This window comes from Hippea sp. KM1 (genome assembly GCF_000526195.1).
GTDB lineage: Bacteria > Campylobacterota_A > Desulfurellia > Desulfurellales > Hippeaceae > Hippea.
The window spans coordinates 1673720-1731390 of record NZ_JAFP01000001.1 but is presented as its reverse complement, the minus strand read 5'-3'; the positions used below and the strand labels follow the sequence as shown (position 1 = coordinate 1731390).

Annotated in this window: 58 protein-coding genes and 1 tRNA gene (2 of these 59 running past the window's edge); 27 read left to right on the top strand and 32 right to left on the bottom strand. The window is 44.2% G+C overall.

What is annotated here, in order from left to right; genetic code table 11:
• The 13 genes from D891_RS0108925 to D891_RS0108860 all read left to right on the top strand — a co-directional run.
• On the top strand, positions 1–689 hold the 3' end of the coding sequence (locus D891_RS0108925; RefSeq protein WP_025270764.1) for a cobyric acid synthase. 715 nt of this gene lie to the left of the window's left edge; only the last 689 of its 1404 coding nucleotides appear in the window; the start codon falls outside the window, past its left edge; its stop codon occupies positions 687–689.
• On the top strand, positions 673–1662 hold the full coding sequence (locus D891_RS0108920) for a cobalamin biosynthesis protein (protein WP_025270763.1): 990 nt from the start codon (positions 673–675) through the stop codon (positions 1660–1662). Before D891_RS0108925 ends, D891_RS0108920 begins: the two co-directional genes overlap by 17 nt.
• A gap of 133 nt (positions 1663–1795) precedes the next feature.
• On the top strand, positions 1796–4189 hold the full coding sequence (gene ppsA, locus D891_RS0108910; RefSeq protein WP_025270762.1) for a phosphoenolpyruvate synthase: 2394 nt from the start codon (positions 1796–1798) through the stop codon (positions 4187–4189).
• Positions 4190–4231: 42 nt separating this feature from the next.
• A complete protein-coding gene (locus tag D891_RS0108905; RefSeq protein WP_025270761.1) occupies positions 4232–5587 on the top strand; it encodes a TldD/PmbA family protein in 1356 nt (451 codons plus the stop codon).
• The gene (gene truA / locus D891_RS09765) at positions 5584–6309 is read left to right on the top strand and encodes a tRNA pseudouridine(38-40) synthase TruA (RefSeq protein WP_029952207.1); all 726 of its coding nucleotides are present in this window, start codon (positions 5584–5586) and stop codon (positions 6307–6309) included. The genes D891_RS0108905 and truA overlap by 4 nt, the downstream gene beginning before the upstream one ends.
• 10 nt (positions 6310–6319) lie before the next feature.
• Positions 6320–6607, top strand: coding sequence for an Asp-tRNA(Asn)/Glu-tRNA(Gln) amidotransferase subunit GatC (gene gatC, locus D891_RS0108895; protein ID WP_051453582.1), 288 nt, complete (start codon positions 6320–6322; stop codon positions 6605–6607).
• 3 nt (positions 6608–6610) lie between these two features.
• Positions 6611–8029 (top strand): Asp-tRNA(Asn)/Glu-tRNA(Gln) amidotransferase subunit GatA, encoded by a 1419-nt coding sequence (gene gatA, locus D891_RS0108890; protein ID WP_025270758.1) that lies wholly within the window; start codon positions 6611–6613, stop codon positions 8027–8029.
• Between the two features lie 9 nt (positions 8030–8038).
• Positions 8039–8425, top strand: coding sequence for a hypothetical protein (locus D891_RS0108885; protein WP_025270757.1), 387 nt, complete (start codon positions 8039–8041; stop codon positions 8423–8425).
• 1 nt (position 8426) lies between these two features.
• Positions 8427–8735, top strand: a complete 309-nt coding sequence (locus tag D891_RS0108880) for a metal-sulfur cluster assembly factor (protein ID WP_025270756.1) — start codon at positions 8427–8429, stop codon at positions 8733–8735.
• Positions 8736–9464 carry a glycosyltransferase family 2 protein gene (locus D891_RS0108875; protein WP_025270755.1) on the top strand — a complete coding sequence of 243 codons (729 nt, stop codon included), beginning with the start codon at positions 8736–8738 and terminating at the stop codon, positions 9462–9464. It abuts the gene before it with no gap.
• 3 nt (positions 9465–9467) lie between these two features.
• Complete coding sequence (locus tag D891_RS0108870; protein ID WP_025270754.1) at positions 9468–10226, top strand: polysaccharide deacetylase family protein; 759 nt, start codon at positions 9468–9470, stop codon at positions 10224–10226.
• Between the two features lie 101 nt (positions 10227–10327).
• A complete protein-coding gene (locus D891_RS0108865; RefSeq protein WP_025270753.1) occupies positions 10328–10885 on the top strand; it encodes an acetate uptake transporter in 558 nt (185 codons plus the stop codon).
• A gap of 109 nt (positions 10886–10994) precedes the next feature.
• On the top strand, positions 10995–11531 hold the full coding sequence (locus tag D891_RS0108860; RefSeq protein WP_198014820.1) for a helix-turn-helix domain-containing protein: 537 nt from the start codon (positions 10995–10997) through the stop codon (positions 11529–11531).
• Here the strand turns inward: D891_RS0108860 and rsmG are convergent.
• The 7 genes from rsmG to rpmH are packed head-to-tail and all read right to left on the bottom strand — an operon-like array spanning position 11512 to position 17605.
• Entirely contained in the window at positions 11512–12099 is a 588-nt protein-coding gene (gene rsmG / locus D891_RS09645) for a 16S rRNA (guanine(527)-N(7))-methyltransferase RsmG (protein ID WP_025270751.1), read from the bottom strand. The two genes, D891_RS0108860 and rsmG, sit on opposite strands and share 20 nt — an antisense overlap.
• Complete coding sequence (gene mnmG, locus D891_RS0108850; protein ID WP_025270750.1) at positions 12074–13960, bottom strand: tRNA uridine-5-carboxymethylaminomethyl(34) synthesis enzyme MnmG; 1887 nt, start codon at positions 13958–13960, stop codon at positions 12074–12076. The genes rsmG and mnmG overlap by 26 nt, the downstream gene beginning before the upstream one ends.
• Before the next feature lie 31 nt (positions 13961–13991).
• A complete protein-coding gene (gene mnmE, locus D891_RS0108845; protein WP_029952203.1) occupies positions 13992–15353 on the bottom strand; it encodes a tRNA uridine-5-carboxymethylaminomethyl(34) synthesis GTPase MnmE in 1362 nt (453 codons plus the stop codon).
• A complete protein-coding gene (gene yidC, locus D891_RS0108840; protein ID WP_025270748.1) occupies positions 15340–16893 on the bottom strand; it encodes a membrane protein insertase YidC in 1554 nt (517 codons plus the stop codon). The genes mnmE and yidC overlap by 14 nt, the downstream gene beginning before the upstream one ends.
• The gene (gene yidD / locus D891_RS0108835) at positions 16880–17161 is read right to left on the bottom strand and encodes a membrane protein insertion efficiency factor YidD (protein ID WP_084042354.1); all 282 of its coding nucleotides are present in this window, start codon (positions 17159–17161) and stop codon (positions 16880–16882) included. Before yidD ends, yidC begins: the two co-directional genes overlap by 14 nt.
• The gene (gene rnpA / locus D891_RS0108830) at positions 17145–17483 is read right to left on the bottom strand and encodes a ribonuclease P protein component (RefSeq protein WP_232227897.1); all 339 of its coding nucleotides are present in this window, start codon (positions 17481–17483) and stop codon (positions 17145–17147) included. Before rnpA ends, yidD begins: the two co-directional genes overlap by 17 nt.
• Entirely contained in the window at positions 17471–17605 is a 135-nt protein-coding gene (rpmH, locus tag D891_RS0108825) for a 50S ribosomal protein L34 (protein ID WP_022671092.1), read from the bottom strand. The genes rnpA and rpmH overlap by 13 nt, the downstream gene beginning before the upstream one ends.
• Before the next feature lie 127 nt (positions 17606–17732).
• Between rpmH and D891_RS0108820 the strand changes: the two genes are divergently transcribed.
• A complete protein-coding gene (locus D891_RS0108820; RefSeq protein WP_025270745.1) occupies positions 17733–18884 on the top strand; it encodes a cation diffusion facilitator family transporter in 1152 nt (383 codons plus the stop codon).
• Here the strand turns inward: D891_RS0108820 and D891_RS0108815 are convergent.
• Genes D891_RS0108815 through D891_RS0108805 form a run of 3 tightly spaced genes read right to left on the bottom strand, consistent with a single transcriptional unit; the run spans position 18877 to position 21150 of the window.
• Entirely contained in the window at positions 18877–19893 is a 1017-nt protein-coding gene (locus D891_RS0108815; RefSeq protein ID WP_025270744.1) for a polysaccharide deacetylase family protein, read from the bottom strand. The genes D891_RS0108820 and D891_RS0108815 overlap by 8 nt on opposite strands.
• Positions 19890–20243, bottom strand: a complete 354-nt coding sequence (locus D891_RS0108810) for a molybdenum cofactor biosynthesis protein MoaE (protein WP_025270743.1) — start codon at positions 20241–20243, stop codon at positions 19890–19892. Before D891_RS0108810 ends, D891_RS0108815 begins: the two co-directional genes overlap by 4 nt.
• Positions 20236–21150, bottom strand: a complete 915-nt coding sequence (locus D891_RS0108805; protein ID WP_025270742.1) for a KamA family radical SAM protein — start codon at positions 21148–21150, stop codon at positions 20236–20238. Before D891_RS0108805 ends, D891_RS0108810 begins: the two co-directional genes overlap by 8 nt.
• Positions 21151–21176: 26 nt before the next feature.
• Between D891_RS0108805 and D891_RS0108800 the strand changes: the two genes are divergently transcribed.
• The 6 genes from D891_RS0108800 to D891_RS0108775 are packed head-to-tail and all read left to right on the top strand — an operon-like array spanning position 21177 to position 27817.
• On the top strand, positions 21177–21824 hold the full coding sequence (locus D891_RS0108800) for an ABC transporter ATP-binding protein (protein WP_025270741.1): 648 nt from the start codon (positions 21177–21179) through the stop codon (positions 21822–21824).
• The gene (locus D891_RS0108795) at positions 21809–22558 is read left to right on the top strand and encodes an ABC transporter permease (protein ID WP_025270740.1); all 750 of its coding nucleotides are present in this window, start codon (positions 21809–21811) and stop codon (positions 22556–22558) included. Before D891_RS0108800 ends, D891_RS0108795 begins: the two co-directional genes overlap by 16 nt.
• A 59-nt stretch (positions 22559–22617) precedes the next feature.
• The gene (locus D891_RS10060) at positions 22618–24918 is read left to right on the top strand and encodes an NADP-dependent malic enzyme (protein WP_025270739.1); all 2301 of its coding nucleotides are present in this window, start codon (positions 22618–22620) and stop codon (positions 24916–24918) included.
• A 22-nt stretch (positions 24919–24940) separates the two neighbouring features.
• Entirely contained in the window at positions 24941–25939 is a 999-nt protein-coding gene (locus tag D891_RS0108785) for a TRAP transporter substrate-binding protein (RefSeq protein WP_025270738.1), read from the top strand.
• 58 nt (positions 25940–25997) lie between these two features.
• Positions 25998–26546: a TRAP transporter small permease gene (locus tag D891_RS0108780; RefSeq protein ID WP_025270737.1), complete on the top strand. Its 549-nt coding sequence runs from the start codon at positions 25998–26000 to the stop codon at positions 26544–26546.
• Positions 26543–27817, top strand: coding sequence for a TRAP transporter large permease (locus D891_RS0108775; protein WP_025270736.1), 1275 nt, complete (start codon positions 26543–26545; stop codon positions 27815–27817). The genes D891_RS0108780 and D891_RS0108775 overlap by 4 nt, the downstream gene beginning before the upstream one ends.
• Here the strand turns inward: D891_RS0108775 and D891_RS0108770 are convergent.
• Genes D891_RS0108770 through D891_RS09640 form a run of 4 tightly spaced genes read right to left on the bottom strand, consistent with a single transcriptional unit; the run spans position 27814 to position 32252 of the window.
• Positions 27814–28362 carry a nucleoside deaminase gene (locus D891_RS0108770; protein WP_025270735.1) on the bottom strand — a complete coding sequence of 183 codons (549 nt, stop codon included), beginning with the start codon at positions 28360–28362 and terminating at the stop codon, positions 27814–27816. The two genes, D891_RS0108775 and D891_RS0108770, sit on opposite strands and share 4 nt — an antisense overlap.
• On the bottom strand, positions 28343–30919 hold the full coding sequence (locus D891_RS0108765; RefSeq protein ID WP_025270734.1) for a CBS domain-containing protein: 2577 nt from the start codon (positions 30917–30919) through the stop codon (positions 28343–28345). Before D891_RS0108765 ends, D891_RS0108770 begins: the two co-directional genes overlap by 20 nt.
• Complete coding sequence (gene queC, locus D891_RS0108760) at positions 30897–31616, bottom strand: 7-cyano-7-deazaguanine synthase QueC (RefSeq protein WP_025270733.1); 720 nt, start codon at positions 31614–31616, stop codon at positions 30897–30899. Before queC ends, D891_RS0108765 begins: the two co-directional genes overlap by 23 nt.
• Positions 31617–32252 (bottom strand): 7-carboxy-7-deazaguanine synthase QueE, encoded by a 636-nt coding sequence (locus tag D891_RS09640; RefSeq protein WP_025270732.1) that lies wholly within the window; start codon positions 32250–32252, stop codon positions 31617–31619.
• 111 nt (positions 32253–32363) lie between these two features.
• On the opposite strand from D891_RS09640, the gene D891_RS09635 reads away from it, so the two are divergent.
• A complete protein-coding gene (locus D891_RS09635) occupies positions 32364–34253 on the top strand; it encodes a diguanylate cyclase (protein WP_025270731.1) in 1890 nt (629 codons plus the stop codon).
• On the opposite strand, the gene dtd is transcribed toward D891_RS09635, so the two are convergent.
• Positions 34247–34702, bottom strand: a complete 456-nt coding sequence (dtd, locus tag D891_RS0108745) for a D-aminoacyl-tRNA deacylase (RefSeq protein WP_025270730.1) — start codon at positions 34700–34702, stop codon at positions 34247–34249. The genes D891_RS09635 and dtd overlap by 7 nt on opposite strands.
• A gap of 4 nt (positions 34703–34706) precedes the next feature.
• Positions 34707–35267, bottom strand: a complete 561-nt coding sequence (locus D891_RS0108740; protein WP_156919087.1) for a hypothetical protein — start codon at positions 35265–35267, stop codon at positions 34707–34709.
• Positions 35268–35320: 53 nt separating this feature from the next.
• Here D891_RS0108740 and rfaD point away from each other — a divergent pair, with 53 nt between their 5' ends.
• The 4 genes from rfaD (at position 35321) to D891_RS09760 (ending at position 38259) form a co-directional block, all read left to right on the top strand.
• Positions 35321–36262, top strand: a complete 942-nt coding sequence (rfaD, locus tag D891_RS0108735; RefSeq protein ID WP_025270728.1) for an ADP-glyceromanno-heptose 6-epimerase — start codon at positions 35321–35323, stop codon at positions 36260–36262.
• Positions 36263–36347: 85 nt separating this feature from the next.
• Positions 36348–37682, top strand: coding sequence for a FecR family protein (locus D891_RS0108730; protein ID WP_025270727.1), 1335 nt, complete (start codon positions 36348–36350; stop codon positions 37680–37682).
• A 78-nt stretch (positions 37683–37760) separates the two neighbouring features.
• A tRNA-Ala gene (locus D891_RS0108725) sits at positions 37761–37836 on the top strand.
• 24 nt (positions 37837–37860) lie between these two features.
• A complete protein-coding gene (locus D891_RS09760; protein WP_025270726.1) occupies positions 37861–38259 on the top strand; it encodes a YkvA family protein in 399 nt (132 codons plus the stop codon).
• Positions 38260–38263: 4 nt separating this feature from the next.
• Here the strand turns inward: D891_RS09760 and D891_RS0108715 are convergent, their stop codons facing one another.
• Genes D891_RS0108715 through D891_RS0108700 form a run of 4 tightly spaced genes read right to left on the bottom strand, consistent with a single transcriptional unit; the run spans position 38264 to position 41617 of the window.
• Complete coding sequence (locus D891_RS0108715; RefSeq protein ID WP_025270725.1) at positions 38264–38815, bottom strand: DUF1318 domain-containing protein; 552 nt, start codon at positions 38813–38815, stop codon at positions 38264–38266.
• Positions 38812–40065, bottom strand: coding sequence for a hypothetical protein (locus D891_RS0108710; protein WP_025270724.1), 1254 nt, complete (start codon positions 40063–40065; stop codon positions 38812–38814). The genes D891_RS0108715 and D891_RS0108710 overlap by 4 nt, the downstream gene beginning before the upstream one ends.
• Positions 40035–40985, bottom strand: a complete 951-nt coding sequence (locus D891_RS0108705) for a hypothetical protein (protein WP_025270723.1) — start codon at positions 40983–40985, stop codon at positions 40035–40037. The genes D891_RS0108710 and D891_RS0108705 overlap by 31 nt, the downstream gene beginning before the upstream one ends.
• Positions 40982–41617: a Crp/Fnr family transcriptional regulator gene (locus D891_RS0108700; protein WP_025270722.1), complete on the bottom strand. Its 636-nt coding sequence runs from the start codon at positions 41615–41617 to the stop codon at positions 40982–40984. The genes D891_RS0108705 and D891_RS0108700 overlap by 4 nt, the downstream gene beginning before the upstream one ends.
• Positions 41618–41695: 78 nt before the next feature.
• Here D891_RS0108700 and hcp point away from each other — a divergent pair, with 78 nt between their 5' ends.
• Positions 41696–43318 (top strand): hydroxylamine reductase, encoded by a 1623-nt coding sequence (gene hcp, locus D891_RS0108695; RefSeq protein WP_025270721.1) that lies wholly within the window; start codon positions 41696–41698, stop codon positions 43316–43318.
• 32 nt (positions 43319–43350) lie between these two features.
• On the opposite strand, the gene trmB is transcribed toward hcp, so the two are convergent.
• From trmB to D891_RS0108635, 12 genes are read right to left on the bottom strand one after another with little or no spacing between them, the layout of a single operon-like run.
• Positions 43351–44502, bottom strand: a complete 1152-nt coding sequence (trmB, locus tag D891_RS0108690; RefSeq protein WP_025270720.1) for a tRNA (guanosine(46)-N7)-methyltransferase TrmB — start codon at positions 44500–44502, stop codon at positions 43351–43353.
• Between the two features lie 36 nt (positions 44503–44538).
• The gene (locus tag D891_RS0108685; protein ID WP_025270719.1) at positions 44539–45741 is read right to left on the bottom strand and encodes an argininosuccinate synthase; all 1203 of its coding nucleotides are present in this window, start codon (positions 45739–45741) and stop codon (positions 44539–44541) included.
• 1 nt (position 45742) lies between these two features.
• Positions 45743–46672, bottom strand: coding sequence for an ornithine carbamoyltransferase (argF, locus tag D891_RS0108680; protein ID WP_084042351.1), 930 nt, complete (start codon positions 46670–46672; stop codon positions 45743–45745).
• Positions 46673–46684: 12 nt separating this feature from the next.
• Positions 46685–47413 (bottom strand): DUF364 domain-containing protein, encoded by a 729-nt coding sequence (locus D891_RS0108675; RefSeq protein WP_025270717.1) that lies wholly within the window; start codon positions 47411–47413, stop codon positions 46685–46687.
• Positions 47414–47725: a thioredoxin family protein gene (locus D891_RS0108670; RefSeq protein WP_156919086.1), complete on the bottom strand. Its 312-nt coding sequence runs from the start codon at positions 47723–47725 to the stop codon at positions 47414–47416.
• A 34-nt stretch (positions 47726–47759) separates the two neighbouring features.
• A complete protein-coding gene (locus D891_RS0108665; protein WP_025270715.1) occupies positions 47760–48749 on the bottom strand; it encodes a 4Fe-4S dicluster domain-containing protein in 990 nt (329 codons plus the stop codon).
• Complete coding sequence (locus tag D891_RS0108660; protein ID WP_025270714.1) at positions 48749–49297, bottom strand: helix-turn-helix domain-containing protein; 549 nt, start codon at positions 49295–49297, stop codon at positions 48749–48751. The genes D891_RS0108665 and D891_RS0108660 overlap by 1 nt, the downstream gene beginning before the upstream one ends.
• Positions 49298–49338: 41 nt before the next feature.
• Complete coding sequence (locus tag D891_RS0108655; RefSeq protein WP_025270713.1) at positions 49339–50040, bottom strand: ABC transporter ATP-binding protein; 702 nt, start codon at positions 50038–50040, stop codon at positions 49339–49341.
• On the bottom strand, positions 50033–50806 hold the full coding sequence (locus D891_RS0108650) for an ABC transporter ATP-binding protein (RefSeq protein WP_025270712.1): 774 nt from the start codon (positions 50804–50806) through the stop codon (positions 50033–50035). Before D891_RS0108650 ends, D891_RS0108655 begins: the two co-directional genes overlap by 8 nt.
• A 2-nt stretch (positions 50807–50808) precedes the next feature.
• Positions 50809–51852, bottom strand: a complete 1044-nt coding sequence (locus tag D891_RS0108645) for a branched-chain amino acid ABC transporter permease (protein ID WP_025270711.1) — start codon at positions 51850–51852, stop codon at positions 50809–50811.
• Between the two features lie 2 nt (positions 51853–51854).
• Complete coding sequence (locus D891_RS0108640; RefSeq protein WP_025270710.1) at positions 51855–52751, bottom strand: branched-chain amino acid ABC transporter permease; 897 nt, start codon at positions 52749–52751, stop codon at positions 51855–51857.
• 55 nt (positions 52752–52806) lie between these two features.
• The gene (locus D891_RS0108635) at positions 52807–53940 is read right to left on the bottom strand and encodes an ABC transporter substrate-binding protein (protein WP_025270709.1); all 1134 of its coding nucleotides are present in this window, start codon (positions 53938–53940) and stop codon (positions 52807–52809) included.
• A gap of 313 nt (positions 53941–54253) precedes the next feature.
• Between D891_RS0108635 and D891_RS0108630 the strand changes: the two genes are divergently transcribed.
• Positions 54254–57671 carry the 5' portion of a pyruvate carboxylase gene (locus D891_RS0108630; RefSeq protein WP_025270708.1) on the top strand. 14 nt of this gene lie beyond the right edge of the window, so the window shows 3418 of its 3432 coding nt (coding positions 1–3418); its start codon is at positions 54254–54256; its stop codon lies off the right edge, out of view.

Here is a 57671-nt window from a genome sequence, read left to right as displayed (position 1 = left end):
CAGACAAAAGAGACGGCAAGGTTAAGATTGGTGTGATTAGGCTGCCGCATATGTCGAATTTCAACGAGTTTGATGTATTTAGGTTTTTGGATGTGGGCTTTGGATTTGTTAAAAGGCCTTTAGAATTGGACGATTGCGATTTAGTGATCCTGCCGGGCAGCAAAAACCCCTTATTTGACCTTGAGTTTATGATTGAGTCGGGCTTTGATGTATATCTAAAAAGCATTTTGGGCAAAAAGCCTATTATTGGTATATGCGGCGGCTATCAGATTCTTGGTAAAAGCATAGATGGCAAGAGGGCTTTGGGCCTTTTGGATGTCGAAACGGAACTTTTGAATGACAAAGTTGTTGTGTATAGGGAGTATGAAGGGATTTTAGATTTTGAAGGGAAGCGCCTGATTGGATATGAGATCCATCACGGCAGGACAAGATCGAACGGAAAACTAAAGCAATTGCTGAAAGGCGAGGATTTGCTTGTTTTTGATAGTGAAAATCTCGTTATAGGGACATACCTACACGGCATATTCAACAATAATGTCTTTTTGGAGTGGCTGTTTGGGTTTTTGGATGTTGATATGAAACTTGATATTGATATTTTTAAAAAGAAGGACGAGCAGCTTGATGAACTTTCAAGAATCTTAGGGGATTCGCTCGATTTGGGGATTATGCTGGATGGACTTGATCTGTGAGTTTGTATTTTTTAACGGTATAGCCTTCTTTGTGGGCGTTGTCTTGGACTTTGTGTTTGCAGAACCACCAAGCGCTTTGCATCCCGTTGTCTGGATAGGAAAGCTCATAAGTTCTTTTGAGGATTATTTTTACCGCATGGAGAACGGGCTTTTGGGCGGGACTTTGTTTGTTTTGAGTGTTTTAGGCCTTGTTGTTATTCTTGCCCTCGGAATCATGTATGTCTTTGTCGCAGGCAGCTTCTTTGGAAGGTTGATTTACGGTGTTGTTGCAAGCTATCTTGTTTTCTCATCCATTAGCATAAGATCTTTGGCTCAACACGCACAAAGGGTGCTTGAAGCATTAGAAGAGGGTGATCTGGATAGAGCAAGGAAGTTTTTATCGTTCATGGTTAGCAGGGATACGGATGACATGGAAAAGGAGAAGATCATAACCTCAACGGTTGAGTCTGTTTCTGAGAACTTTGTCGACGGTGTATTATCGCCGATGGTTTACTATTCAGCCTTTGGCATTGTGGGCGTTGCTGTCTTTAAGACCGTAAGCACATTTGATTCGATGATTGGCTATAGGAACGAAAGGTATGAGCTTTTTGGTAGGTTTGCCGCAAGGTTTGACGATGTGTTGAATTTTATACCGGCTCGATTGAGCATTGTGTTTATCGGTCTGTCTTGCCTGATTCTGGGTTTTAACTTCTTTGAGACGATGCGTGTTTTTGGCAAATACAGAAGGGCGCATCCAAGCCCAAACTCGGCTCACCCGATGAGCGCCTTTGCCGGTGCTTTAGGCCTTAAACTGGGTGGAAAAACAAGATACAACGGTATTTTGATAAACAAGCCCTGCATGGGGGACTCCTCAAGGAAGCCAGAGACCGTCGACATAGAAAGGTCGATCCATCTGCTTGAGACCTCATCCTATCTGGCGTTTATATTCTTTAGCCTCGTCTTTGTGAAGGTAATTGTTGAATGTTTTGGCTAATTTGCAGGTTTTTTAAAATTTATTCCCTTTTGGCGTTGAAAATGGAGGGGGCATTTGCTAAAATGCCTGCGAGTTCACCAGAGGGGGGATTCTTCATTTCTATTTCTATATGTTTTAAAATGGGGGTGTGTTGATGAAGTATGTGAAGTGGCTGGATGAGATTAGCGCCGATGATGTGCACATAGTTGGCGGTAAAAACGCATCGTTGGGCGAGATGATCAGTGAGCTTAAGGATGAGGGTGTTAATGTTCCTTACGGTTTTGCTCTGACGGCCCAATCTTACTGGTATCTGATCGATTCCAACAATCTGAGGGATGAGATCTATGAGGTTTTGAAGGATTTAGATACCCACGACATAAACGATTTAAGAGAGAGGACAAAGAAGGCCAGGGATTTGATCTTCAAAGCAAAGATGCCCGATGATTTGTATCAGGAGATAAAGGAGGCCTATGAGAAGCTCAGCGCATATTACAACGAAGAAGAGAGCGATGTGGCCGTGAGGAGTTCTGCAACGGCAGAGGACTTACCCGATGCGTCATTTGCAGGCCAGCAGGATACATACCTGAATGTTAAAGGTCTTGATAATGTTGTTCACTATGTAAAGAGCTGCTACGCCTCGATCTTTACCGAGAGGGCGACATCATACAGGCACGATAAGAACTTCGACCACTTCAAGGTCGGACTGTCTGTCTGCGTTCAAAAGATGGCAAGGAGCGATCTGGCAGCAAGCGGTGTCATGTTCTCTATAGACACAGAGAGCGGTTTCGATAAGGTTGTTGTAATAAATGCAAGCTACGGCTTGGGCGAGAATATCGTTGCCGGCAAGGTCAATCCGGATGAGTTTATTGTGTTTAAGCCGACGCTGGAGAAGGGCTATAAATCCATTATAAAGAAGCAGCTCGGTTCTAAGCTCACAAAGGCCGTATACGACGAAAACGGCGGCATAAAGGATGTGGATACGACAGAGGAGGAGAGATACAGATTCTCCATAACAGACGACGATGTCTTAACGCTGGCCAGATGGGCCGTTAAGATAGAGAATCACTATTCCAAAAGAAACAACAGATACACACCGATGGATATAGAGTGGGCAAAGGACGGCAAAACCGGCCAGTTGTTTGTTGTTCAGGCACGCCCTGAAACCGTCCAATCACAGAAGAACTTAAGCGTTCTTGAGACATACAAGCTCAAAGAAAAGAGCAATGTAATTGTTGAGGGTATAGCCGTAGGCAGCAAGATAGCCACGGGCGTTGTCAATGTTATCGATACGCCTGAGGAGATGGATAAGTTCAAAGAGGGCGAGATACTGGTAACCGACATGACCGACCCCGATTGGGAGCCTATAATGAAGAAGGCTGCCGCTATCATAACAAACAGGGGTGGCAGAACCTGCCATGCCGCTATTATCTCAAGGGAGCTCGGCGTTCCGGCCATTGTTGGATGCGGCGATGCAACAGAGAAACTCTCAAGCGGCCAGGAGGTTACGGTATCTTGCGCAGAAGGCGAAGTGGGCTATGTCTATGAAGGCAAGCTCGATTACGAGGTTGAGGTGCTGGATCTATCCAAGATAGAAAAGCCGAAAACACAGATAAAGATGAATTTGGGTAATCCGGCTATAGCCTTCCAGACGGCCGGCATTCCAAATGACGGCATAGGCCTTGCCAGGATGGAGTTTATCATAAACTCGTTTATTCAGGTGCATCCGCTTGCCTTGATCCACTTTGACGAGCTTGAGGATAAAAAGGCAAAGGAGGTAATAGCCGAGCTTACCAGGGGTTATGAGGATAAGCCGCAGTATTTTGTGGATAAGCTTGCAGAAGGCGTTGCCATGCTTGCGGCAAGCGTCTATCCGAATCAGATATTGGTTAGGATGAGCGATTTTAAGACCAACGAGTATGCCAACCTGATCGGCGGAAGGGAGTTTGAACCGGAAGAGGAAAACCCGATGATCGGATTCAGGGGCGCTTCCCGCTATTACTCTGATGAGTACAGGGAGGGTTTTGCCCTTGAGTGTAGGGCAATGAAGAAGGTCAGGGATGAATTTGGCCTGACCAATGTTGCCCTTATGATACCCTTCTGCAGGACGCCTGAAGAGGGCAAAAAGGTTATAGAGGAGATGAGGAAAAACGGCCTGGTTCAGGGAGAGAACGGGCTTGAGATATATGTGATGGCCGAGATCCCAAGCAATGTAATATGCGCCGATGAGTTTGCCGAGATCTTTGATGGTTTCTCCATCGGTTCAAACGACTTAACCCAGCTCACCCTGGGAATCGATAGGGATTCAGGCCTTGTAGCACACCTATTTGATGAGCGCCACATAGCCGTTAAGCGCATGATCCAGATGCTTATAGAGAAGGCCCACAAGCACGGCAAGCCCGTGGGTATATGCGGCCAGGGCCCGAGTGATTTTCCCGATTTTGCCGAGTTTTTGGTTGAGCTTGGCATAGATTCGATGAGTCTGAATCCAGACAGTGTTATGTCAACCATTGTGAATATAAAGAAGCTTGAGGAAAAGCTTAAAAGATAAGCGAGGGGCATAAGCCCCTCTTTTTTTGTTTGGGGTGGAACTATGTATGAGTCTGCGGTTGGTCTTTTGAGGGATAGCAAGGGCGATTTCTTTGATATATACAAAGAGGCCTCTTATGTGAGGGTGTTGCAGGCCAAAAATGGCCAGATAGAGGATGTAAAGGTCGGTTTTGAGGAGGGTGTAGGCGTTAGGCTTGTTAGGGGCTTGAGCGTTTTGTATTCCTCATCAACCGATACGGATGAGGAGAGCGTCTATAGGATGGCAAGATTTATAACGGATATTGCAAACCCCAAAGAGGGCAGGTTCGATGTGTCTGCATCAGGGATAAAGAGTATTGAGATGTGGGGTGGATATAAGCCTGAATTTGAGCGTATAACGGAGATTTACGATGATTTCTGCAGTGTTGCTTACAAGAAGGATCAGATAAAGCAGGTAAGCCTGACATTCTCAGACAGGAAGAAAGAGATAGAGATAATAAACGAAAAGGGCGAGTTGCTCAAAGAGGAGAGGATTTATACGGTTCTGTTTTTTGAGATTACCGCCAGGGAGGGTCAGATAACACAGAGTATAAGAAGACCCTTTGGTGTTTTGGGTGGTTTTGATTATTTTGACGGATGGGATTTTAAAAGGATAGCAGAAGAGGAGACAGAGAAGCTCTTAAATCTCCTGAAGGCGCCTCCGCTTAAGGCACAAAAGATGACGGTGGTGCTTTCAAGTCAAGCCGGCGGAACCATGATCCATGAGGCTGTGGGGCATGGCCTTGAGGCAGACCTGGTGTATGAAAACCTAAGCGTTTATAAGGATAAATTGGGCCAGAAGGTGGCAAATGATAAGATAACCGTGGTGGACGATGCCACAAGGCCAAAGATGAGGGGCTCTTTCTATTACGACGATGAGGGTGAGCGGGCCCAGAATACGGTTTTGATAGAAAACGGCGTGTTGAAGAATTACATGTTCGACAAGATGTATGCTAAGCTGGCCGATAGAGAATCGACGGGCAACTCAAGGAGGGAATCATACCGCTTTGCACCTATCGTGCGCATGTCCAACACATATATCCTGCCAGGTAAGGATGACCCTGAGGATATAATAGCCTCTGTGGATTACGGGCTTTTGGTCAAAAGGATGGGTGGTGGTCAGGTGAACCCCACGACCGGTGATTTTGTCTTTGAGGTTGCCGAGGGTTATCTGATAGAGCAGGGCAAGGTTGGGCATATGGTAAGGGGTGCCACGCTCATAGGCAATGGGCCTAAGGTGTTGAATGAGATAGATATGGTGGGTAATGACTTTGGCGTTGAGGTCGGCACATGCGGTAAGTCTAATCAGGGTGTCCCTGTAAGCGACGGTGAGCCCACATTGAGGATTCCATCTATAATGGTGGGAGGTAGTAGCCTATAAGGTACTGCGCCTGTTTAGCCTATGATGGCACAGATTACAGCGGCTTTCAGATTCAACCCAACGCAAGGACTATTCAGGGTGAGATAGAGAAGGCCTTAGAGCGCATCTTTAAGTCCAGAACGAGGATTAATTTTGCCGGCAGGACCGATGCCGGCGTTCACGCCTTTGGACAGGTTATAGACTTTCCTGTTCTTGTTGAGATAGAACCCTGCAATCTAAAAAGGGCGCTGAATTCGATTCTACCTGACGATATACGCATAAAGTGGATTAAAATGGTTGATAATAGCTTCCATTCGAGGTATAGTGCAAGATTCAGGGAGTATGTCTATTTCGCCTTTGATGGTGAATATATGGCTCCCTTTTTGTCCAGATATGTTTGGCATGTCGGGTTTAGATTGGATGTTGGCCTTATGAGGCAGATGGCGGACTTGTTTGTGGGCAAGAGGGATTTCTCTTTTGTGGCAAATGAGCCTGAGGGTAAGAGTTGCCAGAGGGAGGTCTATTTTTTGAGGATAAGAAGACAGAGGGATTTTGTTGTTTTTCATATAAGGGCCAACGGTTTTTTGCGGGGCATGGTTAGAAACATCGTGGGACTTTTGGTTGGATATTCCTTAAATGCCTTGCAAATGGATAGAAGCGGTAATATAATTTTTAATAAGGGGAATGTAAAGTCCTTCAAGGCTCCGGCAAGGGGTCTGTTTTTAAGACGGGTAGGTTATTGAGGGGTAGATTATGATTACAAAGGAAGAGGTAAGGCGAATAGCAAAGCTCTCCATGTTGGAGTTGGAGGAGGCCGATGTTGAAAAGTTCTGCACACAATTCAATGAGATTCTCGATTACATGAAGGAGATCGACGGCCTGGATCTTGATAATCAAGAGGCGGTATTCCATATAGGCGAGCTTAAGAATGTTTTTAGGGAGGATGAGGTTGGAGAATCCATGGCCAATGAAACGGCCTTGCAAAACGCCCCGGATGCAGCCGATAGTGCCTTCAGGGTGCCAAAGGTGATAGAGAGGTAAGCCATGCTGTATAAAAAAACACTTCATGAACTGTTGGAGCTTATAGATAAAGGCGATATAAAAGCCGAAGAGGTGTATGAGTCTGTATTGAAAAGGATAAGGGAGAAGGATGAAACGATAAACGCCTATGTCAGCGTGTTTGAGGCGTTTGAGGAGAATCCCAGGGATGGAATCCTTAAGAATTTGCCCATTGCTATAAAGGACAATATGCACATCGAGGGCAAGAAGACGACCTGCTCCTCTAAGATTCTATCCAACTTTGTCGCCTTCTTTGATGCCACTGCGGTTAAGAAGCTAAAGGAGAACGGGGCTGTCTTTATAGGAAAGACCAATTTAGATGAGTTTGCTATGGGCTCATCCACAGAGACCTCATACTTTGGCACGACCAAGAACCCGTGGGATATTACGAGGATCCCCGGTGGCTCAAGTGGCGGTTCTGCTGCTGCTGTTGCCTGTGGTGAGGCTATAGCCGCTTTGGGGTCTGATACAGGGGGTTCTATAAGGCAGCCTGCATCGCTGTGTGGCGTTGTGGGGCTAAAGCCCACTTACGGCAGGGTTTCAAGGTATGGCCTTGTTGCGTTTGCATCGAGTCTGGATCAGATTGGTCCTATAACGAGGGATGTCGAGGATGCTGCTATCTTGATGAATATAATTTGCGGTCATGATGAGCACGATTCCACCTCGGCCTTTGTCGATGTGCCGGATTTTACCCAGTATTTGAATCAAGACATAAAGGGCATGAAGATAGGCTTTTACGATAAAACACTGCAGGATTGCGATAGCGATGTTCAGGCGGCGATGGATGAGAGTATAAAGATATTGAAGAATTTGGGTTGCCAGATAGAGAGCGTCGATTTGCCCAACGCCAGGTATGCCGTTTCGGATTATTACATCATAGCGCCAGCTGAGGCCTCAAGCAACCTGGCCAGATACGACGGCGTAAAGTATGGCTTCAGGGCTTCTGATTATAGCGATTTGAAGGAAATGTACCTAAAGAGCCGCTCTGAGGGCTTTGGTGATGAGGTTAAAAGGAGGATAATGCTTGGCACCTATGTGCTCTCAAGCGGTTATTACGATGCCTATTATCTGAAGGCGCAGAAGCTCAGGGGATTGATAAAGCAGGATTTTGACAGGGCGTTTGAGAGGTTTGACTGCATAATCTCGCCCACAACCCCGACAGAAGCGTTCAGGGTTGGCGAGAAGGCCGATAAGCCCCTGCAGATGTATCTGTCGGATATTTTTACGATACCTGCTAACCTGACGGCAATTCCCGCCATAAGCATACCCAATGGATTATCTAACAACGGTTTGCCTTTGGGGCTGCAGATAATGGCCAACGCCTTTAGAGAGGATGTGATATTCAAGGTTGCATCGGCGTTTGAGAAAGAGTTTAATTTAAGGGATAGGCTCCCTTTGGATTGAGGTAATGTGATGAGTAGGATTTGGGTTAGGGTTGATATGGTAGGTGGTGAGTGCTATATAGGCTCAATCGACTATTACTTTGATGAGAACGAGGACGATGATTTAATGATAATGCTTGAGGAGCAGGCGTATTTTGGCCTGAAGATCGACCATGTGCATAAATGTAAAGAGGAGAACGGAAGGTTGATCTTGGAGCCTCTGGACAAAGGCGACTCCATATACAAATCAAGCATGATTATAATGAATACAGATAACATATTGACCATAAAGTTCTTAAAGGATGACTCCGATGTGGTTGTGTCTTTGGAGGATAAGATCAAGGTGAAGGAGATTAAAAAAACAAAGACATCAAAGAACATACTGCCCTTTAAACCTATAAAGAAGGAGAAGGTGTGATATGGCGGATAGATTGACCAAGAAGGATGTGATTGATGCCCTATACAATGTTATCGATATGGAGATAGGGCTTGATATTGTGAATTTGGGCTTTGTTTACGGTATAGACATCGATGAGGACAACAATGTAAAGGTGGTTATGACACTTACAACGCCCGGTTGCCCCTTGATTGCCCCTTTGCAGGAGGATGTGGTCAACAGGCTTAAGGAGATTGGAGCCAACGATGTTCAGGTTGAGCTTGTCTGGGATCCACCCTGGAATCCATCGATGATGAGCGAGGAGGCAAGAAGGAGACTGCTCGGCGAATAGATGTCTTTGGGTTGCGCCATCATAACCTATAACGAAGAAAGCAGCCTAAAGAAGACACTTGAGAGTGTTGCTTTTTGCGATGAGATTGTGGTGGTCGACTCAGGCAGCAGCGACAACACCCTAAAAATAGCCAGACAGTATACCGATAAGGTTTATCATCAACAGTGGTTGGGATACGGCAAACAGAAGAACTTTGCTATATCGAAGCTTTCAACAGATTGGGTATTGTCGATAGATGCCGATGAGGTTGTAAGCGGGGATTTAAAAAAAGAGATATTGAGGGTGTTAAAGAATCCATCTGCTGATGCCTATGCCTTAAATATTCAACTTGTCTTTATGGGTAAACCCTTGAGGTTTGGCGGGACATATCCAGATTACCATGTCAGGCTTTTTAAAAAGGGTAGGTGTCGATTTGATGAGGCGATGGTGCATGAGGGCGTTAGGTGTAGTGCAGAAAAACTAAAGGGTGTTGTGTACCATTACAGCTATGAGGATTTAGAGGATTACTTTAATAAGTTCAATAGGTACACCAGCCTGTTATCCAATGTTATAAGGCAAAAAAAGCCCCGTATAGGCGGATTTTATCCGTTTGGCAGGTTTGCTTTTGAGCTGTTTAGGAGATTTGTGTTAAAAGGGGCTTTTCTTGATGGTTATGAGGGGTGTGTGTATGCCCTTCTTTCTTCTTTCTATGTTTTTGTCAAATACGCAAAGGCAAAAGAGCCAAAGTGATGTATGGTTGTCTTTATCTTTATTCTTCTTGTTGTTATTTTCCTTGTCCGCTATAACTTTTTTAGGATACCCAAAAAAGGCATACTGGTTTTGCTCTATCACAGGATAGATGAAAGCCCCACCAACACCTCGCTGGATAAGTTTTCCATCTCACCTGAAGAATTCGAAAAACAGATAGCGTATCTAAGGAAGAGGGGTTTTATCTCTATAACACCCTCCCAGATAGACAGAATAAAGGATGAAAAATTATACTTAAAGAATAATTATGTTTTAATAACCTTTGATGATGGCTATAAGGATAACCTGAATGCGGCCAAAATACTGAATAGATACGGCATGAAGGGGTTGTTTTTTATCTCGACGGCCTTGATTGGCGGGTATCATGAGAATGCCAAGATGATGGATGAAAGCGACCTAAGGGAGCTTGTGCGTCTTGGTATGGTGCTTGGGTCTCACTCCCACAGGCACATAAAGCTTTCTTTAATTTCTAAGGATGAGGTAGAGAGTGAGATTAGAAGATCCCTTAGTATTTTGTCTTCTTATCAGCCTATTGAGGATTTTGCCTATCCGTTCGGCGATGTCAGTGACGATGTAATTGAGGTGTTGCGTAAGTTAAAAATTAAGAGGGGTTATATCATAGGCCAAAAGATATACCAGCCGGATATTCAACCTATATTTAAAATTCCCCGAGCCATAGTAAGAAAAGATACTGATAAAATAGATTTTTACTTAATAATTACACGAGGCCGGAGCAAATTTTAACTTTAATTTAATTTTCCTCTTGACATAAATCAAAAAAAGTGTATAAATATATCTAAACTTAACGGGAGTTAAAGTTTACTTTATTTTAGTGGAGGTGGTTTATGGCTGAGGGGAAACTTGCTAATCCTGGACCATTGGGACTCGGTGGATTTGCTCTGACAACCTTTGTTCTCAATGTTCACAACGCTGGATTGGTTCCGGCAGCATTGGACGCAGCGTTGCCGTTGGGTCTGTTTTACGGTGGTTTGGCCCAGCTGATTGCCGGTGTTTTGGAGATGAGAACCGGCAACACATTCGGCATGACGGCGTTTGGTTCTTACGGCGCATTCTGGATCGCTTTAGCAAGCTTAGTTTATTTTACTAAGCTTGGGTTAGTTCCAGCTGCTGCATTGGGTCCGGCTTTGGGTATTACCCTAATTGCTTGGACGATCTTTACAACCATTATGACCTTGTTGGTATTTAAGAGCGGGCATACCACTGTCATTGTGATCTTTGTCTTGTTGGAGATCCTCTTTATCTTGCTGGTCATTGGCCATTACACAGGTAGCAAAGCCATCACAACATTTGCAGGATATGAGGGTATATTGACGGCTCTGGCTGCATGGTATGGAATGTATGAGGGTATCAAGGCTCAGTTTGATGTTATGAGCAACGAATAATCCCGGCGTAGGTATAGGATAGTGGGGGCTTGACAAAAAGCCCCCATTTTTTTATGCTTATGCCTGCATTATTAATTAATTTTTTAGGGAGGATTTAAGGGTCATGAATATGGCTGAAAAGATTAAGAGTTATCGGAAGAAGCAGGGCTTGACACTAAAGGCGTTGGCAGAGAAGGTCGGATGCACCGATGCTTATATCTCCCAGATAGAGACGGGCAAAGCAGTGCCTTCCATTAGCGTTTTACAGAAGATAGCCCAGGCCCTCGATGTGCAGGTTAGGGATCTTTTAAGCGATGAGCAGTCCAATGATAAGATATTCTTAACAAAGGAGGAAAGGACTCAAATCATATATCCAGGCAGCCATGTCTATGCTGAGCTGCTCGTGGCCAAGATTTCCAATAAAGCCATGGAGCCCCTCTATAAGGTTGTGCCTGTGGGTTGCGATTCAAAGGGTGAGCACAGGCATACGGGTGAGGAGTTTGGATACATCTTGAAGGGCAAGCTGGAGCTTAGGGTTGGTGATCAGGTTAAGGTTTTGGGCCCAGGCGATAGCTTCTATTTCTCATCAACCCAACCCCATTCTTATAAGAATGTAGGCGATGTGGATGTTGAGACCATCTGGGTAGTCAGACCACCTGTTCTGTAAGTTCGTAGAGTTTTGCGCAGTGCTGCTTAAAGAGAATCTCCCCTTTTAGATTTAAGTTAAGGTGGTTATCTTTGGCGGTTAACCAAAGAAGATAGCCACCCTTTATCTTTTCTCTGATTTCATCCATAAGCGGTCTTATATTCAAGGCCCTGGCCGTTATAACATCGCATTCCATGGATTTGCTTAGCTGCTCTATGCGCCTGTTTATTATGTTGCATTTAAGCTTGAGCTTTGCGCATATGTAGGTTAAAAAGGCCGCCTTTTTGTTGTTTGGTTCAATCATTGTTATATTCAAGCTGGGTTTGTATATCTTCATTACAACGGCAGGGAAACCGGCGCCTGAGCCTATATCCACAATCGATAAGCTGTCATCCCTGAAGAATTTGAAAAACAACAGGGACGGTGCAACGAGGTGGTTTACGATGTTTTCTTCCCTCTTTGATATGAGTGCTATGTTTTTGTTCCATTCCTTTAGTGTTTCGATGTAGAGTATAAGGTTGTCTATGCCGCCTGGTGGTATGTCAACCCTTCTAAAGGCCTTTTCAAGCCGAGTTCTTAAGTCCGTCATTGTATTTTTTTAGGTAAACCATGAGAATGGATATGGCAGCGGGTGTTACGCCCGATATGCGCATGGCCTGCCCGATCGATGTGGGCCTTACCTCCATAAGCTTGCCCCTGACCTCGTTGGACAACCCGCCAACCTTGGTGTAATCGAAGTTCTCGGGTATCTTCATGTTTTCGTATTTCTTGAATTTTTCTATCTGCTGTTTTTGCAGGCTCAGATAACCTTCGTATTTTATGTCTATCTCGACCTCTTGTTTTATGTATCCATCAAGGTCTTCAAGCTCAGGCATGAGCTGTTTGAGCTTGTCGTAGTTTATCTCGGTTCTCCTCAGGAGTTTGGCCAGATCCGTCTTGGTTTTTATTATCTCGGTTCCAAGCTCCTTTAATTTTCTGTTTGTCTCCTCCGTCGGGAATATGTATGTGGTTTTAAGCTTTTTGATTGTCTCCTCTATCTTGACCTTCTGTTCCTGTATCATCTCAAATTCTTCCCTGCTCAATAATCCGGCCTTGAAGGATTTTTCGGCCAGCCTTAGATGCGTGTTATCCTCCCTTAGGATGAGTCTGTATTCTGCCCTGGAGGTGAACATCCTGTAGGGCTCTTTTGTCCCTTTTGTGACCAAATCGTCTATCAAAACGCCTGTGTAGGCCTCATCCCTTCTTAGGATAAACGGCTCTTTCTCCATTAGATAGAATGCGGCGTTGATGCCTGCAACAATGCCCTGGGCTGCAGCCTCCTCATACCCGCTTGTGCCGTTTATCTGACCTGCCAGGAACAGGCCTCTGATGCTTTTGGTCTCCAGTGTGTGTTTAAGCTGGGTTGGATCAACAAAGTCATACTCTATCGCATATCCCGGCCTCATGATTTCAACCTTCTCAAGTCCCTTTATGGTGCGCAAGAAGTTCAACTGCACCTCATAGCTCATCGATGTGTGGAGGCCGTCTGCGTATATCTCTGTGGATTTTTCGTCCTGGGGTTCTAAGAATATCTGGTGCTGCTTTTTCTCGAAGAACTTGACCACCTTGTCTTCTATAGATGGGCAATACCTCGGCCCAACGGATTCTACCATGCCGCTGTAAAGCGGTGATTGATCCAGGTTTTTCAATATAACCTCGTGTGTTTTTTCGTTTGTGTATGTCAGATAACACGGTATATTGGGTCTGTTTAGCTGTTTTGTTCTAAAGGAGAAAGGCACGGGTTCATCATCACCCGGCTGCGGTATCAATGCATCGAAGTCTATGGTTCTTGCATCCAATCTCGGCGTGGTTCCTGTTTTTAGCCTGCCAACCCTTAAACCCAATCTCCTCAGGCTATCTGAGAGTTTTCTTGATGGGGGCTCCCACGCCCTTCCCGCTTCGTATTCGTTTAGGCCGATGAATATCTTACCCTTCATAAATGTGCCTGTTGTTACGACCACTGCGTTGCAGTAATACTCATTGCCAAGATGCGTCTTTACGCCCACCACCCTATTGCCTTCAACGATTATCTCATCAACGGTCTCCTGTTTTATATCGAGATGCTCCTGTCTCTCCAGCGTGTATTTCATTCTCAGTCTGTATGCGGTCATATCGGCCTGAGCCCTGCTTGACCAGACAGCAGGCCCCTTGCTCTTGTTTAGTATCTTAAACTGTAAACCGGTTTCGTCTATATTGCGTGCCATCTCGCCGCCAAATATATCGACCTCTTTTACTAAATGCCCCTTTGCAAGGCCACCTATCGCCGGATTGCAGCTCATGGCACCTATGGAATCCAGCGCTATAGTCAAAAGCAGCGTGTTTAGACCCAATCTTGCATTTATCAGTGCGGCCTCACAGCCCGCATGTCCTCCGCCTATTACGATCACATCGTATCTTTTGGGATAAATCATTTTCTCACCTCTAAATGTTTCATGTGAAACATCACTTGCCTATGCAGAACTTTTTAAACATGACATCCAGCATGTCTTCGTTTGTTATCCTTCCAATGACCTCATCAAGATAGTCTGTTAGTGCCAAAAAATCAACACCGATCAAGGCAGGATCTATGTCGTTGTCTATATCTTCCTTCAGGCGGTTGCACATCTCAATGGCCTTTTTTAGGCTCTGCTTCTGTGATGCGTTTAGCGATACAATCTGGGAGTCATCCATTCCGCCTAAGGCCACATCGGATACAACCCTTTCAAGCTCCTCTAAACCCTGCGATGTCTTGCACGAAATCCGTATTATGTGTTTAAACGGCAATTCTTTCTTGTCTATCTTTATGCCTAAATCGGCCTTGTTTAATATAGCTATGGTGTTTTTTTGCAAATCCATTAGTTTATCTATCAATTTTTTATCCTCTTCGGTCAGTTTATTTGACCCGTCAAATATGGCAAGGACTATATCGGCCTCTTCAATGGCCTTTAGACTCCTCTCAACGCCTATCTTCTCAACGGTATCATCGGTTTTTCTTATGCCTGCTGTATCCAGTATGGAGAACGGAACGCCGTTTATGTTGAACTGCTCCTTTAATACATCCCTTGTTGTGCCTGGAATGTCTGTGACTATTGCCCTCTCTGAGCCTGTTATGAGGTTCAATAGGCTGGATTTGCCAACATTGGGTTTACCCACCAGTGCTATTGTAACCCCTTCAAACAGGTTGTTGCCGTATTCTGCTGCCCTTAGGATTTGCTTTAGATTGCCTTCTATTTCGTTTAAGATCTTGAGCTTCTCCTCTTTTGAGACATCGCTTAGCTCTTCCTCGGGGTGGTCTATCATGACCTCGTTTTCGGCCATTAGATAGAGTATTTGATCCCTTATCTGGTCAAGCTTTGAGGAGAAGTTGCCCTGAAGCTGCCGTTGAGCCACATCGACAGCCCTTTTGCTTTTGGCAGATATAACCTTGGCCACGGCTTCTGCCTGGGATAGGTCCAGCTTGCCGTTTAGGAAGGCCCTTTTTGTGAATTCACCCGGCTGAGCAAGCCTGGCTCCGGCCTCTATTAGCCGCTCAAGGACGCTGTTTAAAACCACCAATCCACCGTGGCAGTTTACCTCAAATGAATCCTCGCCCGTATACGAATGGGGAGATTTGAATATGGAGACCAAAACCTCGTCCAAGATCTTGCCTTCTGCATCAACGATGTGGCCATAGTATATCCTGTTTGCCTCATACGGCGGCTTTCTTGTAAAGACCTCCTCAAGCAGCTTTAGGCTTCCCTTGCCTGAAACCCTGATTATACCGATGGCTGCTTCTGTATACCCTGTGGCTATAGCTGCGATTATGTCGTCGTCATGTTGCAGCATGTTTCTGCTTTTTCTCTTGGGCCTTTAGTATCTGAGAATCTATGAACTGTTGCGCTATGGTTAAGAGGTTGTTTGTTGCCCAATACAGAACCAAACCCGATGGGAATCCCATGAACATAAAGGTAAATATCAAAGGCATGAACATCATGATCTTCTGCTGAGTTGGATCGCCTGTTGCCGGTGTTAGTTTCTGTTGAACATACATGGTCAATCCCATCAGGATCGGCAATACATAGTATGGATCCTTTGAGCTTAGGTCTGTAATCCACAACACAAACGGTGCACCCCTCAACTCGATGGCGTTTAGAAGAACATTGTACAGGGCAAAAAAGACCGGGATCTGAATGATTATGGGCAGGCAGCCGCCGAACGGGTTGACCTTGTGCTTTCTGTATAGCTCCATGGTGGCCTTGTTGAGTTGATCCGGCTTGCCCTTGTATTTTGCCTGCAATTCCTTTAGCTTTGGCTGGAGTTTGGCCATCTCCTTCATCGACTTGTATGATTTAAAGCTCAACGGATAGAAGATTAACCTGATCAGGAATGTCAAAACAATGATGGCGACACCGTAATTACCAAATATGGAGTATAACCAGTTCAAGACATACAGAAGCGGTTTTCCAATGAATCCAAACATGCCGAACCTTATGATTCTGTCTAATTTGTGGTCCACGGCCTGTATGGTTTCCTTGCTCTTTGGCCCTGCGTATATCTTAAGCTTTGCCGGTGTTTTGAGATTGACATATACATAGTGGCCGTCGTTTAGCTTTGTGTATCCGGCCAAAAGCGAATTTGATTCAGCAGGCAGAAAGGCCAAGCAGAAATACTTGCTCTCTAAGGCTATCCAGTGTATATCCTCATCCGGTTTTATCTTTTTGTCTGTTCTTATTTTGTCGTTGTCAACCAAGGCGACAGCTCCTAAGTGTGAATATTTTTCCTTCTGAAGATCCCCCAGATCCGGCCCTGCATATACGGAAAAATCTGTATCTATCGGTTTGCCATCTTTTAAGACCTCCACCTTGAAGTCGAATGCATACACACCGTCTTTGAATTCAAATGTCTTGATAATGGTGTAGGTTCCGTTGGTCTTTTTTAGTGTAACGGTGGAGGTTGAGTTCTGCCTTGAAAGCCTGACAAATTCTTTATTGGCCTTATATGGCATGGTCTCTTCCATCTTCTCTATGTTTTTATCTGCAAAGACCGTTTCTAAGGTGTTGTAATAGCCGCTGCTTTTGACCAGTTGAACATTGGATTTGTTTATGCTGTATTTCTTCAAAAGCAGCTCCTTGATAGCGCCGTTCAAAGAGGAGATCTTCAGGATATAGTTGTCTGTCTCTATGGTGATAAAATGCTCATTCTCCGTTTTTGGCTTGGGTGTTTTTTTGTTGACCTGTTCTATTTGCTGCTTAGTTGTTTTTGTGGCATTGGAGCTTTGCTCTGGTGGCTGTTGCTTGGGTAAAAAGAAGTAAGTGTAGGCTGTAATTAGAATGGTAACGACCAGTATGGCCATCAATGCCCTTTTTTCATTGTTATGATCCTGCATTGTCTCTCCTCTTTACTTTCTTGAATTGGAATAGTGGTTTATCTGGCGGGTCATACCCTCCCTCACTCCACGGCGCACATCTTATTATGCGCCATATGGACATCAGGCCGCCCTGAAGTGGGCCGAACCTCTTTATGGCTTCAATGGCGTAATTGGAGCATGTGGGATAAAACCTGCATGAAGGCCTGGTTAGCGGCGATATAAACCTCTGATAGAACCTTATCAGGCCAATCATGGCTTTCGATATTGCGTTAGTTATTAAAGCCATTGGATACTTTATCTAAAAAGAGATTTCTCATTCTTTCGAAGTTGGCCTCTAATACGCCCCTCCTTGCAATCAATACAATCCAGCAGTCTCTTGGCAGATACGGCTGGGAAAGCCTTATGATTTCCCTTAGGCGCCTCTTGGCCCTGTTTCTCTTTACGGCTTTGCCTATCTTCTTGCTTGCCACAACGCCTGCCTTGAAGCTATCCCTGCCTTTTAGCACAAACAATACAAAAAAGGGCGTAACTATCTTTTCCCCTTTTTCATATACATCTTTAAACTCTTTTGAGCTTAGGCTTTTGTATTGCTTCTTTAAACCGTCAATCTCTTTCTGCCCTTGGCTCTCCTTCTGGATAGAACCTTCCTTCCGCCTGCTGTTTTCATCCTCGCCCTGAAGCCGTGGGTTCTTTTTCTGGGTTTATTGTGCGGTTGAAATGTCCTTTTCATTTTCCTTACCTCCTAATCGTTTTGGCAAAAGGAGTATATATAAAAATAGCAAAAAATCAACAGTTTTAGTCATCCGTTTGCTTTTTAAGGTCTTATTTATATAATGAACTCAAGCAGGAGGTGTTTTATGGATATACAAACGCAGAAGGAGAGATGGCTGCTTTTTTCGATAGTTCTAAATACATTAATGGCTATAGCCAAGTTGGGTTTTGGTCTGGGCTTTGGCATTGCCGTTATAGTGGCCGATGGTATACATAGCATATCTGATGTGGTTAGCTCTCTGCTTCTGTTTTTATCTATTAAATTTGCAGGCAAAAAATCAAAAAGATTCCCATACGGCATGCACAAGCTTGAGGATTTTGCCGCCTTTATTGCGGGTGTTTTGATTGTTTATGCTGCTTATCGCATAGTTAAAGGGGTGTTGCTTTCAGAGGAAGGCGTTGTAATTGCACATACATGGTTGGCGGTTGGTTTTATGTTTTTGGTTCTGCTTGCTCAGTCTGTCTTTATATTCTTTGAGTGGAGGGCGGCAAAGAAGTTGAGTTCCTCGGGTATGAAGGCCGACCTTTTGGATTGGATCTTGGATGGCGGCATGAGCGTTGTTGCTATTATAGGTATTATTTTGACCCATTTTGGCATTCCCCATGCCCAAAAAGTGGCTGTGGCCGTAATAGCGTTAGGTGTTTTTCATGAGGCTTTCGAGATATTAAAGGATTCTGTGCTTACCTTGCTGGATGCCTCGGTTGATCCTTCTATAATTGAGAGGGCCAAAAAGGTTATAGAGGGTTATCCAGAGGTGGAGAGTGTCGATATGCTGTTTATAAGAAAGGCCGGGAGTATATTCATAGCCGATATTATCTTAAAAATCCATCAAAGGGATATGGAGAAAGCGCACAAGGTTATAGACAGGATTGAGGAGAGTCTAAAAAATGCCATAGAGAACCTCAAGTTTATAACCATTCACTATGAGCCAGCACAAGAGCAGGTAAAAAAGGTGGCTATTCTTGTTGATTCGAAGGGCGGGGTTGCAAAGAGATTCAGGGATGTTGAGGCTGTTAGGGTTAAAGAGTTTTTCAAAGACGGAGAGCTTATGGGTGTTTATGAATACAGGCTTTTTGATGATGACAAGGAGAGGGGCAGGTTTGTAAGGCTCATAAGCTGGTTGCTTAGAAACGGCATTAACGAGCTGGTGTTTGATGAGGAACATATGCAACCCGAGCGAAGGGATATGTTGAACAGGCTTAATATAAAGGTTGTGCCAGCCTCAAAATCTATTTAGCCATCCAGACCATCCATAGGTTTTTATAAATCCTGCCGTTGTTTTTTGCCATCACGCCTATGCGCTGTTTGGCTTTTGTCAGCTTTGCGTCTGTTTTTATGTACACCATGTTTCCTTCTGTTTTTGCCCTCTGCCAGCCCAACTGGCTCACATAAACCATAAAGCTATTTCTGTCGTATCGGGAGACATTATCCAGTATGGCGCCGAATAGTTTTGAGTTTGTTGTGCTCCCTGCAGGGGGTATGTGTTGTTTTATGGGTAGGTATTTTTCCTTTAGTATCTCCTTAAAATGTTGCATTGTCGACCAATATTTGCCCAATATGGGCTGGCGAGGCATAAGCCACAGCGGTGTTTTTGCACCTATGGCGGTTGCATCTTGTGTTAGTATAGCCTCAAAGCCCAACCTTCTTGCAACATCTATTACCGTTTTGTTGTAATCGCCGTATGGTATGGCGAAGGCATACGGTTTGTATCCAAACTCTTTGATAAAAAAATTAATGCTCTTTTTAATGTCCTCGGCTATCCAGTCTGCGTATCTTGAGTGCGGTATGGTTGAGGGTGGATTGGTAAAACGGGGGTGTGAATGGCTGTGGGATTGAAAATCTATATTGTATTGCATCATCTCTTTGATCTGTTTTATGCTCATGTAATCGGGATAGTGTTTCTCTATAGCCTCGGTGGGCAAGAAAACGGTGGCTGCAAAGTGCAGTTTTTTCAATGTTGGGAATGCGTTTTCATAAACGCTTCTGTATCCGTCATCAAAGGTCAATACAACGCACCTTTGGGATAGTTTTTTGCCTTCCTTTATTAAATATACAAGCTCCCTTAGTGGCATGACGGTGTAGTTGTTCTGCTTTAGGTATTCCATCTGCCTTATGAAGAGCTGTTTTGATACATTGGTTGAGGGTGTTCTGTTGTCGCCTATCTTGTGATAGATAAGTATGACACAGGCTATGGATTGGATGTTCAGCAAAAACACAAACAGCAATGAAAGAGCAAGCCTCTTCATTCCTCTATCTCCTCAACGATCTCCGTTTTTATTTCTTCAATGGTTTTTTGAAAGATCGGAAGGAGCTTCTCCCTTCTGTTGCCGGCTATAATGACATACATGATGTCGTCGCCGATCTTCAATCTTCCCTCGTTGATCCATATTACAACCCCTTCTATGAAATCCATCGATTGGAGCCTGTCTTTTAGCTTGTCCAACTTTTGCCTGTTGAATGTCAGATTCATGCCTTTTACGGGCTTGCCGTCTTTTGATGTGGCCCTGACAACGCCGTTGTGTATGAGTATCATCCCCAAGTTGTCTAATTTTGCGGATTCCTTTAGCTTTTTAAGCTCTTCGGATAGATCAAACATCGATATACTCAATCTCCTTTCCCTCAAAATTTCTAAAGCGGTATATGTTGCCCTGCTTTTTTATGATCCTGTTTGGTTCGACCACCACCTTGCCCATCCCTTCAGGCAGATCAAAGGCAAAATTCGGCACGCACAGGCCACTTATACTTCCCCTTAAGCGCTCCATTATCGATAGGGCTTTTTCTATTGGCACCCTGAATCCGTTATTGCCTTTGGCCTGGTCGCATCCAAATAGGTAATAAGGCTTTATGTTTAGTTCTGTAAGCCTACAGAAGAGCTTTTCGAGTATGAATACATCGTCGTTTAAGCCCTTCAATAGCACGGTTTGCGATACAATGGGGAAGCCGTTGTCTATAAATCTCTTTGCGGCCTCTTTGAATTGGTGCGTTATCTCATCGGGGTGGTTTATGTGTATGGCCAGCCATATGGGTTTATAGGCGGTTAGCATCTGTATGGTCTGCTCATCTATACGCATGGGGTATGATGTTAATACCCGTGTCCCTATTCTTATAAACTTTATGTGTTTTATCGCCCTTATTTTTGTTAGTATCTGTTTGAGTCTGTCGTTGCTTAAGAAAAACGGATCGCCCCCCGATATTAACACCTCCCTGATGGATCTGTTTTGCTGGATATAAGAGGCTGCTCGGTCTAAGTCAAAACCGCCGAAGTTCCTCCAGTTGTCTTTTCTGAAGCAAAACCTGCAATAGGCGAAGCATTTGTTTGTAATGGTAAGGACAACCCGATCCGGGTATCGGTGTATGAGTCCTTTGGCCTTGCTGAAGTCCTTTTCGTTGAGGGGGTCGCTGCTGCCGTTTAAGAATAGCTCCCTTTTGGAGAAATAGAACTGCCCCTTTATGCCCTTTTTGTGTATAAGGCCGCATAGATAGTCGTTTAGCTTTGCATCCATAGCAGCGATTAGTATAATTTTAAAAGATGGTAAATGCAACGGTTTTAAAGCTGGATAAGCTCGTATGTGGTTATAAGGGTAAGGCTTTGCTTGAAGCCGAGGCGGAGTTCTTTCTCGGTTTCAACCTTGTAATGGGAAGATCGGGCAGCGGCAAAACCACCCTGCTTAAGACCATAGAATCGATTATACCGCCACTTAGCGGGGCGGTTATCTTTGACGGTGTGGATGTCAGAAGCATTAAGACATGGTCTGGTCGGTGCATACTTCTGCCCCAGAAGGGTTATTACCTTGCCGATTCGGTCTATGAGTCTATCAGAATACCATTTTATCTTAAGGCGCACAGGAAAAAGAAGATGGATGAGGATTTGATGAGACGGCTCCTTGATATGTTTGGCCTCGGTGTTGATGTGTTGAGCAAGAGCAGCTCTGAGTTGTCCGGCGGCGAGATGCAGAGGGTTGCAATAATCAGGAATCTATTGCTTAAGCCGTATGTTGCACTGTTTGATGAGCCAACATCCGCCCTGGATGAGCATACGGCCAGAGCGGTTTTTGAATACTTAGGGGTATTCTGCAGAGATAGGGTCTGCGTGATTGTTTCACATGAAACAATTGCCAGAGATTTTGCAGATAGGCTATATGTGATTGAGGATGGTCGTTTATGGTTGAATCAATAGGCCTTAAGGGGTGTCTGGTATCCTATGGGCTTTTGGTGGTGGTTTTGTTTATATCCCATAGGGAGAGGCTTAAGCTTGAGAAGGATATAGTTGTATCCTTTGTCAGGATGAGCGTTCAGTTGTTTGTCGCTGGATTTGTGCTGATTTACCTTTTTAGGTTGGATAACCTGCTTGTTAATGTTGCCGTCTTTGTGGTTATGGTGGGTTTTGCCACCGATATATCCTTAAGCAGGGCAAAACTTAAGGGTAAGGGTATATGGTTCTATGTGTTCCTTTCCATACTCCTCTCAGCAGGCGTTGTTTTGCTCTTTGTGTTTTTCGGGGTTATAAGGATGCCCTATCTCCATGCGAGGTATTTTATACCGCTTGCCGGTATGATTATCGGTAATTCCATGAATTCAACAGCCATCGGGGCTGAGAGGTTCTTCTCCAAACTGGAAGACAATAAAGACGCCGTCTTTGATCTGTTGGGCATTGGTGCAACGATGGATGAGGCCCTGGCTTTTATCGGGAGGGAGGCCTTAAGGGCTGCCATCCTACCGTCGTTGACATCTGCAAGCGGTATGGGGATTGTGTTTCTCCCCGGCATGATGACCGGTCAGATATTGTCGGGTGTGAACCCTCAGGAGGCTGTTTTTTATCAAATAATGATAGTTGTCTCCATCTCAACAGTGGTTTGTTTATCCAACTATTTAATGATCAGAACAATATCCAAAAGAATCAATTTTATTTGACAGATTTTGCCTTTTAAAATATAAACTATATTTAGGAATATAGAAGAGGAGGTTAGTTGATGTCAAACAGTAAATTAAGGGAAGAGGCGCTTAGGTATCATTTAGGTGACAGGCCTGGAAAGATAGAGGTAAAACCGACAAAACCCCTAAAAACCCAGAAGGATCTATCCTTAGCTTATACGCCCGGGGTTGCGGAGGTCTCCCTGGTATTGGCAGAGGACCCCAAAGCTGCATATAAATACACGGCAAAGGGCAATTTGGTTGCCGTTATATCCAATGGAACGGCCGTTTTGGGCTTGGGCAATATAGGTGCTTTGGCATCAAAACCCGTTATGGAGGGTAAGGGCAATCTGTTTAAGACCTTTGCCGACATAGATGTTTTTGACATTGAGATAAACGAGACAGATCCGGATAAGTTGATCGATATAATTGCGGCATTAGAGCCCACATTCGGAGGCATAAATTTGGAGGATATAAAGGCGCCCGAGTGTTTCTATATCGAGGAGAAGCTTAAGGAGAGGATGAAGATTCCCGTATTCCACGATGACCAGCACGGAACGGCGGTTATAAGCGGCGCTGCCCTGCTCAATGCATTGGAGATAGCGGGCAAGGATATATCGAAGTGCAAATTGGTGGTAAACGGCGCCGGTGCTGCAGGTATCGCTTGTGCCAAGCTGTATATGACGCTGGGTATCAAGAAGGAAAACATAATAATGTTAGACTCCAGGGGTGTTATATACAAGGGCAGAAAAGACGGCATGAATAAGTATAAGGAGTTCTTTGCCTCAGATACCGATGCAAGAACGCTTGAGGAGGCCTTAGAGGGCGCCGACATCTTTGTTGGGGTTTCCAAGGCCAATATCTTGAGTGAGGAGATGGTCAAGAAGATGAACGATTCACCCATCATATTCGCTATGGCCAACCCCGACCCAGAGATTACATACGATAAGGCAAAGAGAGCCAACCCCAATGTGATCATGGGCACAGGAAGGAGCGATTATCCGAATCAAATAAACAATGTTTTGGCCTTCCCGTTCTTGTTCAGGGGAGCCTTAGATACGCTTGCAACGCAGATCAACGATGAAATGATGATGGCTGCAGCCAAGGCATTGGCTCAGCTGGCCAAGGAGGATGTCCCAGAGAGCGTCTTGAAGGCTTACGGTGTTGAGAATCTGAAATTCGGAAGGGAGTACATCCTGCCCAAGCCGTTTGACCCAAGGGCGCTGTTCTATGTTGCCCCTGCGGTTGCGGAGGCCGCTATAAAATCCGGCGTTGCCCAGATAGATGAGAGCGAGTTTGACCTTGAGGAGTATAAGGAGCAGCTAAGGGAAAGGTTGGATAAGACAAAATCTGTCACAAGATACATATACAACAAGGCAAAATCCGATCCCAAGAGGGTTGTCTTTACAGAGACGACAGATGCCAACATCCTGCGTGCGGTGGAAAGCAGCATAGAGGAGGGCACCGTAAAGCCCATATTCATAGGCGCAAGGAGCTTTACAAAGGAGGATGTGGCAAAGAGGATAAAGGAGCTTGGTTTGAAGGAAAGCATGCTGGAGAAGATCGAATTTATAGATCCGCTTTACTATGAAAAGACCCAGCAGTATGCCGATATGCTCTATGAGGAGCGCAAGAGGAAGGGTATGACAAAGAAAGAGGCGGCCTATATCATGGAGCACAGGCCCAACTATTTTGCCGCCATGATGGTAAAGAGCGGTGATGCCGATTCTATGATAATAGGCGAGACATACAACTATCCTGCTGGTATAAGGCCTGTGTTGACCGTTTTGGATAAGGAACCGGATAGTGTTGTTGCAGGTCTTTATGTGATGATAATAAAGAACAAGATCTATGTCTTTGCCGATACAACCATCAATATAAATCCGACCAGCGAGGATCTTGTGGTTATAGCCAAAGAGGCTGCCTGCTTCTATGAGGATCTAACCGACGATAAGGCTGTGGTTGCCATGCTCTCCTTCTCAAACTTCGGGAGCAACAACCAGGAAGAGGCAAGCAAGGTTAGAAGGGCCGTTGAGATGCTAAAGCAGAGGCATCCTGAGATAATAGTTGACGGTGAGATACAGGCCAATGTGGCCGTGGATAAGGACTTGATAAACCAATTCTATCCGTTTAGTGAGCTTGCCGGCAAGAATGTGAATGTTTTGGTGTTCCCCAACCTGGATGCTGCAAACATAGCGTATAAGTTGCTCTATAAGATGGGCGATGCCTATCCAATAGGTCCTATACTGGTTGGACTGAAGCAGTCTGCCCATGTGCTTGAAATGGGCTCCACTTCGTCTATGATTCAAGACATGATAGCTATTGCATCGTTTGACGCTCAAAGAAAGGGCTGTAAATAATTTTTTTTTAGGAGGTGTTTTTATGAAGAGGGGTTTGCTTACCTGGTTGGTGGCCTTTGTGGCTGTGTTGGCTTTTAGTGTTGCAGCTTTGGCTAAACCTATCGTGATCAAGTTTAGCCATGTTGTCGCTGTGGATACGCCCAAGGGTAAGGCTGCTAACTATTTTGCCAAAATTGTCAAGGAAAGGACGCACGGTCAGGTTATCGTAAAGGTCTATCCAAATGCCATGCTCTATGGCGACAGAGCTGCTATAGAGGCAGTTCAGATGGGAACTATTCAGATGGCTTGTCCTGCAACAGCTAAATTTACCGGTTGGTTGCCAGAGATTCAGTTGTTTGACCTTCCGTTTTTGTTCAAGAACTCCGAGCATCTGCATAAGGTTATGGACGGACCTGTTGGAAAGAAGATCTTGGGTCTGTTCAGGAGAAAGGGACTTTTGGGTTTGGCCTTCTGGGACAACGGATTTAAGGTGCTTTCCAACAACAAGCATCCGATTGTTCTTCCAAAGGACTGCAAGGGCTTAAAATTCAGGATTATGTCTTCAAGGGTTTTAGAGGCACAGTTTAAGGCTTTGGGTGCAAGCCCACAGGTTTTGCCGTTCTCTGAGGTTTATTCTGCTTTGGAGCAGGGTGTTGTTGATGGTTGTGAGAACCCATGGAGCAATCTTTACACAAAGAAATTCTATGAGGTTGCACCCTATACCACAGAGACCTATCACGGTTATCTGGGCTATGTTCTCATTACAAACGCTAAATTCTGGGATAGTTTGTCTCCTAAACTGAGAAAGATTTTAGAGGGCTGCGTAAGAGATGCCACAGCTTATGAGAGGAAGTTAGCCGAGGAATTGACGAAGAAGCAGAGGGAGCTTGTTTTGAAGGATCCAAAGGTAAAGGATGTTGTTCTTACACCGGAGCAGAGAGAAGTTTGGAGAAAGACGCTTGTTAAGATCTATCCCAAGTTTTACAAAACCATTGGAAAGGACTTAATTGAGGAAGCTATAAAAGAAGGAAAGAGCTTCTAAAATCAAAAAAGAGGGCAATTCATCCTTGCCCTCTTTTTTAAAGGTGGAAGGTAAGAATATGATGGAGACAATAAAAAAAATAGATCAAGTGTTAGGGGCAGTAGATAAAACGTTAATGGTAATACTTGCCTCATCTGCGACAATGCTGGCTTTCATTAATGTTATAGCCAGATATGTGTTCAGCTCAAGTTTAGTTTGGGCAGGAGAGCTTACAACTTACTTGTTTATATGGATGACTTTGTTTGGTGCAAGTTATGGTTTTGAAATAGGTATGCATATGTCTTTTGATGCATTGGTCAAAGCATTACCTCCTAAATTGTGTAAGTTTGTTACCCTGATAAGCACTTTGATTGTTTTTGGATTTTTGATTATGTTGACAGTATTAGGGATTGATTTAGTTAAATTTGACTATATGACAAAACAGGTTTCAATAGATCTACAAATACCTTTTTGGATTATATATTTAGTTGTACCGATAACTATGGCCACGGCGTCATGGAGGGTTTTTGTAAGGCTAATAGAAATACTCCAAACACCGGGTGAGAAACTTAAGCAAAGGGTTGGTTCTGAGCTTGAGAAAGCTGAGGAGGAGGGATTAATAGAATGACGATTTTAATAATAGCTGCCCTGTTGTTTTTATTTATAGCCATAGATATTCCTATAGCCGTGGCGTTAGGTGTAACTGCCACCTTCGGCATATATTTTATTGCAGGTTTGCCTCTTATTGCTATTGCTCAAAAACTATTCACTGCTTTGGATAAATTTGCCCTGATGGCTATACCGTTCTTTGTTTTAGCTGGAGCATTTTTATCTGAAGGAGGAACAGCAAAAAGAATAATTAAATTTGCTCATACAATGGTAGGTCATTTGCCTGGCGGTTTAACTATGACATCAATTTTAGCATGCGCCATTTTTGCGGCTGTTAGCGGCTCTGGACCTGCTACAGTTGCTGCCATAGGCTCGATAATGATTCCAGCAATTAGAGAGGCTGGCTATTCTGATACTTTTGCAATAGGTTCTATTACGACTGCAGGTTCTTTGGGTATTCTTATACCTCCATCTATTGTTTTGATAGTTTATGGTGTTACAGTAGATCAATCGATAGGGGATCTATTTTTAGCAGGTGTGGTTCCTGGTATAGTTATCACCGGTATGTTAATGATTCTTACTTATGTTATGGCAAGGAGGGCGGGTTTTAAAAAGGATAAACCAGCCCCTGCTAAAGAGAAACTCAAGGCTTTTGCTGGGAGTTTCTGGGCGTTAATGCTTATAGTGATAATTATAGGCGGAATATATTCTGGCATTTTTACTCCCACAGAGGCAGCAGCTGTTTCTGCTGTTTATGCTTTCTTTGTGGCAAAGTTTATCTATAGGGATTTGACTTGGAGGGAAGTTCCTCAGGTTATATTGAAAGCATCAGCTACAAGCGCGATGATACTATTTATTATAGCAAATGCCATGCTTTTTGCTTATTTCCTAACGATAGAACAGATACCTCAGCAGCTTTCTGAAATGATCATTCAGGCGCATGTTAGTAAGATAATGTTTTTGGCTGGTGTTAATGTTCTTTTGATAATATTTGGTGCATTCATGGAGCCTTCAAGTATAGTTATGGTTACTGCACCACTATTTTTCCCTGTTGCTATGCACTTAGGAATTAACCCTATACAGCTCGGTATTATCTATACAATAAATATGGGTTTAGGAGAGATAACGCCACCTGTTGGTTTGAATTTGTTTGTTGCAATGGGTATAACAGGCAAGAGTATAGAGTATATAACAAAAACAAGTATACCGTGGTTTATTATTTATTTGATAGGATTATTGCTCGCCACTTATATACCACAGTTGTCTTTGATAATATTCAAGATACTCTAAGGGTTGTATATAACCCCGTTGATCCTTTTGTAATAGTCTAAAACCCTGGCGGCCTCATCCTTCAAAAGGCCGCCCTCTATTTCTATTCCTTTCTTTTTCAGATAATCCCAAGATGCTTCAAATACAGGCCCTTCATCGAAGCCTATCGACCTTGCTTTGATAGAATCTGCTGCCCAAACAACCCGTTTGATGCCGCTCCATAGGATTGCACCCAGACACATGGCACACGGTTCAGACGATGAGAATAACTCAAAGTGTCCTCCTTTGGATAGGCTGTATGTGTTTAGCTTCCTTTGGGCTATCGTTATGGCCACAACCTCTGCATGGAGTATGGATAGGCCCTCCTTGACGACCAAGTTCACCCCGCAGGAGATGAGCTTGCCATCTTTTGAGAATACGGCAGCACCAAACGGACCGCCACCGTTGTCTATGCTTAACCTTGCCAGCTCTATGGCAAATAGCATTTTTTCTTCGTCTCTTTTAAAATCCTTATGTTCGCACCTTTTGCTTAACCAATCGGGGATGTTAATTGTAATGCTTTTCATAATTCTCCTTTACATACTCGATCGCTTTTAGCTTGTCTTTTATGTTGCCCAATAGTTGTTGTTCAAAGACATCGTTTATTATCTTGCCTATGAGTTTGGAGGGTTTGAAACCCATCTTGAGCAGGTCTGAACCCCTTATCAGAGGCTTTCTGTGCATCAGGTCTTCTAAATACCGTATGAGCTTATCCTTATTCTTGGTTAGCGGATAGAGAGCAAGCACCCCTTCTAAGGGCATTTGTGAGAGGGCCTTGTAAACATCCAGATCGCTGGCGTTCGGGTTGGCCAATACGCCGTTTGCTGTGGGTATCTTTGAGACTATGTCGTTTATGAGTTTCTGTGTCTGTTCATCGGCCCCTATTGATTTGGAAAAGCTGGCTGAGCGCCTGAATAGATACTCCAAAGCCACCAGAAACACCCTCTCCCTTTTAATGGTTTTGTTCTTGCAGAATAATGAGCAGCTCTTTATTATCTCCTCCGTTTCGTCTAAATAGCTTAGGATTCTATCGTCTATAATGAGTTTGGTGTTTAGTGTTCTTATGAGTCTGTAATCCTTTAGCATCTCAAAGCTCTTTCTCACATTATCGTTGTTTAGTATGTGAACGATCTCGTTGAATATGCGGATCCTTTCCACCTTGTTTACTATCCCTAAATCGACGGCCACCTTTATAAGTCTATCTGTTTGTTGACCTATGTCAAAACCGAGCCTTGCAGCAAATCTGACGGCCCTATACATCCTGGTTGGATCGTCCACAAAGCTCAACATATGCAGCACACGAATCTTTTTGTTCTTTATGTCGTTGAGCCCCCCAAAGAAGTCCAGCAGATCACCAAACTCATCGTGAAGCTTCATAGCCAGGGCGTTTATGGTAAAGTCCCTTCTGTATAGATCCAGCTTTATTGAACTTTTTTCAACAACAGGCAGAGCCCCCGGCAGATCGTAATACTCCTCCCTTGCTGTGGCTATATCTATGCGTATATCATCCCGGGTAATTATTGTGGCTGTTTTGAATCGCTCATGTGTTGCCACCTTGCAGCCGTTGAGCCTTGCGAAGTTTTTGGCAAAGGCGATGCCGTCGCCCTCGATGACTATGTCTATATCCAGATTATCATAACCCAATATTATGTCCCTTATTATACCGCCGACAAGATAGGCGTTGTATCCCATATCCTTTGCCAGCTTTCCTATTTTCTTTAGGTGGTTGAGTGCGTTTTGCGGTAAGGCCTCCTTTACCTTTGAGCTTATATTCTTAAGTTTCAACGGTTTTTCCCTGTTGATCGTTTCACTTAGTATCTTAAGGAGGTTGGTGCGGGTTATTACACCGACCAGCCTGCCCTCTTTTAGAATGGGTATGAGCCTCTGCTTTTCGTCCAATACTATCCTTTTTATGTTGTTGAAGCTTTCGTTTATATCTATGGTTTTTATCTCTGTGTTCATAAAGAGCGATACGCTTTTTTTGCTCATGTTGTGGAAAACAGCCTTATTTACCACCTGTCTTGTTATTATGCCCATTACATCGTCGGTCTCTTTGCACACCACGACCAGGGCGTTCATGCCGCTTTTGGATAGAAGCTCGTTTACCTTTTCTATTGTGTCTGTTGCATAGACGAACTTCGGTGGTGAACTCATGATGTCCTTGGCCTTGATCTGCCCCAGCAACTCCTCTTTTATAAGTTGACTGAGCCTTTCGACTATCTCAATGAGTGTTGCATCCTTAACCGTTGCGCTTGCAGCCTGCGGATGTCCACCGCCGCCGATCTCCTTTAGAATCTTTGATACATCAATGGACCCATCGTTGGATCTGCCTATGACATAGAGCCTTGAACCCATCCTGAACACGCCTATGGCCGCATTGAGCCTATCCATGGCAATGAGTTTGGAAACCAGATTGGCCACATTTGCCACATACTCGTCTAAGGATGAGAATGATAGACCTATCCTTTTATTTGTGATCTCATAGATGCGTTTGTTTTTTATCAGTTCATTCAGGATTATTACATCCGTTTCTGTTAAGGCCTCTTCCAACACCTCTTTTACGGTCTCTAAATCTGCGCCGGCCTCCAAAAGATATGCAGCCGCCTTTATGTCGTTGGGCGTTGTGGATGAGAAGGTCAGCCTGCCTGTGTCTGCATAGATTCCAAGCATAAATAGTGTCGCCTCTTCTGAGTCTATCTCTATGCCGTTTTCAATTATCCTTTCAACAAGCTGGGTTGTGTTTGCTCCGTATTTTACAAGGTGTGCTTCTTCGCAGTTCAAATCGCCCTCTCCGTGGTGGTCATAGCATATGATTTTGGCTTTTTTTATGAGTGGTCTGTATTTGGCCTCTATCCTTTTGGATGAGTGGGTATCGACTATGATTAAGGTGTCTATATCGTCTAAATCTATGCTTTCTGCCTCCTCCAAGAACGGATAGATCAGCGATTGTAGTATAAACTGGGCGTTGCCCTTGCCGTGGAACTGGGGAAACAGTATAACGGCATCCGGGTATAGCTTTTTGGCCGCAACACAACTCGCTATAGCATCGAAATCGGGGTTTTTATGGGCTGTTATAGCCTTCATTCTTCAATCTTACTAAAAAATCATCCTCTATGCCAGCCTCTTTGAAGCCCTTAGCCCTCAAGATGCATGCGTCGCATTCACCGCAGGGTGTGGCATTGCCCGAATAGCAGGAGTATGCATAGGAGTAATCCGCACCGTGCTCTTTGCCAAACAGTATGATCTCTGCTTTATTCATCTTTAGCAGGGGGGTTAATATCTTGAATGTTTTTCCCTGGCTGCCGGCCTTTGTGCCGTAATTTATCGCCTTTTCGAATGTGTTTAAGAAGTCATCTCTGCAGTCTGGATAACCCGAATAGTCCAGCATGTTCCATCCGCCTATGATGTTGTATATCTCGTTTTTTTCTGCCAGTGCGGCCGTGATGGATAGGAAAACGCCGTTTCTAAACGGCACATAGGTTATTGGGATCTCTGAGGAGATCTCATCCTGATTCCTGTTCTTTGGTACCTCTATGGATGGGTCTGTTAGGGCACTTCCGCCAATCTGGGATAGATCGATGGAGAAATAGTGGTTTTTTATGGGTTTGTTTTTTAGTTTCTTTGCCAGCTGGAGCGTCTTTTTTGAGTAATCTATCTCTATGGAGTGTCTCTGAGCGTAATAGAATGTGATTGTGTGAACCTCATCAAACTCATCCAGCGCCCAGAATAGGCATGTCGTTGAATCAAGCCCCCCTGAATATATCACTATAGCTCTTTTCATCTAAATCCCCCTTCTTTGGCCATACACTATCTTGTGCAGTTGAGGTATGATGCGGATGTTGTATGGCAGTTTTTTCACATATTCAATGATTTTTCTTGTTTTGTTTATGTAGCTTTCAGTTGTCTCGTCTAACCAGATAGGCTGAAATGTGGCCTCATCAAGGCCCAATTCCTCCAAAAGGGTAATCTCCCTTTCGGGGTTTTCATCCACAACGAACTTAAACTCAACGCTTGCAGCTGTCTCTATTATGCGCTTAAGTGCATCTTTGTTGATGGCAAACACCTTTGGGCTTACGACAATGTGGGAAAACAGCTTTATGCTCTTTTGCGGGAATAGCGTGCCGTTGGTTTCTAAGAAGTATGAGTAATCGCTGTGTTTTTCCATAAAGTAAGCCATGAAATCGTCCCTTAATACGGGTTCACCGCCTGTAAATATTATGTTTTTTGTCGGGAAATCCTTAATGGTTGCGTATATCTTTTCATCGTCCATTGGGTTTTTGCAGTTTAATGCGTATTTTGTGTCGCAAAATGGGCATGTAAGATTGCAGCCGCACAGCCTTATGAATATGGCTTTCTGACCAATTTTTGTTCCTTCCCCCTGAATGGAGTAAAAGATCTCACTGACATCGACAATCATCGGGGCTTATTTTATAGAAAATGGCTTTTTTTACAAGTTTTACCCTATTTTTAGATTGACAATTACTTAATAATCTATTATAGATTTTAAAAAAACAAAGAGGTCTGTTATATGAGACAGTTGAAGGAGTGGTTTTTTTCAAGGAGCATAAAATTTAAGGTGCTGGCATCCTTTCTTGTATCTGTTGTTTTGATAGGTGTTGTGGGCTATAGTTATTACATAGTAAGCAATATAAAATACATCAAAAGGGAGACAGAGATTTACAGGAATAGGCTGGAAGAAAACCAGAAAAACATGGTCAGAAACATAGTAAACATAGCCTTAGACGGCATTGATAAATATTATGAGGCTTACAGGAAGGGTGAGTTGACCGAAGAGCAGGCTATGCGTAAGAGTATAGATTTTGTCAACTCCATTAGATACAACATAGGCAAAAACCTCAATCTTTACGATTATGTGTGGATCAATACGCTTGATGGAATAATGGTTTTGGATCCACCAAAACCCCAGTTAAACGGCAAGAATGTGTGGGATCTTAAGGATAGAAACGGCGTTTATGTTTTTAGAGAGATGGCAAGGGTCATAAAGACCCAGGGCGGTGGTTTTGTGAGCTATTGCTGGCCGAAGCTCGGCTCCAGCTCCAACGGGAAGGAGTGCTATCCCAAGGTGTCCTATGTGGGTTATTTTTACCCCTGGAAGTGGATAGTGGGCAGCGGCTTCTATCTTGATGATGTGGATAAGGCTGTGGATGATTACCTGAAAAGGAAAGAGAAGGATATGTTGATTACAACGCTGAATAGCCTGCTAACGGGCGGTTTTATCTCTATTATCGCAGGCTTTGTCTTTTTCTTTATAGTTTCCTGCATCACAAACAGGCTAAGGGAGGTTGGAGAGCTTTCGAAGAAGCTTGCAGAAGAGGAGATATCCCCTCAGTTGAAACTGCCATATAAGGGCAGTGATGAGCTGGGCGTTCTGGTTAAGAACTTCAACGATTTTATAGATGAGAGCTATAAGCTTATGATGTTTAAGAAGACAATAGAGGAGGATGTGGATGTTAATGCCGTCTATAGAAGGTTGTTTGACCTGTTGAGGGATGATTTTGGCATCAGGCGGTTTAATGTGTATGAGGTGAATAACAGCAAAAGCTCAATGAAACAGGTTGTGGTCTATGGAACGGAGAAGATGGAATGTAAGCAGGATATACTCCTAAGCTGCAATCTGTGCAGGGCCGTAAGAACCGCCAAGGAGGTGGATTCCTTTGTGGAGAAGAATGTGTGCTTGAGCTTTACCTCACATGATAAAAACCATGTTTGTATTCCGCTACTTGTTGGCGGCACGGTGGGCAGTGTTGTGCAGTTGATCTTCGATGAGAAGGAGAAGACAGAGGCCATAGAGAAAAAGATCAAAAGGATAAAGATATTCTTAAAAGAGGCTGCTCCGGTTATAGAGGCAAAGAGGCTGTTGTCCCAGCTTAAGGAATCGACTATGAGGGATCCGTTGACCGGGCTTTACAATAGGAGATTTTTAGATGAGTTTGCAGCCACATTCTCAGCCACGATAAAACGGAGGAATACGCAGGCAGGCATATTGATGTGCGATATAGACTTCTTCAAGCAGGTCAACGATGTTTATGGCCATAATGTTGGCGATGAGGTTTTGAGGGGTGTTGTCAGGGCTATCTCAAAGAGTATAAGGGAATCCGATATAGCTGTTAGATACGGCGGCGAGGAGTTTTTGGTGCTATTGCAGGATGTAAACGATAAAACCGCATTTGAGATAGCAGAAAGAATCAGAAGGGATGTGGAAAAAACCGAGATAACGGTGCAGGGTAATATTATCAGAAAGACCTTGAGCATTGGAATATCCATATTCCCCAAGGATTCAAAGAACCTCTGGCAGTGCATAAAATTTAGCGATGTGGCAATGTATAAGGCCAAAGAGGCCGGCAGAAACAGGGTTGTTAGGTTTGAGCCCGATATGTGGACAGAGGAGAATTACTGAAGATTCTCCTTTGAATCTATGTATATGGTGACCGGCCCATCGTTTAGCAGGTTTACCTCCATGTGGGCTGCAAAGACCCCGGTTTTTGTGGGTATGTTGTGCTTATTCTGCATGAGTTCTGCAAACCGCTGGTATAGCTGTTGCGCCTTTTGGGGTTCTGCTGCATAGAAGTAAGACGGTCTGTTGCCCTTCTTTGTGTCTGCTGCCAGGGTGATTTGGCTGATTATTAAGCAAGAGCCGCCTATATCCTTAACGGATAGGTTGAACTTGCCGTTTTCATCGGAGAATATACGCATGTGGGCTATCTTCTTTGTCAGGTATTCTAAATCCCTATCTGTGTCATCCTCACACACGCACAATAAAACCAAAAGCCCCTCTTCTATGGATGAGACGATTTTGCCATCAACCGATACAGATGCCCTTTTAACCCTTTGAATTACAGCCCTCATTGCATCACCTTAATAGTTTTAGGCTATTTAGCGGTTTTCCTATGTAATCCTCTATAGCCTTCAACAGCTTCTTCTTCAATACCTTTAGCGTATTTGAGTTGGCCTTGGCATGAGCGTTTTCCTCTATCTGTTTTATGAGGTTTATCTGGGATAGATTCAGGCTATTTTCGTTGAAGATACCGTTTTCCTTTAAGAATATGTAAAAGAAGTATATTGCCGCCCTGTCGCTATCTGAGACCTTTAGCCTATCAAGCCCCTTAAGCAGTATGTCAAGCCCGCTGTTGGATCTGTATGTAATCTCCAAAAACAGCATAGCTAAGGATAGTTTTGAAAAGGAGCCTCTTATGGACGGGAATCGGTCGATTATGTTTATGGAGTCTATAATGAGATAGTTTTTTAGCTGGTTTTTGGTTTTGCCCTCGACCTCCATGTATGTTAGCGTGTCGACCTCTGTGTGTATGCCATAGGCTATCAGGTCTATATTGCCGTCTTCCTTTATGGCTTTTATGTATGTCTTGTTTCCCATATTTACACAGTAAGAGCTAATACACTTGAACTTAAACATACTTATTTATATACTTTTTGGGATTTTGGAGCAAAAAATTTTTTGGGGGGTTTATGATAGTCGTTACAGGCGGTGCGGGTTTTATAGGAAGCAATATCGTTAGGGGTTTAAATAGAAGGGGTATAAGCAACATATTGATAGTGGATAATCTGAAAAACTCACAGAAGCATCTCAACCTGAATAGCCTCGATTTTGTGGATTTTGTGGATAAGGAGGAGTTTTTAGACAACCTCGATGGTTTTGGCAAGATAGATGTAATATTCCATCAGGGCGCATGCTCAAATACCTTAGAAACCGACGGAAAATACATGATGAGGAACAATTACGATTACTCAAAGAAACTGCTTGAGTATTCCCTGAAAAGGAGCATTAGGTTTATCTATGCCTCCAGCGCATCTGTGTATGGTTTGGGTAAAAACGGATTCAAGGAGGAGTCAAAAAACGAGTATCCGTTAAATATATACGCATTTTCAAAGTTTATCTTTGATAGGTATGTAAGGAGGGTTGCCTTAAACAAAGGCGTTCAGGTGGTGGGCTTGAGGTATTTTAATGTGTATGGGCCAAATGAAAAGCACAAGGGTAAAATGGCCTCTGTTGTGTTTCATTTCCATAATCAGATATTGGATGATGGAACCGTTAAATTGTTCGAGGGGAGTGAAAACTTCAAGCGGGATTTTGTGTTTGTGGATGATGTGGTTGATGTTAATCTGTTTTTCTATGATAATCCAGGTTTAGGCGGCATCTTTAATGTTGGCACGGGCAGGGCGGAGAGTTTTTTGGAGATTGCCAAAATCATGCAGGGGTTGTATTCCAATGTCAGGATAGAGTTTATTGGGTTTCCTGAAGAGCTTAAGGGTAAGTATCAGGATTTTACAGAGGCGGACTTAAGCAGCTTGAGGGCTGTGGGTTATAAGAAGGAGTTTACATCGCTCAAAGACGGTGTAAATAGGTATGTGGATGTTTTAAAGTCCACAGGCGGGGTGTGGGTTGATTGATGTTCTGAACAGACCGCTTTGCGGCTGGAGTGCCCTTCATTAACCTATAGGTTTTGATACCGTGCTGTTTTTATAGGGGGATGGGGTGAAAAGGAGGATTTTGGCGTTTATTGCGATTTTTTTGGTAATTTTTCTAAATAGTGGTTTTTGTGCCGAAAGGCAGCTTGAGTTTTCGTATTCCCCCAATTGGCTGTATAAATTTAAGGCAAAGGCACTGCTTTCTATTGATAAGAATGGTAAGGCAAGATTGAGCATTATCGATGTTTTCCCTGCTTTCCCTCAAGCTTATATCTGGATGAAGTTTTATCCCAGGATTGATGAGGTGTATTGGTATAATAAGTGCATATATGTGAGTTTTAAGATTAAGTTTCAGGGCAAGGGCAGGGCTGCAGAAATACCATTTGACAGCATGAATGATCCATCGACTTACAAGTGGAAAGGGCCTCAAAAGGGGTTGCATGAAGGTGAGTGGAGCGAGAATTCTGTTGAAGGAAAACCGTATTTCTGCATAAATGAGTTTCCTGAACTTGCAGGTATAAAACAGTTTCAGATTGCCAACCAAGCTCCCAATGCATTCTCATTTCATGCAAATGGAAACATCAAACCTGAAGATATAGGAACATATCAAGACTGGACTTATATAACAGGAGTCAGGGGTAATGTTTATGTTTACAGGATAAAGACCCACAAATGGGTCAAAGTGAAAAAACGCTTAAGGCTCTATGTTGGGGATATAGTTAAGGTATCTTCAGGAAGGGCCAGGGTGTTGATAAAAGGTAGGGTGTCTTTGCGGGTAAGACCCCATACTATGTTTCAAATACCAAAGGTTAAGGAGAATAGAGAGACCATATCGTTTATAAAGCTTACTTACGGTGTGCTTACGGCTCGGCTTAAAAAAGAGAGGGAATGCAATTTTAAGGTCTATATTCCGCAGGCTATAACGGGTGTTAGGGGAACCAGGTTTGAGGTTTCTTATGATAAGAAGAATAAGATAGCTTGTGTTAAAACCTTTGAGCATTCCGTATGGTTTTCTGATATAAAGAAGAGAAAAACCGTTATAGTGAACGAGGGCATGGAAAGCTGTGTTTTTGGAAACGGATTGCCAACGGAGCCCAAACCCATGAAGCCGTTTAATATTAAGGGCAAGTGGAAAACAGACTTTGGTGTTGTTGTGTTTAGGCAAGACGGAGATAGGGTTTTGGGGACATACCCCCACGATAAGGGTAAAATAGAAGGTAAACTCATCGGTAATATACTCATCTGCAAATGGAGGGAGGCACCCACATATAAACCCAAAAGGGATGCTGGAGACTGCAAATTTAGATTTTCCCCAGATGGCAACTCATTTGAAGGCAAATGGCGGTATGGATTTGGTTATGATTCATGGGATGGCAAATGGAACGGGGAGAGGATGCGTTAATGTTAATAATATGCATGGATTCTGTTTTGTTTGACAAAATCGCCGTTTTTTAATATATAATCCTTGGGTCTTGAAAATGGGGCTGTAGCTCAGCTGGGAGAGCGCCACGCTGGCAGCGTGGAGGTCGGGGGTTCGAGCCCCCTCAGCTCCACCATTTTTTATTTTTAGGGGTTTTGATATGAAAGAGTATATAGAGAAGGCTTTTGGTGTGGTGGATAAGATTAAGCAGTTTGATGGTGAGGCCTTTCTGCAGGAGGCAAGATCCAAGATCGATGAAATAAGCTCAAATCCGGGTCAGTTTGCCTTGACTGCTATCCTACAACTAAAGCTGGCCTATGAGATGATAGATTGCTATTTTAAAAAGGAGTGCAAACTTCCCTGGAAGACTCTAATTGCCCTGATAGGCCTGTTTCTATACTTCATAAACCCTGCCGATATTATACCCGATTTCTTGCCCGGTGTGGGTTATTTAGACGATGCAGTGGCTTTGGGCATAGCGCTAAAGTTCCTTCGTGACGACTTGAAGGAGTATGCCCAGAGCAAGGGTCTTAATTTAGAGGAATACGGGCTGGCTTAGCCCGCTATTTCCTTACCCATCCCGTTGCCGTTTGTATATAGGTGCCTGCTGGTGCTGTATCCTGCCACTGTTTTGCAAATATCCTTCTGAGCCTATCCATCTGGGATGGCTGAATATTTAAGACCCTGGCAACCTCTTTATACAACATCTCCCTGTCCCTGTTTTCTGCTGCAACCAATTTTTTAAGCTTGATCTTGTCCTTTAGTGATTTTGGCTGTGTGTATATCTTCAGGTGGCCGTCTAAGGTTTCGCCTAAATAGCCCTTCTGATAATACGGTTTCATGATGGCAAATCTCTGTTTCATGGAGTTTTTGATGGCCTTTATCTTGGCGTTTGTTGTGTTCAATACATCTGCCGCATAGGCTTTGTGGATGAAGAAGAGTTCGAATAACGATGTTGGTTCATTGTTGTTTTTCTTCTGTTTTTCACCCCTTATCTCGTTGACGATCTCCTTTGCCTTCTGTTGGGCTTCCCTGGCGGGAAAATAGATATTTACCGTCACACAGGAATACATAAACAGAAGAAGCACCACCCATAGCAATTTGGGTTTTCTCATCTTTTCACCTCCCTCTTTTCTAAAACCCTTTTTAATCTGCTTAAAAAATCATCCCACGATATATTGTTGTTTGTGTTCATGTTAACCACATTTATGCCGCCTAAAAATCCCCTTCTGATAATATACTCGACATTGCCGTCTTTGTAAAGGCCGTGGATGGTGAATATGTTGTTTTTTAATGAAGCCCTAAAGCCTATGTCGGAGTATGAGAAGCTTTTGAAAAACGGTATGGCTATACTGACATAGCCACCGCCGACCTTGGATATGCTGTTTACCGCCTTTAGGGATATCTTCTTTGTTTGGCCTTTTACACTCTGGGTTTTTACCAATACATCAAACGATAAGGGGTTTTTGAAGTTGACCAGGGCTATGTTGTGCGCATATCCTTCTATAAAACCTGTTATTCGACCGAAGTTTGTTAGGTTTGTCAGTTTTTCTAAGTTTATGTGTGAAAAATCGACATCCATCCGGAGTATGGGCATCTCTTTTAAGGACAAAGAGATGTTTTTTATGGCTATCCTTCCGTCAAAGGCCTCTATGTTTATGTATCCTTTGACCGTTGCTGTGCTGTTTTTTAATGCTATACGGGTTATATGGGTTTTTAAATACCCTATAGATGTTTTTAGCTTGAGGTTTATGCCTTTTGTTATCAGGGTTTTGTTCTTCAGGTTTGCGCATATTTCAATGGGGTTTTTTACGACAGGGTTCTTCGATTCTATATCCGCTTTTAAGCATATTCGGCTGTTCTTTGCCAAAATAGACGAACTGATTTTGATGGTTTTTTTGTATATGTCCGATGTTGCATTCAGCTGCCCTGTCTTTGATAGATCTACTCCAATGATAATCGGCAGAGTGGCCGATAGGTTTTTTACTGTTATGCCCTTGTATGTTAGTTTTCCTATCTGTGTATCTATTTGCATAAATAGACGGTCTTTGTTTTCGAAGAAGCCCTTGATGGACAGCATAGAATCGTTGTCTATCTTTAGGTCATTCAAAGAGCCTATCTCGTATGACTCCTTTAAAATCGATACAATACTGTTTAGGTTTTTAGTGTCGAGATTAAAATCAAACCCCTTTTGTTTCTTTACAACGGTTGCATTTAGAAGGTTTTTTAGGCTTACCTTAAGTATGCTTTTGTCTTTTATATAGGCATCGAGCGGGTAACTGCTTAGATCCAGATAGACATTTTCATCTATTAAGACCTCACCCTCAGGGATGTTTAGGTGTATTGTGTTGTTTTTAAATTCCAACTTGCCTGAAAGGTTTTGGGCTGTGATTGTTGGGTTGTTGATGGAGAGGTTGAAAAAGTTAGCTGCGATTTTGAGTTTTTTTTTACCTCTGCTGTTAGATTCACCGCCTCTGCTTCAAATAGATCGTCTGCCTCTTTTATATCGTTTAGTTTGGCCTTTATCCTGCCCTTCTCATACGATAGTGTGGCCTTAAACGATACGGTGTATCTGTTAAACCCTATTAGCGCTGATGTGTTTAGCTCGTTTAGCTTTATGTAAAACGGCGATATGTTTATATAGATGTTTCTTAGGCGTATGGGCTGATTGATCCTCAGTGTTGCGTTGTCTTTTATTAGCGTGATTTTGTTGGGTTTTATGTAAAGGTCTTCTATATAGATGCCGCTGGATGAGAGTTTAATCGTTCCGCTTAGGTTGTCTATTGATGCATCCAGCAAGAGGCTGGGTGTTTTGTATACGATATTGCCCTTCAGGCTTATGGTGTTATTTATAAGGCTTGCATAGATCGATTTTAGCTTTATTGAATCATAGGTTAGGCTTAGGTTGTCTATGCTGAGGTTTTTTAGCTTAAGCGGTATTAGTTTAAAGGAGCTGCCCTTGCCCGATTTATCCTTCTTTTTTATTTTTATGTTGCAATCTTTGGCTGCTGCTGAGATATAGCCCTTCTTGTCAACCGATAAGGATAGGCTACCTACATAGGCATAAAGCCCCTTCTTGTTTAGTTCTATATCGCTTATCTGGATGTCTGTTGGTGATTTTACCTTGATATTTTCAAAGCTTGAGGTGAAGCTGTATTTCTTTAGTACAAGATTCAGTGCAACATTCAACACAGACGGCTTGTTCTGTATGACTATGTAAAGGACAAGCACTATGATAATGATAATTAAGACGGCATTGGTGCCGATCTTTAACAGTCTCTTCATTGTACTAACTCAATCCTCTTTGAGTCCATCTTTATTATACCCTTCGATGAGAGCCTTTTTAGGGTTCTTGAGAGTGTTTCTGCCGTTAGGCCCAATAGCATTGCTATCTCCTTTTTGGGTATGTCGAGGATTATGTAATTGTTGTCTTTTTTTATGGAATAGAGGTAATTTAAGACCTTCTCCTCTGCCGCCTCGCCGGATAGCTCTTTTATCTTCTCCACGAAGTATTTTATTCGCTGGGCAAATAGGCCAAGCAGTTTCATGGCAAACTCTGGATTTTTCTTGATCCTTTCAAACAGCCGTTGGGTGTTTATGGATAGAAGCAGTGTATCGGTCAAGGCAATGGAGCTTGCCGGGTATCTATTTTTTAGAAACAGGACTATCTCTGCAAAAAACTCCCCCTCCCTTGCGATGCTCAACACTATCTCCTTGCCGTCCTGGTTTGTTTTGAATATCTTAACCAGCCCCTTTATTACAAAGAACATATCCTCGCCTTCTTCATCCTCTAAGAATATCACATCCCCCTTCCTTTTGGCTATAAGCATAGAAACGGCGTTTAGGTCGTTGATGAAGCCATTATCTTCTATCTGCAACCTGTCTAAAAACTTTTTTAAGGCATTTTTTTTATCCATGAGTTGACCTGAGTCAATTATTTCTTATACTTCACAGTATATATTTAACCTAAGAAAAAAGCAAGAGGAGGTGGCCAGATGGCTATGTTTTGTTATCAATGTCAGGAGACCCTGAATAACAAGGGGTGTACAGTAGGCGGCGTATGCGGCAAAAACGAAAGGGTGGCAAACTTGGAGGATGTGCTTGTTTATGTCGCAAAGGGCATAAGCGTTGTTGCCGACAAGGCCGGTAAGGTTGATCCTGAGGTCGGCAGGTTTATATCAAAGGCGCTCTTTACAACGATTACCAATGTAAACTTCGATGAGGACTCCATTGCGGAGCTCATCAGTGAGGGGTTAAGGTTCAGGGATGAACTGAAGAAGAAATACAACATATCCGATGAGGGGTTGCACGATTCTGCAACCTGGAATGCGACAACCAAAGAGGAGTTTTTGGCAAAGCACAAAGACGCCGGTGTTTTAGCAGAGACCAATGAGGATATACGCTCCCTAAAGGAGACCATCATTTACGGTTTGAAGGGCGTGGGTGCCTATGCAGAGCACGCTTCGGTTTTGGGGTATGAGGATCAGAGCCTGTGGGATGAATTGATCGATTGTTTGGCTGCAACCACAAAGGAGCTATCGGTCGATGAGCTTATAGGTTATGTTATGAAGACGGGCGAGGCTGCTGTTAAGGCTATGGCCATCCTGGATAAGGCCAACACAGAGACCTATGGCCATCCAGAAATCACAGAGGTCAATATCGGCGTAAGAAACAGACCCGGCATACTCATATCGGGCCACGATTTGAAGGATATGGAGGAGCTTTTAGAACAGACAAAGGATGCCGGTGTTGATGTCTATACACACGGTGAGATGTTGCCTGCCAATTACTATCCTGCGTTTAAGAAATACGACCACTTTGTGGGCAATTACGGTAATGCCTGGTGGCTGCAGCATAAGGAGTTTGAGGCGTTCAACGGCCCAATCCTTATGACGACAAACTGCCTTGTTCCGCCGAGGGAGAGCTATAAGGATAGGGTATTCACAACGGGCAATGTCAGATTCCCGGGTGTTAAGCATATACCGGATAGGGTTGACGGTAAGCCAAAGGATTTCTCAGAGATTGTCGAGATGGCCAAGAAGTGTCCACCGCCTACACAGCTTGAGAGCGGCAAGATTGTTGGTGGTTTTGCCCATGAGCAGGTATTCAAGCTTGCCGATAAGGTTGTGGATGCAGTCAAATCCGGTGCCATAAGGAAGTTTGTTGTTATGGCGGGATGCGACGGCAGGCATAAGACAAGGGAGTATTACACCGAGTTTGCAAAGAAGCTTCCGAAGGATACGGTTATCTTGACCGCTGGATGTGCAAAATTCCGCTATATAAAGCTCAATTTGGGCGATATTGGCGGTATTCCGAGGGTGTTAGATGCCGGTCAGTGCAACGATAGCTATTCCTTAGCCTTGATAGCCATGAAGCTGAAAGAGGTCTTTGGATTGAACGATATAAATGAGCTGCCGATAGCATACAACATAGCCTGGTATGAGCAGAAGGCTGTGGCTGTTCTGCTTGCACTGCTCTATCTGGGCGTTAAGAATATAAAATTGGGTCCGACGCTGCCTGCATTCCTATCGCCTGCAGTATTGAAGGTGCTTGCTGAGAACTTTGGCATAACAACGATCAGCAATGTTGATGACGACATGAAGGAGTTGATTGGATAGTTTTTATGGCCTCGGCTTTAGCCGGGGCTTTTTTATTGTATCAGCTTGAATGCTTTTTCGGCCTCCTCGTCCAGCACAAACACGGTTTGAGGGAGCATGAATAGCTTTGAGTTCTGGGTTAGGCCAAAGAATGCGTGTTGCGGGTTTATGCTCTTGCCAAAGGTGGCCTCGATAATCTTCTCGCCGTTTTTGTTTTCAAAGGTGTCCATAACCTTAAAGATAATGCCATCCTTTAATATGAACTCCCTGTTTATGGATATTGAGAATGAAGGCTTTGGCGGTTGTATGGTGGGGCTTTGTTCTGTTTTTTTATAGCCAACGGAGTATATCGTTCTTTTCTTTCTCCTCCAGCGCCTTTCGAATTTTGTGTTTATGCTTTCTTTTGATACCTCTATGGGTCTGTTCTGTGCATTTCTTAGATTGGTCTTTTCCTCTATTGCCACAACAACTCCTAAAGCATATGCTAAATTATCGGTTAAAAGCCTAAATTCGCCACCCTTCTTTAGTATTTTTTCGATCTTTCTTAGCGTATCGGTATTTAAGAGTGCATGCTTTATCCTTCTGAATTTAAACCACGGTTCGGGGAAGTTGACAAACACTGCATCCACCGTGTTGGATGAGAACCTATCAAGCACAAACCTCCCGTCGTATCGTATGAGCCTGACATTGGTTATCTCTTTCTTATACAGCCTGCCGCAGGCCTTGGCTGTCGCCTCATTGGATATCTCAAGCCCCAAAAAGAGGGTATTGGGCTCTTTTTCTGCCTGATTGGATAGAAATTCACCAAATCCTGAGCCTATCTCTAACTTTATGGGTCTATTTTTAGCCAGGCTGGATAGATCAATCGTATTTAGCCTTCTTGCATCTATTGCGTATCGGTTCACGATCTGGCAGTTCTTGCCGTTTGGAGTTAGGTTGTTGTGTATTATCTGGCCGTTTAGGAATCCTGCAAGCCTCTCTGCGAACTCAAGGATTTTGGCCTTTACATCGTCTGTAATGATGGGATTTGTGGATTTTTCAAGCTTTACGATTACCTTGCCCTGCTTCTGATACACCTTAACAAAGAACTGCTCACAATCGGAAAACAGGGAATAGATAAAGGAGTTGCCCTTGGCCGAAAAAAACGCCTTATCGTCCTGAAATGTCTCTATGTTTTTTTGTGTCTCTATTATTGCATGCGGCATTGTAAACAAAAAAGAGGAGCTTTAAAGCCCCTCTGATTATTTGCCTTTCACCTCTGCTGCAACCCTTAAGGGCAGACCCCAGATATAGCAGAACGCCTCACCGTATTTGTGGTTGAATGTATCGCCCGGATCATAGGTTGCAAGCTCTTTGGAGTAAATGGCATAAGGCGATTTTCTTGCAACGGCCGTGGCCTTGCCTTTGTATAGCTTTACCTTTACCGTGCCTGTTGCCCTTTCGTTTAGTTTATCTGCAAAGGCGTCCAATGCCTCCCTTAACTCACAGAACCAATAGCCGTAATAGACCAGCTCTGCATACTTAATGGCCAGCTGGTCTTTTAGATGGAGGCTTTCCCTGTCTAAAATCAGCTCATCCAGGCTCCTTTTGGCCTCAAGCAGAAGCACAGCAGCAGGGGCCTCATAGATCTCCCTGGACTTTATGCCGACAAGCCTGTTTTCTACCATGTCGATTCGTCCAACGCCGTGTTTGCCGGCTATCTCATTGGCTTTGTTGACCAGATCCACTATGTTGAGTTTTTCACCGTTTAAGGCCACGGGTATCCCTTTTTCGAATTCTATCTCAACATATTCAGGCTCATCGGGAGCCTCAAGCGGATTCTTTGTGAATGAGTATATCTCCTCATCCGGTTCATGGTATGGATCCTCCAACGGGCCAGCCTCAACAGACAATCCCCAGATGTTTCTGTCTATAGAATACGGCTTATCCTTGGTTACAGGAACGGGTATGCCGTGCTTTTTGGCATACTCTATCTCCTCATCCCTCGATTTTAATTCCCAATCCCTCACAGGTGCTATAACCTTTATATCGGGCTTTAGTGCAACGGCCGATACATCAAATCTGACCTGATCGTTGCCCTTGCCGGTTGAGCCGTGGGCTATGGCATCTGCGCCCTCTTTCTGGGTTATCTCTATCATCTTCTTTGTGATTAGTGGCCTTCCAAGTGCTGTTGCAAGCGGGTATTTGCCCTCATAGAGGGCGCCAAACTTAAAGGCCTTCATTACATAGTCGTTTAAGAACTCCTCCCTGACATCCTCAACATAGGCCTTGCTTGCACCAACCTTTAGCGCCTTTTCCTTTATGGGCTCTAAATCCTCGTTCTGGCCTAAATCGGCTGTGTATGTGATTACCTCGCATCCGTATTTATCCTGCAACCACTTTACGATTACCGATGTATCAAGACCTCCGGAATAGGCAAGCACAACCTTTTTAATCTCACCCATATTAAAACCTCCCGATTAGATTCATTATCGTCGCAAGTTGAGCATAGGTTCTGTTTTCCGCCTCGTCAAACACAACGGAGTGTTTTTCATCGTCGATGATCTCAGCCTCCACCTCCTCGCCCCTGTGGGCAGGCAGGCAGTGCATGAATATATAGTCCTTATTTGCGTATTTTACAAGCTCCCTGTTTACCTGATACGGCCTCATGAGGGCGTGTTTCTTCTCTTTTTGATCCTCCTGACCCATGGATGCCCAGACATCGGTATACAAAACATCTGCACCCTCTGCAGCCTCTTTTGGATCATCCGTCAGGATGATTTTTGCACCGCTTTTTTGTGCGAGTTTCAATGCGTTGTTGATTACAACGCCGTTTGGAGCACAATCCACAGGCGTTGCCACCCTCAGCTCAAATCCAACAACGGCTGCAGCGTATATCCATGAGTTGGCCATGTTGTTGCCATCCCCGAAGAAGGCCACCTTTATGCCCTCGATGTCGCCCAACTTCTCCTTAATCGTCAGAAGGTCTGCCAATACCTGACACGGATGGAGCAGATCCGTTAATGCATTGATTACAGGAACGGTGGAGTATTGTGCAAACCTCTCTATCCTCGAATGCTCAAATGTCCTTATCATGATAATATCGACATAACGGGAGATGACCCTTGCCGTATCCTCTATTGACTCACCCCTTCCAAGCTGAATATCCCTCGGTGATAGAAAGACCGCATCCCCTCCAAGCCTTTTCATGCCGGTTTCGAATGAGAGCCTTGTTCTGGTTGAGGGCTTCTCAAATATCATGCCGAGTATTACGCCCTTTAGCGGTTCATAGTTTTCCCCGTTTTTGATTTTTTGCTTTATCTGTTGGGAGAGCTTTAGAAGATTTACAATCTCTTCTTTTGTTAGGTCCTTTAGGCTCAAACAGTGTTTAACCATAGCCATTCTCCTTTAATAGACACACCTTTTTTCTATAGCCGGCTTTAGTCTTTTTGTGCCGCCGCCCTCGCTGATTATCCTTTTTGCCAATTCTATATCCTTTACGATACTGCCGCATGCATGCGTTATCCTGTTTTTGAAGATGCTTCTATCCATAGGCGTGGAAGGCCCCATTACGGCCACAATCCTTGCCCTTTTTACCATATCAAGCAGGCTATCGATGGTCTTGTTTATGATTGATGTTGCCGTTAGTATGGCCACATCGCAGTCGTATAGCTCAAAGTATTCGGCATAATCGGGCAACGATGAGCCCTTGGGGTTGCGCTCACAGACCACAAACCTATCTGTCTTACTCCTTATCGGCTCTATCAATGGGGCAAAATAGCCAACCATAACGACCTTGTCGTCTGGATGTATGAGGTCAACTATATCAACTCCGTTTTGCTCTATGCCTTTGTTTATTATTGCGTTTGCGCATGCCAAAGCCAAGCTTGAGTCTGTTAGGTTATACGATAGTATCTTATCCAGTATCTCTTCTGCCTTTTTGCCTGTTATATTGCCGGCCTCCTTCATTACCGTGCAGTCTTTTGGTGAAAGCTCCTTTGTAAAGCTGTATGATAGGCCTGCAGAGTTATCGCTTAGCTGAACCAGCGTATAGCCAAGCCCTATCCTCACATCGACAACCTCAAGGCCTTCGGCCTTTTCTTTTGCCTTTTGGTGGATCAATTGGTGGACAAACATCTAAATAAACTCCAATACCCTGTTGAGTTTTTCTTCTATCTCATCCATCGAGAATACCCGTATAAACCTGTAAAGCTCCTTGCCTTCTAAGAATATGCAGACAACGGGCACATTGAATATGGAAAGCTCACCGCTTAACTCCCTTACATCGTCTAAATAGATATTGGCCGTATCGACATCCTTAAACCGTGAGGCTATCTTTTCTTTAACAGGCCTGCATGTGGCACAATCGTGGGTTGAAAACACGACTATGGTCGGCCTGCCGTTCTGTATAAAGTCTTCAAACTCCTCTTTTGAGCTTAACTCTTTCATGGTTTTGGAGTTTATCACAAAATTTTGAGATTTTCTAAATATTTTTGAACATATCTATGATGCTTTGCTTTTTTGCATCCCTGGATTTGCATGCCGGGCAGACTTCTTCTTCTGAGTTTGAATAAAACGGCGTCTTGCATTTGGTGCATATCCTCTTTTTAGCCTCGAAAATCACTTCTGGCTCGGCCTTTAGAAGGTCTGTATACCCGCTCTCAATCTCGATTGCACCCCTTAGGCACCCTATAAGACAGTTTTGGCAGTTTATGCAGGCTGCTGGATTAAACCACACCTCGCCCCTTTGTTCCTTTTGTATGAGTATGGCATCGGTTGGACATACAACCTCACAAATACCGCAGAGGTCGCATGAGTCTGTTATGGTGATCTTTGCCGTTATCCTGCATTCTATCCTCTCTATAGGGTTTAGGTGTTTCAAAAAGAGTATGCGTTTGGGTTTTGATGAGGGTTTTTTTAATGCAGATAGAAGCTCCCTTCTGGATAACCCCTCTTTGGGTATATGCACCTTTTCGGCTGTTGATTTGTTTATCTTTATGTCTGGTTCTATGTCGGCTGCTTTTGCAAGCCTTACGGCTATCCTTAGCTCCTCAAAAAACAGCCTTGCCTGATTCTTAAACTTGCAGCTTTTGCAGTCGCCCCTTTTTATCCTTACGGGTTTTCCCATCAAAAGCCATGCTGTTAGTATGGAATGGTCAAGCCTATAGATGCATGATACCTTGTTGGCGGCTTTTGAGAATATGCAACCTATCTCGATCCTTTCTAAGCTTGAGGTTTCGTTTAGGAGTCTATAGTTGTCGTTTCTTATGCTGATGGCCGTTGATGGGCATGCAGCATAGCATAGGCCGCATTTGATGCAGCTATCTTCGTTTATCGATGGATAGGGTGTTAGTTTTATTGCATCCGTTGGACAGATGTTTGTGCAACTGTCGCAAGAGCTTTTTGCAAATATGTATCTGTTGCACCTGTTTAGATTTATCTGTATGTTGCCAGCCAAAGAGAAGTCTATCATCAGAAGGTCGGAGGATGGTTAACCCAGATTACCTCTGTTGTCTGGTCGTTGGGATTTCTCCATCTGTGCGGTATGTTGGAGTTATAGACGGCAGAATCCCCCTCCTCAAGCGTATATGTTTTTCCTCCCACCTCTATCTCCAGCTTGCCCTTTAGAACGATGACCAGCTCTTCGCCGTTGTGGGAGTGGGGGGTTGTGCCGCTTAATGCCCCGGGTTCCAAATACATATAAAGCGCCTCGATTGTTGTATCTGAAAACTGCGGACGCAAAAGCTCGTATTTAACACGCGAGCGCTTGTTTTCAAACTTTCCCCTGTTTGCCTTCCTGACGACTATCGAATCAACCGGCGGCTCCCTCTCCTCAAACAGGGATATTATGTTTATGCCCAAGGCATCGGCTATTCTCCTTAGGGATGAGATGGTGGGTGAGACAAGGTCACGCTCAACCTGAGAGAGAAAACCCAGCGAGCAGCCCGACTTCTTGCTCAAATCCCGTAAGGTCATATTCTTTTTGGTTCTGATCTCTCGAATCTTGCTTCCGACTCTCATAGTTTCAAATATAAAACACGATTGTTAAAAAATCAAGAAAATTAGATTTCACCCAGATAACTCTTCCTTACCTCTTCGTTTTCCAATAGCTCGTTTGCATCCCCCTCTAATGTTATGCTTCCATTTTCTAAAACATAGGCGTAATGGGCAAGCTTTAAGGCCTGAGCGGCGTTTTGCTCAACCAATAGTATGGTTTTGCCGTTTCTGTTTAGTTCCTTTAGGATCTCAAACACCTCCGAGACGACCTTTGGTGCCAAACCCAAGCTTGGCTCATCCAGCATTAACAGCGAAGGTTCACTCATCAGGGCCCTTGCTATGGCCAGCATCTGCTGCTCACCACCTGAGAGCGTGCCTGCCTTTTGGTGCGCCCTTTCCTTTAGGATAGGGAAGAGTTCAAACATCTTCTCATATAGCGGCTCAAGCTCTGCCGGGTTTTTGTTAAACCCACCCATTCTTAGGTTTTCCAGGATGGTCAAATTGGCAAAGACCCTTCTGCCCTCAGGCACAAGCGATATGCCCTTCTGTGCAATTTTATAGGCCGGTTTTTTTGAGATCTCATCACCCAAAAACTTTATGCTTCCCCTGGGGCGCACAAGACCCGCAATGGCCTTTAGGGTGCTGGATTTGCCTGCACCGTTTGCGCCAATTAGGGTTATTATCTTGTTTTCTGGAACATTAAAGGTTATCCCTTTGACGGCGTGTATTACGCCGTAATAGACATTTAAATCCTTTACCTTAAGCATTGATGTCTCCTAAGTATGCCTTTATGACATCGGGGTTTTTCTGGATTTCTTCCGGTTTGCCCTCGGCTATCTTTACGCCGTGATCCAACACGGCTATTCGCTCGCATAGATTCATAACAAACTTCATGTCATGTTCAATCAATAGCACCGTCAGGTTGAACTTCTCCTTTATCTCCTGGATAAAATACATCAAACCCATCGTCTCCTGTGGGTTCATACCCGCTGCAGGCTCATCTAAAAGCAGCATCTTCGGACCCGTTGCCAGGGCCCTTGCTATCTCCACCTTTCTCCTTTCACCGTATGGCAACTTGCTGGCCTTAAAATCGGCCTTTTCTTCTAAACCGACGCTTCTTAGAAGCTCCATTGCCTCTTCTCTCATTTGCCTTTCATATCTGTAAAACCTCGGCGTTCTCAGTATGGCATCGATGAGGTTGTATTTGAGTTTGTGGTGAAAGCCGGTTAATACATTCTCTATAACCGACAGATTGGAGAATAGCCTGATGTTCTGAAATGTCCTTGCCATACCCAATGAGACGATCTTAAACGGCTTCATGCCCGTTATGTTTTTGCCATAGAAGAATATCTCGCCGCTTGTGGGCTTTAGGTTGCCCGTTATCATGTTAAAGGCCGTGGTTTTGCCTGCGCCGTTTGGCCCGATAAGGCCGAATATCATGTGCTCCTTTATCTCAACGGAAAACCCGTTTACGGCCGTTAGACCGCCAAATCTCATTGTTATCCTATCGCATTTAAGGGCTATATTATCCATGGTTAAGCTTCACTTTTTCCTTTTTTGAATAGGTTAAACAGCCAGTTCCAGGAAAATTCCCTCTGACCCATTATTCCTTCTCGTGCAAATATCATTATCACGATCAGGAGTATGGAGAATATCACCATCCTCATGCCGGGGATACCGGGGATATGCAGACCTGCGATGTTCATGGGCTGTTCAACAAACCTCAATATCTCGCTTCCCCAGATCACCAGTATGGTGGCAAGAACCGTTCCCGTCATGCTGCCCAGGCCGCCAACGACTATGATGATAAGCAGCTGGAATGTTAAGAAGAATGTAAACATCGTTGGTGATATGGTGGTTATCAAATGAGCCAATAGCCCTCCACCGACGCCCTCAAAGAACGCGGCTATTACGAATGCAGCCATCTTTATCCAGAATGTGTTAATGCCCATGGCTATGGCTGCATCCTCATCGTCTCTGATGGCCTTCATTGCTCTGCCGAAGGCTGAATACACTATCCTCATTATTATTATCATCGAGAGCACAGCCCAGCCGAAACACCACCAGATATTTGTATAGCTTGCAATGCCTTTTAGGCCCAATGCTCCGTTTGTTATTGTTATCGTGTTGTTTGAGATAACCCTGATGGTTAGACCAAAACCCAGTGTGACGATGGCCAGATAGTCCCCCCTGACCCTAAATACGGGAAAGCCCAGCAAGAATCCAACAAAAGCCGTCACGACACCGGCTATTATAAGCGATGGTAAAAACGACATGTGGATGCTTTTAAGCCAGGGAACCATCGGCTCTATGATGAACATAGCCTCTTTCTGGTCCGGCGTGAGCGTTAGGATGGCTGCGACATAGGCGCCGATAGCCACAAAGCCGTTTGGCTCCAACGAGAACTGACCCGTGACACCGTTTATTAGGTTATAACTTGCAGCAAGCATCAAGAATATGGCTGTGTTTTCCCATATCCTTACAGCATAGGGTGTGAAGTTGTTGTTTGCATACCAGACAAATGTAAACAACAGGAGTATGGATATAATCGTCAATATAGAATTTCTGCTTAGACTCATTATTAGAAGCGCCCCCTCTCTAAGTCTTCTCCCATAATGCCTGTGGGTTTAAACAGAAGGACAAAGATCAAAAACAGAAAGGCAAAGGCGTCTTTGTAGCCTGCCAAAGAAGGGAAGAAAGCGACCACCAGTATCTCCGATATGCCGATGATGAATCCCCCCACTGCAGCGCCCGTTACCGAGCCTATACCGCCCAAAACGGCGGCAGCAAACGCCTTAAGGCCCGGCATGATGCCGATTAGCGGGTTGATTGCAGGATACCTCATAGCCCAGAAAACACCGCCTAAAGCGGCCAGGAACGAACCTATGGCGAATACCATCGATATTATCAGATCCACATTGATGCCCATTATCCTTACTGTTTCCATATCCAAGGAAAGCGCTCTCATCGCCATGCCGTATTTTGTTTTATACAAAACAAACAGAAGCATCAGAAGGAATACAATGGCAACAATGGGTGTAATTATGGCTATGTTGGGAAATATGACGCCGTTTATGTTCATTGCGCCTGCAAAGATAGAAGGCACGGGGAATGCCTTTGGTACACCGCCGAATACAACCAAAAAGAGGTTTTCTAAGAAGAATGAAACGCCTATCGCCGTAATAAGGGCGGATATTCTGCTTGCGTTTCTTAGGGGTTTATAGGCAATCCTGTCGATTAATACACCGACTATTGCCGTTGCGAACATTGATAGCAGGAATGCAGCCCACCACGGTAAAAACATCATGGCGACACCCACAAAGGCGAAATACATTCCTACCATCATGACATCGCCGTGGGCAAAGTTGATGAGCCTTATAACGCCGTAAACCATTGTATAGCCGATTGCAACAAGGCCATACAAACTACCCAGCGATATGCCGTTTACCAACTGCTGAAGGATGATTGTTGAATTCATTTCTCCACTCTCTCTTTAAAAAATTAAGGCGGGATTGCTCCCGCCCGCTTGTTTTTTAAGGATTGACCGTTGTTACATATACGAACTTACCGTTTTCAACCTTCCTGACCACTGCGCTCTTGATGGCGTTTCCTGTCTCTGGATTTATTGTTATAACGCCCGTTACGCCCTTAAAGTTCTTTGTGTGCCTGATCTGATAGTTGATCTTTTCTGGTGTGGCCTTGCAGCCGCCTGCATTGTCTATAGCATTAACAAGCACGAAGTATGCATCGGCGCCCAATGCTGCCATAGCATCCGGATCCTCTTTATACTTCTCTTTGAAGAGTTTGAGGAACTTCTTTGAAAGCGGTGTTGCTGCAGCGTGTGGATCGTAATGTGTTGTGAATGTAACGCCCTCAACGGCCTTGCCGCCGATCTTAAGGAGGGCATCGGCCTCAGCACCATCACCGGCCATTATTGTCTGTTTTAGGCCGTACTGCCTTGCCTGGCGTGCAAAGAGGGAGATCTCCTGATAGTAAGATGGCATATAGATGATATCTGGGTTTTTGGATTTTATGTCTGCGATCTGTGCAGAGTAATCCTGATCCGTTGACTGGAAGAACTCAACACCCAATATCTTGCCGCCCAACTCCTTAAATGCCTTCATAAAGGAGTGTGCAAGACCAACTGAGTAATCCTGATCCTTTTCAATCATAACAACGGCTGTTCTTGCGTGGAGGTTGTTGTATGCATACTTTGCACCAACTGTTCCCTGGAACGGATCGATGAAGCAGACCCTTGAGATATACTTCTTGCCCTTGGTTACCAATGGGTTTGTGGCTGAGGATGTAAGCATGGGGATCTTGTTCTTCTCAGCAATTGGAGCACCTGCCAGTGTGTTGCTGCTTGCGATTGCACCGATGATGGCAACCACATGGTTGTCCGTGATGAGCTTACTTACAGCGTTTGCCGTCTCCACCTTATCTCCCTTGTTGTCAAGGAGAATAGGGTGGATAACGCATCCGTCTTTTGTTTTGGGCTGCAATGACTCAGCCAACTTCAAACCCTTCCAGGCACTCTGACCAAATGCCGCAATTAAACCTGTCATCGGCCATACAACGCCGACCTTGATCTCCTTGGCGAAACTTGCGTTTGCCAAAAAGACCAAACCAACCAAGACTGCTACAAGCGAGCTTAACAATCGCTTCATAGCCCACCTCCCAAAAATTTATTGCTATGCTCCTTATAATGTATAAAGAAAATGTTGTCAAGATAATAAACTTTGTTTTTGGTTTTTAAAAAATGAACAGGGCCTGTAGTGTTTAATAAATGAAAAATTACTAAATTTGCAATTGCGATTATAGCGGGGATTATTTAATATCGCCGTTTATTTTTTGAATCTTAAATGAACTTAGAAATAAAATATTAGTTATTTAATTACCTATTATTTAAAATACCTATCCTTTGACAAAGATTCAATAATTAGGTATACTGTTAAAAAATCCATATACAAGGGGGAGTATATGAGGATTAAAAAGCTTTTGTGCGCTAACAGGGGGGAGATAGCCATAAGGGTCTTCAGGGCTGCAACCGAGCTGGGTATTAAAACCGTGGCGATCTATTCGGAGGAGGATAAGTACTCTTTGCACCGCTATAAGGCCGATGAGGCTTATTTGGTGGGTAAGGGCTTGGATCCTGTTGCGGCCTATCTAAACATCGATGAGATTATAGATCTGGCTTTGAGGAAGGGCGTTGATGCGATACATCCGGGCTATGGCTTTTTATCCGAATCTGCTGAGTTTGCAAGGAAATGTCAGCAGGCGGGTATAATCTTCATAGGCCCAAAGCCTGAGGTGGTTGAGCTATTTGGTGATAAACTCATATCCAAACAGGTGGCCAAACGATGCGGTGTCCCTGTTATAGAAGGTAGCGATAGGAATATAGCCTCTATAGATGAGGCCAAGGAGCTTGCAAAGGCCATAGGCTATCCCGTTATGCTTAAAGCCACAGCAGGCGGCGGTGGAAGGGGCATAAGGATAGCCTTTAACGATAAGGACATAGAGGACAACTTTGATAGCTTGAGGAGGGAGGCGTTAAACTCCTTCGGCAGGGACGATGTTATAATGGAGAAATACCTGCCCACTCCCAAGCACATAGAGGTTCAGATACTTGCCGACAACCACGGTAATGTTGTTCATTTATATGAGAGGAACTGCTCCATTCAAAGAAGACACCAGAAGATGATCGAGATAGCGCCCTCACCCTCTGTTCCGACCAATGTGCTTGAGAACCTTTACGATGCAGCGCTCAAGATAGCAACAGAGACCGGCATAACCAGCGCAGCCACGGTGGAGTTTCTGGTTCAGGATAAGGATTTTTACTTTTTGGAGGTCAATCCGCGCATCCAGGTGGAGCATACGATTACAGAGCTTATAACGGGCGTGGATCTGGTTCAAAGCCAGATATTGATTGCTGAAGGGAGGAAGTTGAGCGATAAGGAGATAGGGATCTATTCCCAAAGCAGCATAAAGAAGTTGGGGTATGCGATTCAGTGCAGGATAACCACAGAAGACCCGCAAAACAATTTCTCACCCGATACAGGTGAGATTCAGGTTTACAGAAGCCCCGCCGGTTTTGGCGTGAGGCTGGATGCAGGAAGCGCCTATGCGGGCGCAAAGATCTCACCTCACTACGATTCCTTGCTGGTTAAGGTTTCCACATGGGCATTGACCTTTGAGCATGCGGCCAAGAAGATGCACAGGGTGCTAAAGGAGTTTAGGGTAAGGGGCGTAAAGACCAATATACAGTTTTTGGAGAATGTCATTACACACAAACACTTCTTAAGCGGCGATTTCGATGTGAACTTTGTCGATAAGACAGATGAGCTATACAGGTTCCCCAAACGCAAAGATAGAGCCACCAAGGTTTTGAAGTTTTTGGCAAACAACATAGTAAATAACCCATCCAATGCCGTTGTGGACGATAAGGTTGTATTGCCTGCCATACCCGTCTATAGAGAGAGGTTTGGTGCAACAATCCCTAAAGGCTGGAAGGATATATTAGAAGAGGAAGGCGTTGAGGGCATCTTGAAGGCCATAAGGGATACAAACAGGGTGCTTATTACCGACACCACTTTCAGGGATGCCCATCAGTCTTTGTTGGCCACCAGGGTCAGAACCATAGACATGCTGAATGTGGCCGATTTGTATGCCTATCATCTAAACGGCCTATTCTCTTTGGAGATGTGGGGTGGTGCAACCTTTGATGTGGCTTACAGATTTTTGAAGGAATCGCCCTGGGATAGGTTGAGAAAGCTAAGGGAGAGGATACCCAACATACTGTTTCAAATGCTTTTGAGGGCATCAAACGCCGTGGGCTATACCAATTATCCGGACAATGTGGTCAGGGAGTTTATCAGGGTGGCCTCAGAAAACGGTATGGATGTGTTCAGGATCTTTGACTGCTTCAACTGGGTTGAGCAGCTTAAGCCCGCTATGGAAGAGGTCAAAAAATGCGGCAAGATCTGCGAGGCGGCCATCAGCTATACAGGCGACATACTGGACAAAAACAGGAAGAAATATACGCTTGATTACTATATAGACCTTGCCAGGCAGCTAAAGGATGCAGGCGCCGACATTATAGCCATAAAGGATATGGCTGGACTTGTGAAGCCTTACGCTGCAAAGGTTTTGGTTGAAGCTATAAAGTCCGAAACGGGCCTGCCTGTGCATTTCCATACGCACGATACCAGTGGAAACGGAGAAGCGGCCGTCTTGATGGCTATAGAGGCCGGTGCTGACATAGTTGATTTGGCTATGAGTTCTATGGCCAGCCTAACCAGCCAGCCCAGCCTAAACTCCATCCTTGCCGCCTTAGAGGCCACAGATAAGGCGCCCGATATCGATAAGGATACGGCCCAGAAGGTTGCCAATTACTTTGAGAAGGTAAGAAAGTATTACTTCCCCTTTGAAAGTGGCCTAAAGGCACCAACGGCTGAGATCTATGAGCATGAGATACCGGGTGGACAATACTCAAACCTCATTGTTCAGGTTGAAAGCCTGGGTCTTATAGACAAATGGGAAGACATAAAGAGGATGTATAAGAAGGTTAACGACATGCTGGGTGATTTGATTAAGGTTACGCCATCGTCTAAGGTTGTCGGTGATCTGGCTCTGTTTATGGTTCAGAATAACTTAGAGCCTGAGGACCTTTACAAAAAGGGAGACAATCTATCGTTCCCCGATTCGGTGGTCAGCTTCTTTAAGGGTATGCTGGGTCAACCCTATGGTGGATTCCCGGAGAAACTCGCAAAGATCGTTTTGAAGGGTGAAAAGCCGATTAAGGAAAGGCCAGGTAAGCTGCTTGGGGATTACGATTTTGATAAGGCCCATGAGGAGCTAAAATCCAAATTCAAGAGGGAGTTTACAAAAGAGGAGCTTCTAAGTTATGCCCTTTATCCCAAGGTATTCACCGATTATGTGGAGTTTGTCAACGAATACGGCGATGCATCTATATTTGACACCAAGGCGTTTTTCTATCCCCTTAACAAGCAGGAAGAGATCGAGGTGGAGATTGAAGAGGGAAAGACGCTGTTTGTTAAATATGTCAGTATGACCGAGCCGGATAAGAGGGGATACAGAAAGGTGCTCTTTGAGCTTAACGGGCAGGCCAGGAGTGTAAAGATCAAGGATAACAAGATCGCTGCTGCTATAAAGAGCAATGTAAAGGGCAATCTGGACGATCCCAAGGATATATGCGCCATGATGCCAGGCAAGATAGTAAAGATAAACTTCAAGGAGAACAATAAGGTTAAAAAGGACGATGTGGTGGTTATTACAGAGGCCATGAAGATGGAGACAAAGATAAAGGCCGCCACCGATGGTGTTGTCGAGAAGGTCTATCTATCAGAGGGCGACACCATAGAGGCAGGCGATCTGATTG

Bases quoted from the DNA above. Each gene is read 5' to 3' on its own strand.
- D891_RS0108645 (WP_025270711.1), bottom strand. From the start codon at position 51,852: ATGAGTCTAAGCAGAAATTCTATATTGACGATTATATCCATACTCCTG.
- dtd (WP_025270730.1), bottom strand. From the start codon at position 34,702: ATGAGGGCTGTAATTCAAAGGGTTAAAAGGGCATCTGTATCGGTTGAT.
- D891_RS0108780 (WP_025270737.1), top strand. From the start codon at position 25,998: ATGATGGAGACAATAAAAAAAATAGATCAAGTGTTAGGGGCAGTAGAT.
- D891_RS0108655 (WP_025270713.1), bottom strand. From the start codon at position 50,040: ATGCTTAAGGTAAAGGATTTAAATGTCTATTACGGCGTAATACACGCC.
- mnmG (WP_025270750.1), bottom strand. From the start codon at position 13,960: ATGATTTATCCCAAAAGATACGATGTGATCGTAATAGGCGGAGGACAT.
- rpmH (WP_022671092.1), bottom strand. From the start codon at position 17,605: ATGAAAAGGACATTTCAACCGCACAATAAACCCAGAAAAAGAACCCAC.
- ppsA (WP_025270762.1), top strand. From the start codon at position 1,796: ATGAAGTATGTGAAGTGGCTGGATGAGATTAGCGCCGATGATGTGCAC.
- D891_RS10060 (WP_025270739.1), top strand. From the start codon at position 22,618: ATGTCAAACAGTAAATTAAGGGAAGAGGCGCTTAGGTATCATTTAGGT.
- D891_RS09635 (WP_025270731.1), top strand. From the start codon at position 32,364: ATGAGACAGTTGAAGGAGTGGTTTTTTTCAAGGAGCATAAAATTTAAG.
- yidC (WP_025270748.1), bottom strand. From the start codon at position 16,893: ATGCAGGATCATAACAATGAAAAAAGGGCATTGATGGCCATACTGGTC.
- D891_RS0108765 (WP_025270734.1), bottom strand. From the start codon at position 30,919: ATGAAGGCTATAACAGCCCATAAAAACCCCGATTTCGATGCTATAGCG.
- D891_RS0108675 (WP_025270717.1), bottom strand. From the start codon at position 47,413: ATGTTTGTCCACCAATTGATCCACCAAAAGGCAAAAGAAAAGGCCGAA.
- D891_RS0108860 (WP_198014820.1), top strand. From the start codon at position 10,995: ATGGCTGAAAAGATTAAGAGTTATCGGAAGAAGCAGGGCTTGACACTA.
- D891_RS0108865 (WP_025270753.1), top strand. From the start codon at position 10,328: ATGGCTGAGGGGAAACTTGCTAATCCTGGACCATTGGGACTCGGTGGA.
- D891_RS0108905 (WP_025270761.1), top strand. From the start codon at position 4,232: ATGTATGAGTCTGCGGTTGGTCTTTTGAGGGATAGCAAGGGCGATTTC.
- D891_RS0108635 (WP_025270709.1), bottom strand. From the start codon at position 53,940: ATGAAGCGATTGTTAAGCTCGCTTGTAGCAGTCTTGGTTGGTTTGGTC.
- D891_RS0108700 (WP_025270722.1), bottom strand. From the start codon at position 41,617: ATGGATAAAAAAAATGCCTTAAAAAAGTTTTTAGACAGGTTGCAGATA.
- D891_RS0108785 (WP_025270738.1), top strand. From the start codon at position 24,941: ATGAAGAGGGGTTTGCTTACCTGGTTGGTGGCCTTTGTGGCTGTGTTG.
- D891_RS0108920 (WP_025270763.1), top strand. From the start codon at position 673: ATGGACTTGATCTGTGAGTTTGTATTTTTTAACGGTATAGCCTTCTTT.
- D891_RS0108815 (WP_025270744.1), bottom strand. From the start codon at position 19,893: ATGAAGAGGCTTGCTCTTTCATTGCTGTTTGTGTTTTTGCTGAACATC.
- D891_RS09640 (WP_025270732.1), bottom strand. From the start codon at position 32,252: ATGATTGTCGATGTCAGTGAGATCTTTTACTCCATTCAGGGGGAAGGA.
- gatC (WP_051453582.1), top strand. From the start codon at position 6,320: ATGATTACAAAGGAAGAGGTAAGGCGAATAGCAAAGCTCTCCATGTTG.
- D891_RS0108875 (WP_025270755.1), top strand. From the start codon at position 8,736: ATGTCTTTGGGTTGCGCCATCATAACCTATAACGAAGAAAGCAGCCTA.
- D891_RS0108705 (WP_025270723.1), bottom strand. From the start codon at position 40,985: ATGAAGAGACTGTTAAAGATCGGCACCAATGCCGTCTTAATTATCATT.
- yidD (WP_084042354.1), bottom strand. From the start codon at position 17,161: ATGGCTTTAATAACTAACGCAATATCGAAAGCCATGATTGGCCTGATA.
- D891_RS0108810 (WP_025270743.1), bottom strand. From the start codon at position 20,243: ATGTTTGATCTATCCGAAGAGCTTAAAAAGCTAAAGGAATCCGCAAAA.
- D891_RS0108805 (WP_025270742.1), bottom strand. From the start codon at position 21,150: ATGGATGCAAAGCTAAACGACTATCTATGCGGCCTTATACACAAAAAG.
- gatA (WP_025270758.1), top strand. From the start codon at position 6,611: ATGCTGTATAAAAAAACACTTCATGAACTGTTGGAGCTTATAGATAAA.
- D891_RS0108665 (WP_025270715.1), bottom strand. From the start codon at position 48,749: ATGATAGACTTCTCTTTGGCTGGCAACATACAGATAAATCTAAACAGG.
- D891_RS0108685 (WP_025270719.1), bottom strand. From the start codon at position 45,741: ATGGGTGAGATTAAAAAGGTTGTGCTTGCCTATTCCGGAGGTCTTGAT.
- D891_RS0108660 (WP_025270714.1), bottom strand. From the start codon at position 49,297: ATGAGAGTCGGAAGCAAGATTCGAGAGATCAGAACCAAAAAGAATATG.
- D891_RS0108670 (WP_156919086.1), bottom strand. From the start codon at position 47,725: ATGAAAGAGTTAAGCTCAAAAGAGGAGTTTGAAGACTTTATACAGAAC.
- D891_RS0108880 (WP_025270756.1), top strand. From the start codon at position 8,427: ATGGCGGATAGATTGACCAAGAAGGATGTGATTGATGCCCTATACAAT.
- D891_RS0108650 (WP_025270712.1), bottom strand. From the start codon at position 50,806: ATGGATAATATAGCCCTTAAATGCGATAGGATAACAATGAGATTTGGC.
- D891_RS0108795 (WP_025270740.1), top strand. From the start codon at position 21,809: ATGGTTGAATCAATAGGCCTTAAGGGGTGTCTGGTATCCTATGGGCTT.
- D891_RS0108770 (WP_025270735.1), bottom strand. From the start codon at position 28,362: ATGAAAAGCATTACAATTAACATCCCCGATTGGTTAAGCAAAAGGTGC.
- D891_RS0108775 (WP_025270736.1), top strand. From the start codon at position 26,543: ATGACGATTTTAATAATAGCTGCCCTGTTGTTTTTATTTATAGCCATA.
- rfaD (WP_025270728.1), top strand. From the start codon at position 35,321: ATGATAGTCGTTACAGGCGGTGCGGGTTTTATAGGAAGCAATATCGTT.
- trmB (WP_025270720.1), bottom strand. From the start codon at position 44,502: ATGCCGCATGCAATAATAGAGACACAAAAAAACATAGAGACATTTCAG.
- D891_RS0108715 (WP_025270725.1), bottom strand. From the start codon at position 38,815: ATGAGAAAACCCAAATTGCTATGGGTGGTGCTTCTTCTGTTTATGTAT.
- D891_RS0108870 (WP_025270754.1), top strand. From the start codon at position 9,468: ATGGTTGTCTTTATCTTTATTCTTCTTGTTGTTATTTTCCTTGTCCGC.
- D891_RS09760 (WP_025270726.1), top strand. From the start codon at position 37,861: ATGAAAGAGTATATAGAGAAGGCTTTTGGTGTGGTGGATAAGATTAAG.
- queC (WP_025270733.1), bottom strand. From the start codon at position 31,616: ATGAAAAGAGCTATAGTGATATATTCAGGGGGGCTTGATTCAACGACA.
- D891_RS0108800 (WP_025270741.1), top strand. From the start codon at position 21,177: ATGGTAAATGCAACGGTTTTAAAGCTGGATAAGCTCGTATGTGGTTAT.
- rsmG (WP_025270751.1), bottom strand. From the start codon at position 12,099: ATGACGGACTTAAGAACTCGGCTTGAAAAGGCCTTTAGAAGGGTTGAC.
- D891_RS0108740 (WP_156919087.1), bottom strand. From the start codon at position 35,267: ATGTTTAAGTTCAAGTGTATTAGCTCTTACTGTGTAAATATGGGAAAC.
- D891_RS0108640 (WP_025270710.1), bottom strand. From the start codon at position 52,751: ATGAATTCAACAATCATCCTTCAGCAGTTGGTAAACGGCATATCGCTG.
- D891_RS0108885 (WP_025270757.1), top strand. From the start codon at position 8,039: ATGAGTAGGATTTGGGTTAGGGTTGATATGGTAGGTGGTGAGTGCTAT.
- hcp (WP_025270721.1), top strand. From the start codon at position 41,696: ATGGCTATGTTTTGTTATCAATGTCAGGAGACCCTGAATAACAAGGGG.
- argF (WP_084042351.1), bottom strand. From the start codon at position 46,672: ATGGTTAAACACTGTTTGAGCCTAAAGGACCTAACAAAAGAAGAGATT.
- D891_RS0108820 (WP_025270745.1), top strand. From the start codon at position 17,733: ATGGATATACAAACGCAGAAGGAGAGATGGCTGCTTTTTTCGATAGTT.
- mnmE (WP_029952203.1), bottom strand. From the start codon at position 15,353: ATGCTGCAACATGACGACGACATAATCGCAGCTATAGCCACAGGGTAT.